A 57,671-nucleotide genomic window follows, 5' to 3' on the forward strand; every position below is an offset into this window, starting at 1 on the left:
TGATTTGTGATGAAGTGATGACTGGCTTTGGCCGAACAGGAAAAATGTTTGCGGTTGACCATTATAACTTTGAACCAGATATGATGACTTTTGCAAAAGGAGTAACTTCTGGGTATGCACCACTTGGCGGTGTTATTGTGAGCGAAAAAATAGCAAGCTATTTTGACGATAATGTCCTTATGACCGGATTAACTTACAGCGGACATACTGTCTCTACACAAATTGGGAATGCAACTCTTGATGTATATAAAGAAGAGAAAATCATTGAAAATGCTGAAGAGATTGGACAAATCCTTGCAAAACGACTTGATCAACTTTGCCAGTATGATTCAGTAGGTGAAGTACGTCATATTGGACTCTTTGCTGCAGTTGAACTTGTAAAAGACAAGACAACTGGAGATCCGATTATTTCTTACGGAATGGATTATGGCAAAGATACAGTCGGATTAATGAAGACATTTGTTGGCTTGTTAGGTGAACGTGGCTTCTATACGTATTCTCACGAATCAAGTGTGATCATTGCTCCTCCACTGATTATTTCGGAACAAGAAATAAATGAAGCAATGGATATTTTTGAAAAAGTACTAGGGATTTTTGAGAAAGAGTACCTATTTACAGACAAAGCGTTAATTTCGAATTAAGGTAAGACAAAGTTCAGCCTCATTTCTCTTCATACGGATGAAGTATATTTTTCCGAAGGGGAGAAATGTTAGGATAAATTAATAATTATAAAAAGAAAGGAAGTAAAAGGATGGAAAATTTCTTTTATAAACAGCCTGTACCAATTGATTTTGGGGTTGGAAAGATTAAAAATATACCAGAAATTCTAAAACAAATGAATGCTAAAAGAGGAATATTAATTAGTGCTCCTTCGATGGTTCGAAGCGGAATTGCACAAGAAATTATCGATCATTCAGAAGGTAAAATTGTGGCTATTTTTTCGGATATACAACCAAATCCAACCGTTAAAAATACGGATGACTGTGCAGAGGCTATTCGTGAAAACAAATGTGAATTTGCCATTGCACTTGGGGGTGGAAGCATTATAGACTGTGCGAAGGTAGCTTGCTTTGTTGCAAAAACGCCTTATGGAACTGCAGATTTCTTTTCTAAGAAACGGCCAGTGACAGAGCAAGGTATTCCATATATCGCTATTCCAACAACATCTGGAACAGCAAGCGAAGTTACAACTGTTTCGGTGTTGACCGATACGGAAAATGATGTGAAAGCTCCGATTGCGAGCGATTACTTTTATCCAGTATATGCACTTATTGACCCTGCATTAACGGTCACTTGTCCTCCTTCTGTTACAGCAGTAAGTGGAATTGATGTGCTGGCACATTCACTCGAAGCATTTTACGGTAAAAAACACCAGCCTTTTACAGATATGGCCGCAGAAAGAGCGGCATCCCTTGTCTTTAAGCATCTACTGACAGCTTATCATGAACCAGAAAATATAGAGGCTAGAGCAAAAATGAGTGAGGCATCTGTTACAGCTGGTTTGGCTTTTAATTTAACACAAACAGCCGCTGCACATGCTTGCTCCTATCCATTAACCCAAGACTTTGGAGTACCACACGGTGAGGCATGTGCGATGACATTGCCTTCCTTCTGGAAAATTAACAGCCAGTATGGACCAGAAGCTGAGCGACTAAACGCTTTTAGCCAACGACTTGGTTTTAAAAATTCCGAAGAATTGGCAGACAGAATTGATGAAATGAAAAAGGAAATGGGCTTAAAAATGACGTTGGAAGACGCAGGTATCCATACAGATGAACAATTAAACAGCCTTGTGGAAAACAGCTTTGCACCTAATATGCAAAATAATCCTGTTACGATAACAAAGAACTCTTTAAAGAAAATGTATTTACAGTTAAGAACTGTAAGTACGACTTAATCAACCTCTAAATTAAAATAACAGGAAGGCTTCTATTAATATATGTCAATAGATAGTTGAAAAAGTAGCCTTTTTCAGTTTTTGGTAATGGTGTTGGTATAACTTGAAATGGGAGTTATTCTAATCATAATTGATTGGTTAGGAAGATTTTATTCGATACATAATTGAGCAATATCTTCCTAATTTTTTTACATTTTTTTGATGATAAAAATATTTGTAAACTACTTGAATTACTTCTTCTAGTTTCTCAAAATTATTTAACTGTCAAATATGCTCATCTTTTAAATAGGCGAGCATATTTGACAGTTACTTTTTTTACTATAAAGAAATTATAAACGAAATAGAGTTGTGAATTATTAAAGTGATTGCATCTGTATCCCAGCTCCAGTAACTAGCTCTTATGAAAAAAAACTTCATGCCTATAAAAGCAAAAAAACACTTTTAAAGTCACGAGAACATTTTTCTTCAGAACTTCAAGGTGCTTCCACCTTTGTTCTTATATTTCAATAATAATCGGCAAAATCATTGGTTTTCTTTTCGTTTGTGCGAATAAATATTGCCCTACTGATTTTTTTATCGTTTGTTTCATTTCCTTCCATCTCCTGATATTTTCCGCTTGCATGTCATTCACTGTTTTTGTGACAAGCCGATTTACTTCTTTTAGAAGATCATCTGCATTTCTTGCATATACAAATCCGCGAGTAATTGTGTCAGGACCGGACATAATCTTTCTGTCCGATTTACTTATCGTTATGACAATCACAAGCATTCCATCTGCGGAAAGTAGTTTTCGATCTCTTAAAACAATGTCCCCGACATCCCCAACGCCGATTCCATCTATATAAGTATCTCCTGAGGGTATCTTCCTTGTCTGACGGGCCATTTTGTTTTCAATATCAACAACATCCCCGTTTTGGATAATAAATGTATTTCCTTCCTCTACTCCTACAGATTCAGCCAACAAACGATGATGATGAAGCATTCTATATTCACCATGAATGGGAATAAAATAGTTCGGCTTCATAAAAGTAAGCATAAGCTTTAAATCTTCCTGATAGCCATGACCAGAGACGTGCATGCCTGTTGAACTGCCGGATCCATAAATAACGTGGGCGCCTATTTGAAATAAATTGTCTATAATTCGAGAAACATCCCGTTCATTTCCAGGTATAGGAGAGGCAGCCAAAATGACCATATCGTCAGGGTAAATTGTCACATCTCGAAAGTTTCCGCTTGATAGTCGGGAAAGAGCGGCATTTGGTTCTCCTTGACTTCCAGTACACAGAACAACTACCTTTTCAGGGGGCAGCCTATCAACCTCTTGCGCTTCAATCAGCATCCCTTCAGGAATCGTTAAATATCCACGTTCTATCGCTACTGATACTACATTGACCATACTTCGTCCTAAAAGAGCAAGCTTTCTATTCATTTTGATAGCCGCTTCAACTACTTGCTGTACGCGGTTTACATTAGAAGCAAAAGTAGAGACAAAGATTTTCCCCTGTGCTTTCGTGAACATTTCATATAAATGATCACCTACCATGCGTTCAGACGGCGTTAATCCTTTGCGTTCTGCATTCGTACTTTCAGATATCAAAACCAAAACACCTTGCTTGCCAATCTCCGCCATTTTATGAATATCCGCATATTGATTATTTACTGGAGTTAAATCAAATTTAAAATCACCGGTATGAACAATATTTCCTTCTGGAGTATGAAAAACCATGCCTAGACAATCGGGAATACTGTGGTTTGTTTTAAAAAAGGAAGCTTTTATTTTTCCCAATTCGAGTTCTGAATTTGAGTCAATCTCCATTAATTTTGTGTCTCTTTTGAGCCTATGTTCATCTAATTTTAATTCAATTAATCCTAAAGTAAATCGTGTTGCAAAAATAGGTACATTAAGTTTTCTTAAAAAGTAGGGAACTCCGCCAATATGATCTTCATGACCATGGGTAACAAGCAATCCTCGAATCTTCTCTTTATTTTCTTCCAAGTAAGTAATATCAGGGATAATTAAATCAATCCCCAATAAACTTTCATCTGGAAATTTCCCTCCGCAGTCAATAATGACAATATCATTTTCATATTGAATGACATACATATTTTTTCCAATTTCATTTATGCCACCTAAAGCAAATATCGATAATTTTTCAGTAGACATTCATTTTATCCTCCCAATTATATATATAAAATAATATCTCCCATTTCGTATTTCATTATTTGCTGTTTTTCTATGTAAAACCAAAAAATACGGGTTTTAACCGTGTAAATATCAACTTTCAATTATCGATAAATCTAATTTCCAGCCCCAATTAATAAGAAGAAACTATGAACTTTTTTATTTTTGCAAAATTCCCATTATTCCTATTACTATGTTAAAATAAATTAAAAAGTAGTTTTCCTGTTTTACTATATCTTACATAGGGGTGAAAAAATGTCTATTAATGCTTATCTTAATTTTGATGGAAACTGCCGTGAAGCAGTAGAGTTTTATGCACAGGTTTTTGGAACAGAAGAACCAAAATTTATGACCTTTGGAGAAACACCACCAAACCCAGACTATCCTCTGCCCGATGAAGCAAAAAATTTAGTCATGCACACCTCCATTAACATCGAAGGAAGCACATTGATGTTTTCTGATGTTTTCCCTGGAATGCCTTTTGTTGCAGGGAACAACATTACCCTCGCATTTGTGAATAAAAATATGGATCAAATGATTTCCCTTTTTAATCAACTAAAAGAAGGCGGCACTGTAGGCATGGATCTCCAAGAAACCTTTTGGAGCAAGCTATACGGTCAAGTAACCGATAAGTTCGGCATTCATTGGCAGTTCAACTATGATGATGGAGAATCGGGAATGTAATTTTTCATATAGAAAGGATATAGAACTTGTCTTCTAAAAAAGTTCTATATCCTTTTTTATTTTTAGTTACCAATAGCAATCATCATTCATTATGTATTTTACAAGGCAACAACTACCCATATTAGTAATAAGTTATTACTTTCCCTATAGTTATAGCTATTTTTTTCGGACTGCCATTCTTCGTTAAAATCTGATTGGCAATTTTTCTAAACTTTGGTAGAATGAAGGTAACATAATAGGCGATGGAGTTCGCCATTAACCGCCAATGAGCTAATGACTCCTTCCAGTACGGATCTAAAATGATCTTTCTGGGAGGAGTCTATTTTATTTTAAGGGAATGCTAAAAATAAAAGGAGAAATTTATGAGCAGTATAAAAAACATGTTTAATAATCAATTGCAATTTACATTATTAATTTATTTAATAAAATGGACGACAATTGCTGGACTAGTTGGAATTTCTGCTGGTTCTGCCTCTGCTTTTTTTCTAGTCAGCTTAGACTGGGCAGCTCGAACAAGAGATTCGTATAGCTGGGTCTTATTCTTGCTTCCATTAGGGGGAATGCTCGTAAGCTTTCTTTACTGGAAATATGGACTCAATTCAACAAAAGGCAATAATTTATTGATTGAACAGGCTTGTGGAGCAAAGGAAAGCATTCCTTTCCGTATGGCACCTTTGGTTTTATTTGGCACTATTGTTACCCATCTATTTGGAGGTTCTGCAGGACGAGAAGGGACAGCCGTACAAATGGGCGGAGCTTTCTCCGAACTAATCGGGAAGTTATTTAAGTTAGATTCTTTAGATAGAAAAACCATTATTATATGTGGGATTAGCAGCGGTTTCGGGTCTGTTTTTGGAACTCCCTTAGCAGGAACTGTTTTTGGTTTAGAAGTATTGGCTCTTGGTTTAATTCGGCATGAAGCCATTTATCCTGCATTTGCTGCAGCATTAATTGGAGATTTAGTGACTTCTTCTTGGGGAGTCCACCATCATCAATATGAGATTGGCACCATTCCTATGCTCTCCCTTATACTTATTATCAAAATCTTATTTGCGGCAATCCTATTTGGTTTAACGAGCACCTTATTTTCTGAATTGACCCATTGGTTAAAGGCACAATTTTCGAAATGGATTCCAAATCCAATGATCAAAAGTTTTGTAGGCGGACTAATTATTGTTTCTTTGGTATATATTGTTGGAACACGCAAGTATCTTGGTCTAGGTATTCCATTAATTGATCAAGCTTTTGATGGAGGGGCCCCCCCTTTAACCTTTATTACGAAGTTAATTTTCACCTCCCTTACACTTGGGACTGGATATCAAGGTGGAGAGGTTACCCCTTTATTTGTTATTGGTTCAACTCTCGGAAGTTCATTAGGAGAACTATTGCATATTTCCGTTCCTTTTTTAGCAGCATTAGGATTTATCGGTGTTTTTTGCGGTGCAACTAATACTCCTATTGCATGCTTTATTATGGGAATCGAATTATTTGGATCAGAAGCAAGTCTATATCTTTTTCTTGTTTGCATCGTCAGCTATTTATTTTCAGGTCATACTGGCATTTACACTTCCCAACAAATCGCCGTATCGAAGAATAGATACGCTGCCGTCAAAGAAAAAGAAACACTTCATTCCATAAAGTGAACCTTTCCATCAGTAGGGGTTTTCTTCATCTCCCACTGATGGAAAGCTTGCGGTCCACAGGATGTGGATCACACAAACGAAGACATAAGGAAGTGGCGACCTTAGTTTGTGTACCTCCCTCGGACCTTTACGGGCAGTTATCCCCCACCTAGCTTCTTCGATTCCTCAGCATCCCCGAGGTGGGGGTTTTACTGCCCGTTAAGAGTGGGATAAAACAAAAGAATACTAAATATGAAGCAAAATAAACAGACAGGTCCTATCTTGTTTAGTAGTTTATATCCGCGGAATGCACGCATATATTTAGTGGGAATCGCGGATATATGGATACTGGCAGCCATCACCTTGTAAAAATTTTTTTCTACATGTCTAATTGTTTAAAGTATTGATAGATTTTCTCTAATTTTTTTGCTTGATTTCCCTTTGGATTTTCCATATTGCCAAATTCAAAAAACTTCACTCTTTTGATTCCCACAAAACGAAAAACGGCTTTTTTTATTAAATTTTTATGCGCATTATTCAAGAAAAACAGTGGATAATTTGCAGGTCCCTTCATAGTGGAAATACATACAACAGACTTTCCTTTCAAAAGTCCCTCTGGAAGGATTCCCCCTTTATCTTTATAAGCAAAATCAGATGCAAATAGTTGATCGATATATCCTAATAGCATCGCAGGAGGTCTTCCCCACCAGATTGGATAAATAAAGACAATCTTATCAGCCCAGCTAATTTGATTTCTATACTTTTCAAAATTTGGGTCACTATGCATATCACGTCTTCGCTTTTTCTCATTAAATACTAGACAAGGATCAAATCCTTCTTCATATAAATCTAAAATCTGAATCTCCTTAATAGCGGCATTCTCACTGCTTCCCTTCATGACTCTTTGCAAAAATTCATAACATAAACTCTTGTGATTAGGATGTGTGTATATCACAAGCATTTTCATATTGCCACTCCCCTTTTAGTTATCATTTGATAACTAAATAATAACCTTCTCCCTTTTTATTGTCAATTGATAATTGTTTTTTGATAACTATTTTGATATCTTTTTTATATGAGGTGATAAGTATCGATAAAAAAGATTTTTTCCAAAAATTCATCGCATTTACTGTTTCAGTCCATCAAGTGACACATGAATTAACAAAAAATGCTAAGCCTGATGCGATTACTCCTGTGCAATATAGCATTCTAGAATATATTTATGTCAGTCAACCAGTTACTATTAGTGTTATTAGTGATTGTCAGAACATGTCTATGCCGAATACAAGTCGTGAGTTAAAAAAATTAAGTGAAAGAAACTTAGTCGACAAATGGGTCGATATGGAAGATCGCCGAAAACAATATATTCGACTTTCAAAAACTGGCGAAGAATTAATGAACGAAGCCTATAAAAAAATAGAAAGCAATTTTTTCAAACGAATACAGGAAACGTCCAAAGAAGATCTAAAAGAAATAGACCGCGCTTTAAACATCCTTCATGCCAAACTTTTTTCTTAACGGAATTTAAACGTACACCATTTATAGTGAGCCTTTCCATCAGTGGGAGTTTTCTTCATCCCCCACTGATGGATAGCTTGCGGTCCACAGGAAGTGATGGCCTTCGTATGTGTACCTCCCTCGGTCCTTTAAGGGCAGTTATCCCCCACTAAGCTTCCTAGTATCTTGAGGTGGTGGTCTTACTGACCGTTAAGTGTAGGATAAAATGTTCCAAGTCAATAAAGCATGTTTTGAAAGAAACTGATTCAAAACATGCTTTTTCCATGTAATATATTCTTTAATTGTTCAGAAGAAATAATTGTTATGTCAGAAAATTTTTACCGAATTATGTCATATTAATGAATTATAGGGAACCGGTTCCTTTTTTTCGTATGATAAAGGTACTAATTTCCCCTCTGTCCACACTCATTCTTTTGTCTGTATTTTTTAACAATATTTTTACAACCAAACAGAAATGTAAAAAACATTGTCTTTTTCTTTTACAACGGAGATCCAACAAATATATACATCATATTAGATGAAAATATTCACAAAAGAAAAATGCTTAAGACGTATGCCCGCAATGATTTTATTATAAAAGGACAAGCTCAATAACAAAAAAGAGGTAGCTTCAATATATTCACAACATGATAAAAACATACGGAAATTAGATAAATTAAATGTTACAAAAAGGTTAAGAAAATCATTATTTAAGTCCTAGTTATATTTCATCATCCAATGGATTATGGTTGCTTATTGTTACATTTGATCGAATTGACGAGAATTCATAATCAAAGTAATCTTGTGTTGAAATTAAATCTTGCTTTTTTATTTAGAATTTTTGTTCAACTTCAGAGACGTTGATAGATTCATATTCAATTTTGTGCATTGTGTATGGGATTATCACTAAATTGCCATAAACCATTCATTCTTAAAACAACCAAAAAATACTGTACATAATTGGTTTAGGCGAGGAACTCTATTAATAGTGCAAAACAACTTTTCTAATTGAAGAACAAAGAGATAATTTCATGGTCTAAAAAGAGAGCAGCTAATGACAGCATTAGTTTTCTAACTTTTTAGATACATACACAAATAGAGAGGGGAAACTGTAATGAAGATCAAAAAGATTGCCAAACGAGCAACAGCATTATCCTTTACTACAGCATTATTATTAGGAGGTGCATCACTTACTTCTGCGAAAGAAAACAGCGTGAATTATAAAGAAGATTATGGAATCTCTCATATTACACGTTTTGATGCATTGAAAATACCTCAACAACAAACAAGCGAGCAATTTAAGGTGCCACAATTTGACGCATCTACTATTAAAAACGTAGAATCAGCAAAAGGCTTTGATGACCAAGGCAACCCTATTAACTTAGATGTTTGGGATACTTGGCCGCTGCAAAATGCAGATGGAACAGTAGCAAACTACAACGGCTACGAAATCACATTTGGTTTAGCTGGAGATCCGAAAAAAGGATGGGACACATTTATTTACTTGTTCTATAAAAAAGCAGGCGATAATTCCGCTACTTGGAAATGTGCTGGAAGAGTATTTAAAGACAGCGATAAATTTAATACAAATGATCCTATTCTACACACTCAAGGAGAAGAATGGTCAGGATCTGCCACTTTAACTTCTGATGGAAAAGTTCGCTTGTTCTATACAAATCGCTCAATCTGGGAACCATCAAAAGATTTGTATGGTAAACAAACATTAACAACAGCACAAATCAATGTATCTCAACCAGACAGCAACACGCTTAAAGTGGATGGAGTAGAAGATTTCAAATCAATCTTTGATGGTGACGGTAAAAACTACCAAACTATGAACCAAGCTTTCGGCAACGGAAACTTTGATGATAACCATACATTAAGAGATCCGCATTATGTAGAAGATAACGGCCGTAAATACCTTGTTTTTGAAGCAAATACAGGAACAGAAACAGGCTATCAAGGAGACGACTCCTTTAATAACAGAGCTTACTATGGTGGAAGCAAAAAGTTCTTCGAAGCAGAAAAAGCTAAATTGCTTCAAAGCCCAAGCAAATATTACTCATCATTAGCAAATGGTGCACTTGGTATCGTTGAATTAAATGAAGACTTTACGTTGAAAAAAGTAATGAAACCATTAATTGCTTCTAATACTGTAACAGATGAAATTGAACGTGCTAACATTTTCGAAAAAGATGGAAAATGGTACTTATTTACAGATACACGTGGAGCTAAAATGTTCGTTGACGGCATCGATAAAGAAGACATCTACATGTTAGGATATGTAGCAGATTCAATCACTGGACCATACAAACCATTAAACGGAACAGGACTTGTATTACACCAAGACCTAAATCCATATGACATCACTTGGACTTATGCTCACTTTGCAATTCCACAAGTGAAAGGTGATAACGTAGTAATCACAAGCTACATGACAAACAGAGGCTACTTTGCAGATCATCAAGCAACATTTGCTCCAAGTTTCTTAGTGAACATCAAAGGTTCAAAAACTTCTGTTGTGAAAAACAGCATTCTTGAGCAAGGTCAATTAACGATTGACAACAAATAAAATTATTAAGCAAAAATGGCAGGTCTAACTTGGAAATTTCCCCATAGTGTTCATAAATTGAAAAACTATTGGGGAAATTTCTACTAGATTTGCAAACAATATAGTAATACAAAGCAATGCACGAGAGATTTCACTTATGATTTCTCTTGTGCATTTTTTATTATAAAAATGGATTTTCCTTCTTGTAAACTATCTTTCATCTAGACTATGGTTGCTTTTTTCTCATACCGATAATAAAAAAAGCTCTGCAGAAACTTCTTCCACCGAGCTGTACTTATACATATTGATTAATCCAATATCACTACTCTAACCGTTTTGCGCCCCCATGCTCTTGCTTTGCCGTTATTGGGCACAAGCACGTCAATTTTATGTCCTTTGATTGCTCCGCCTGTATCTCCGGCAACGGCTTCTCCGTAGCCTTCTACCCAAACTTTGGATCCTAGTGGAATGACGGAAGGATCAACAGCAATTAATTTCATATTAGGATTCTTTTTAATATTATAGCCAAGTGCGGTTCTCTCTGAACTAACGCTTTCGTGGCTGTATGCTGTTGCGGTTACATATATTTCTTCTTTATTATCATTCGCACTGCTGTTTTCGGTTTGTTTCTTTTCAGTAGAAACAGCAGCAACTTTTATTGTATTCACTTTCACGGTTTTCTTTTGCTGTACAATTTCTTTACTTCTGTTTTTTGCTTCTTGCTGCTGCTTTTTTAAGCTGTCTTGCTGCTGCTTCATTTCTTTTTGAATGGTTGATTTTTCATTCTCAGCTATCGCAATATCGTTGGAGATGGTTTTATATTTTTTTTGAACCTCTGAAAGAACTTCTTGTCTTTTTTGCAGATTTTCTTCTAAATCCGCCTGATTGGAAGCTAATGTTTCATATTGCTTTTGCAGCATTTTCTCTTCCTGTGCAATTTCCTGCTTTTCTTTTTCAATTTGTTTTAAATCTGATTCCTGCTGCTCAAGTATGTCTTTATCCATATTATAAATAACAGTAACTGCTGTCGCTCGGTCTAGCAAGTCCGAAAGACTCTTTGCGTTAAGAAGTACATCTATGATTACATTTGTTTGGTCATTATGCTGCAGCGAGACAAGGCGGTCTTTCATCACTTTTTTTCTTGAAAGCACTTTATCTTCTAATGTAACAATCTCTTCCTTCTTCTCCTCTATTTTAGTTTGAGAATCTGTAATATCTAGTTCCACTGCTGCTACATTTGCTTTATTCTCTGCTAATTCGGTATTAAATTTGGATAAATCATTATGTACCGCATCAAGCTCTTTTACAACTTTTTGTTTTTCTGCTTCTTTATCGTTAAGCAACTCTTCATTTTGCTTTAGCCTGTTATGGCTATTGTTCAGTGTTTCTTGATTCGTTTCTGCATGAGCCATTATTGCTGGTGAGAAGGAAAGCATACTTGCCAGTGTGATGACCATTATGTTTTTTAAGGAACGCATCTTAAAACCCCTTTCTCCTATTGTTATAACATAAGAAAAGAGTCCTTAAATTACAATTCTATTACATTCAGAAGACAAATCCCTTAAAAGTATTTTACATCACCGCGATTTCTACAAATTACAAACGAATTGCATGATTAATCATCAAATAACGACAATATCTCCAACACCTGCTGTTATTAGAAGAATGTTGCCAGCTAGCAAACATTTCTGATAATTGACAATTTTTCAACAATTTGTCCATTACTCTTTTATTCTATATATACAGCGATATAATGAGGGTATGTTAACGTTAACTTCCATTATATGAAAAGAAGAGTGATGTGAATGAGTCGATTAAATTTAATAAAAAAGCATATTCTTTATTGCGGAAGTCAGCATTGTGAATCAGACGCTGATGGTGTAATGGATGCTTTTAAGGAACAATTTGTTGAACATGGCATTCATAAAGAAATAAAAATAACCAAAACTGGCTGTTTAGGAATGTGTGGCAATGGCCCTTTTGTGCTAGTATATCCAGATGGAGTTTGGTATTACAATGTGACAGAAGATGATGTGGAAAGAATTACAGAAGAACATTTTATAAACGGTGAACCTGTAGCAGATTTAGTGATCCACACTTTAGCGAAGGCTTAAACCAAATTTAAAGCATCTATGTTGACTTGTATGTTCACAATAGATGCTTTTTATTTCCAACTAATGCAGCACTCCCCACACAAACAAATAATACACAGCAAAAACAATAAAGATAACGACCGTTAGTATAGATAAAATATAAATTAATAATCTTGGAAATCGAAAGGATTGCAGATTAATAGCTTTTCCTTTTTCTATATAGGAGAATGTGGACAATAATATAATAATAATTCCCACTATTATAGATGTCAGCCCAATTGTTTCAGCTAAAACATTGGCTACTTCTATATTCGTTTGGCGAGTTGAAAAATGAAGATTGGTGATTAAAAAACCAACTCCAATAATCGCAATGCTTGTTCTAATCCAAGCAAGATAGGTACGTTCGTTTGCCAAGTGCTGCTGAATATAACTGGAATCACTTGTTTTTTTCTCTTTGTCTTGCATCTGTTGTTCCCCCTCCCTTTCCTTCTCAAGAACGTAAAATAACAGTAAAACTTTAGCTATGTTCTAAACAGGCCGCTTATGACAATATAGAAAGAAGGAAAAATGCCTACAGTTGAGTATTCTCCACTCTTCTCCCCCATTCCCCAGTCCCACCGTATTATAACATCCCACTTGGATGGGCAGGGTACTATTTCCCTTCAAGAGCGAATGAAATACGCCCCATTTCTTCTAAAACAATAAACACTAAGCAATTTGTTTGTTAAATCAAAACTATGCAAATAATTTATCCATCGAATTGCTATTTTTATAAAGCTTTTTTTGTCCGTATCCTTTAAAATAATACTAAGGGCAGCTTGCGTCTAACTTCTCACTACTTTTTTGAAAAGGTTTACAAAAGTGATATTCAACAATAAAGTACATCCTTCCTTCTAAAGTCTTGATGCATGCCTTTTATCCCACTTTTAACAATAAATGAGGTGATAGGATGAAAAGAATGGAACGAATATTCCAGTTATTAGTAGATAAATGCGAAAAATTATCGAAAGAGGAGCTTATTGAAAAAGAAGGATTTTCTGCTAATGAATTAGTAGAAGAATTATCGATGCTAAGAAATAATGTCAGCTTAGAATTAAACAATCTTGTACGATCCGGCAAGATTGTGAAAATCAAAAAAAGACCCGTGCTGTATATTCCTCGTGACATTATACAAAATTATTATGGCAATATTCTCGATCGAAGCATATTAGAAATTCAATCATTAAAGGATTTATATGAAACCAAAAAGAAAGTAATTAAATCATTCGACCAAAATCCATTTCGTCTTTTAATCGGGTTTGAAGGAAGCTTAAAAAAACAAGTGGAGCAGGCAAAAGCAGCAATTGTGTATCCCCCAAAGGGACTGCATACTTTGATTTTAGGTCCAACAGGCTCTGGTAAAACCTTATTTGCCCATATGATGCATAATTACGCTAAATACGCAGAAACAATGGACGAAAAGTCTGCCTTTGTCGTGTTTAACTGTGCCGATTATTACAACAATCCCCAATTGCTGCTTTCTCAAATATTCGGTCATATAAAAGGTGCTTTTACTGGCGCCACTTCCGAAAAACAAGGGTTGGTGGAAAAAGCAGATGGCGGCATATTATTTCTAGATGAAGTGCATCGCCTTCCCCCAGAAGGGCAAGAAATGATTTTTTACTTTATGGATAATGGTCTCTTTAACCGTTTAGGTGAAACGGAACGCAATCGGAAAGCAAAAGTTTTAATTATCAGTGCAACTACCGAAGATCCTTCTTCTTCGTTTTTAAACACTTTTTTACGAAGAATTCCAATTACCATTACGATGCCATCTTTTCATGAACGACAAGTGAAGGAAAAAATTGAATTAACCAAATTTCTGCTTGGAAAAGAAGCGGCGCGCATCCATAAAAATATCCGTGTACATGAAGATGTCATGAGGGCATTACTCGGCAGTGTCACATTTGGAAATATCGGGCAGCTTAAATCCAATATTCAACTTGTTTGCGCGCAAGGATTTTTAGAGAGTATACAAGATCCATATGTGAATTTATATGCAAAAACGCTCCCTCCTGAAATGAAGGAAGGATTAAGCCTTCTTTCTCGGAATCGCAAAGAAAATGAAGAAATTGCCAAATTCATCGACTCCATTATCACTATTACAGGAGAAGGAAACGAAGATTTATTAGAAAATGACGTATATGAACTTCCTTTTGATATGTATAAAATTATTGAAGATAAAGCACGACTTTTAAAAGATGAAGGAATTGATAAAGATGAAATAAACAAGTTTGTAACAACGGATATTAAAGTTCATATCAAAAGCTTTTATCAACAAGTGACGAAACAAAACTTTACGAAACTATCCAATTTAGTGGATAAAAAAGTGCTTCAACTTGCAGAAGAGCTGCGTTCTTTGTCACAAAGCATGCTCAAACGAAGTTTTAATGATAAGTTTATTTATTTTGTCAGTTTGCATATCGAAGGGCTATTAAATAGAAAAAACAGATTTAAAAAAGATATCCCTGTTCTTGAGGATATATATGAAACAATGCGGCAAAATCAAAATGAATATAAAGTTGCACTTAAAATGAAAGAAATTATTGAGGAAAGATTAGCCATTGTTCTTCCTGAACTAGAGGTGATGTATTTAGCATTGCTCCTTATCTCAACAGATGAATGGAATAATAAAGGCAAGGTTGGAATTGTTGTCGCGGCCCACGGAGAATCAACCGCTAGTTCCATGGTAAACGTAACACAGGAGCTTTTGGGAGAACATAATATAAGAGCAGTCGATATGCCTCTTGATGTGAGCTTCCATGATGTTTTTGACAAGATCGTTGATGCTGTCAAAGAAACAGACAGAGGAGAAGGGGTTCTGATGCTTGTAGATATGGGCTCTCTCTATTATTTTGAGGAAAAAATTATCGAAAAATCCAAAATAAAAGTGAAAACCATTGATATGGTTTCCACCCCATTAGTACTTGATGCCGTTCGGAAAGCAAACTTTTTAGAAATGGATTTAAATACCATATATTCATCACTTCGATATAACAATACTGATACAGAAATAATATTGGACGCCACTCCTAAAAAATCGGTCGAAAATAAAGCAATTGTCACCATTTGTTCTACTGGTGAAGGAACAGCGCTGCGCTTAAAAGAGATGGTACAATCCTATATTTCGGAAACTACGGATGAACTCATCGAAGTGATTCCCATTTCAACCGTAGGATTAAAGGAATCAATGGAACAACTGCAAAAAAAATACAGTATTATTGTTTCAATTGGGGTCAAAAACCCGCGCATTGATGCTCCTTTTATTTCTTTAGAAGAATTTATCGAAGGAAAAGGAGAAAGAGTGATAGAACAGGCGATTCAAAATAGGTCGATTCTCATAAAAAACAGCCATTCAGATGTGATTCTTCGCAGTTTGTGTGAGGATGGCATGAAAAAAATATTAATCTACTTGAATCCTTATCGCGCAACATCAAGCCTCTTACTTTTTTGCCAGCAGCTTGAGAGGGATTGGGAGGTTCATTTTAAAAATACAACCACTATCCGCATTGTTTTGCACACTGCATTTGCAATGGAAAGAGCAATCGTTAAAGACGAACTGATTTATCGTGGAGAAATTACGAAAGAAAAAACAAATATGATTAAAATGATTAAAAAATGCTTTGAAATTATTAAAAAACAACTAAATATCATGTTATCAGATGATGAGCTTTATTATATTGCAGATTTGCTTTTTGAAGAATTTAAAGAGAAGTGTATTAAAAAAAAAATAGACCTTTCCATTTAAATAAATAAAAATGCCGGGAGAATTGCTATTTTCTCGGCTTTTTATTTATTTCCAGCTATTTTGTTTCATTAAACGCCCAAAAAAGTGTTTTATAAACGGTCCAAATTCTCTTAAAAGTGTATCAATATCCAGCTATAAAAATAATAGTGTATCAAAATGAGAAGAATTAGGAGTTTTTCCGAATTCTTTTTGTTTATAAGTGTATTAAAAATAGAATAATAAGCAAAAAAGAGACCATAAAGAAAGAATGATACATTTTTCCACAAAAAAGAAAACGCTTTTATATCAACGTTTTTTTATCTATTTCACAAAAAAAATGATCCTTCCATAAAAGTTGGCACGCTTCTTGCTATATATATAAGTGTAAGGTAAAAAAATAAAGGAGGTGTAGAGATGGTTGCATTTATTGTTGCAACTCACGGGGAATTCTCCCGAGAAATCATCAAATCAGCTGAGATGATCTTCGGCAAACAAGAAAATGTTGCATATATAACATTTTCTCCAGGAGAAGGACTTGATGATCTACAAACGAAATATCACCATGCATTACAAGCATTAGATTTAAGCAAAGGGGCACTTTTTATGGTTGATTTATTCGGTGGAAGTCCATATAACGCGGCAGCATTAATTACTGCAGACAAAGAAGAAATGGATGTGGTAGCTGGAGTCAATTTGCCAATGTTAATTGAGGGCTTTGATAAAAGACAAAGAAGTGATTTCCAAGATTTAATTCAATCTGTCAGTCAAACAGCAGCAGAAGGGGTAAGGTCGTTCAAGCAAAGTTTAGCATTTAGCAGCACAAGCGAGGAGAATGATTTATTATGAATATTACATTGGTTCGGATTGATGATCGTTTAATTCATGGTCAAGTTGCTACATCTTGGTCAAAAGAAGCAAATTGTGAGCGCATTATTGTTGTCTCAGATGAAGTAGCTAAAGATACACTAAGAAAAACTTTGTTAATTTCTGTATCTCCACCAGGGATAAAAGCAAGCGTTGTTCCGATTGATAAAATGGTAAGGGCTTATAATAATCCAAAATATGAAGGGGTTAAAATATTATTACTTTTCACAAACCCGACAGACATTGTAAGAGTGGTCGAAGCTGGAGTAAAAATCGATAAAATCAATGTTGGCGGCATGTGCTTTAAAGAAGGAAAAAGACAGCTGGCCAACGCTATTAATGTAGACGACAAAGATGTAGAAGCATTTAAAAAACTGAATAGCTATAATATTAAATTAGAAATTAGACATGCAATTACCGATCCAAAAGTAGACCTAATGACAAAATTGTAAGCGCATTAAATTGAAATAATAGTTTTATAAACTACAAGAATTCTATATTTAGAGAGGTGAATAATCGTGACGACATTACAAATTATATTAATCCTGATTATCGCTGCGATAACTGGAATGGGAAGTGTGCTTGATGCTTTTCAAACGCACCGTCCTATCGTTGCTTGTACATTAATCGGTCTTGTGCTTGGAGATCTTAAAACAGGGATTATTCTAGGCGGAACATTAGAAATGATGGCCCTTGGATGGATGAATATAGGTGCGGCAATGGCACCAGATACAGCTATGGCCAGTGTTATTTCTACTATTCTCGTTATCACTGCAAACCAAAGCATCGGAAAAGGAATTGCCGTTGCGGTTGCTTTGGCAGCTGCAGGTCAGGTATTAACTATTTTTGCCAGAACTTTAACAATCGGCTTACAGCATCGTGCTGATAAATACGCAGAAAACGGCGATTTTAAAGGCATAGACCGAATGCATTATTTCGGACTCGCGATCCAGGCATTGCGTGTCGTTATTCCAACATTAATTGTCAGCTTAATCAGCGTTCATTCTTTTGAAGCAATGCTAAACGGAATTCCAGATGTTATTACAAAAGGACTCCAAGTTGGCGGCGGAATTGTTGTTATTGTTGGTTACGCGATGATTATGAACATGATGGGTGCGAAATATCTAATGCCATTTTTCTTCCTTGGATTCGTATTTGCAGCATTCTCAAACTTTAATTTAGTTGCTTTTGGTGTAATAGGTATTGTTGCTGCTATTGTATATATTCAATTACATCCAAAATACAGCCTTACAAAAAACCAGGCTGGACTTGCAGCAGTTTCTGGAACCGGAACAAATGCTAGATTTGACGATGATTTAGATGATGATTTAGACAGCTAAGAAAAGCGCAAGCGGCTGGCTCATCGCCGTACCGACTAAAAGCGGCTTCGACTGAGATAAGGCGAACCTTCAACAGGGTGTTCATTCCCTGATGGTTAGATGAGCCGATCAGGTTTTTACGGGAAGTTTTTTGTGCACTATCCATTTTTAAGTAATATCTTACTGCCCGTTAAAACGTGATAAAGGAAACACGAAGAGCGAAAGCGATTCGATGTTGACTTATCGCAGGGAGAAGACCTGAAGTACGATAGGCGCTGGAGATAGACACTGATCTAAGGTGAATTTTAACTTTCTTAACTTTTTTAAAAAAAGGAGGAATAAAACATGGGTGAATCTTTAAAGAAAACATATATTGAACCTGAAAAACAAACAGAAGAGCTAAAATTAACAAAAAAAGATTTAACGAAAATGTTTTTCCGTGCAAATCTTTTATTAGGATCCTTTAACTTTGAGAGAATGCAGGCAATCGGGTATTGCTATTCCATGATTCCAGCAATTAAAAGACTTTATAAAAAAGGGGAAGATCGCAATAAAGCACTAAAACGCGGATTAGAATTTTTTAATACACAGCCATTTTTAGCCGCACCAATCATCGGCGTTAACGCAGCGATGGAAGAGAAAAAGGCAAATGGAGCTGAAATTGAAGATAGTTCTATCGCTGGTGTAAAAGTAGGTCTGATGGGGCCTCTTGCGGGTGTGGGTGATCCAATTTTCTGGGGCACATTACGTCCGGTGCTTGGAGCACTTGGTGCATCTATTGCCTTAACAGGAAGCATTATTGGCCCGCTTGTATTCTTTCTATTATTTAATGTTATTCGTTTAGGTGTCGTTTGGTATGGTGTACGCTATGGCTACAGCAAAGGAATGGAAATCATCTCTGACCTTGCAGGCAACAGACTGCAAAAACTAACAGAAGGCGCTTCTATTCTCGGACTATTTGTAATGGGTGCTCTAGTATGTAAGTGGACCAGTATTAATATACCCGTTAAAATCGCTGAATTGACCGACCAAGCAGGCAACACAACTGTTACAACAATTCAAAGTGTGCTTGATCAATTAATGCCAGGATTAGTTCCTTTATTACTGACATTCCTTGTTGCTAAATTATTAAAGAAAAAAGTAAATCCATTAATTTTAATCTTATCGATTTTTGTTATCGGTATTTTAGGCTATTGGGCAAAGATTTTAGCGTAAAAGATTCGCTTGGCGCCGCTGCATAGGCGCCTCACCATCTGCACAGATACAATACAGTCAGGGGTTCTATTTTACTTCGTTGCCGCGAGAAAATGGAATCCCTTATGCTTATTATATGGATTTATAGAAGCTTTGCCCAATCTTTTGCTTTTTCATGGAAAAACTTTTAGTATTTTTCTATTACACCTTTTTCTTCACCCAATAATGATTAATTACTTCTGCTACCCCGTCTTCATCATTGCTTTTGGCCACCATATCCGCTGCATCCTTCACCAGTTGCGGGGCATTTTCCATTGCCACACCCATCCCAGCATACTCCAGCATATCAATATCGTTATAATTATCGCCAAAAGCCATAATCTCCTGCTGTTTTATTCCTAATTTGTTTGCAAGCACAGCAATAGCAAAAGATTTTTTTACATTTGCAGCCATAATCTCTAGATAAGTGGATTTTGATTTATAAATGGAAAGCTCCGGATAATGATTCTTCAGTTCCCTTTCTAGAGAATCAATAGAGGAAGGTGCTCCCATACATAATATTTTATAAACATTTGGACAAGATGTGTGCTGTAAATCAAATAGTTTTGGAAAAATGCCGGTTATGTCTTTCTCCTGTTCTACCCATTCATCATGCAAGGATTCCACAAACCAATCGTCTTTACTGTACAAGGTAAAACAAATCGACGAAAATTGGGAGACTATCAAGCTATGTATTCCTCTTATATCCTGCTCCTCCATTGTCACTTCGTACATAATCTCCCTTTCTCCATTTGTCTGTTCTGCACCTAATAAAAGTGCTCCACTAAAACAAATAATCGGTTCATTTATCTTTAAAGGCTCTTGGAGTAACAGAATTCCTTCAGGCATCCTAGCCGAAACTAACACAAAAGGAATGCCTATTTTCTCAAGGATCTTTAAAGAATCCTTTGTTTCCTTACTAATTTGGTGCTTTGAATTTAGCAGCGTTCCATCGATATCACTGAAAATAAGTTTATACATCCTTTTCAACTCCTAATCTAGTGGAATGCATATATTAAGCTATACAAATCTCCCTTGTTTAGGAGATTCTTCTTTTATTCAGCAACAAAAAGCGTTATATTATTCGCTTTCATAATTTCACAAAAAGCTGGCGGAGGGCATTGATTTGTAATAATGATATGTATATTCTTCCAGTCCATCCCCTTGTAATAGCTGCTTTTTGAAAACTTATCCACATCTGCAAGAATGATATTTTTAGATGCTTTTTGAACTACTATGCTCTTTATATAGGCATCTTCTTTGTCCTCGAAATAAATCCCATCTTCCATAATAGCGGCAGCTCCTAAAAAGGCTGCATCAAATTTCATTTTATCTAATTGATTCACACCTTCTATATCAAAGAAAAATCGATTTTGTTCATTTAATTTTCCTCCGAATAGATAAATGGATGCTGCAGATTGATCAGAAAGCACTTCTGCAATATCAAGAGAATGTGTATATACCTGCATCTTTTTATTGACTTGTTCAGCTAAGCAGCAAACCGTTGTGGAAACATCAAAAAAATAAACTCCTGTCTCCTCCAAAAAATCAGCACCATATTCGCCAATTTTCCTTTTTTCCTGTGAAAAGGATCGAACCCTTTCTCGATATGCTAAAATGGTCTCTTTTATCACTGGAAGAGAAATTCCTCCATGTGTTCTAATGGCAGCGCCTTGCTCCACTAATTTTAATATATCTCTTCTTGCAGTATCTCGAGAAATAGTAAAACGCTCACAAATTTCCACAACTGACATGCTGATTTGTTCATTTAAAACTTGTAGAATCTTTACTAATCTTTCTTCTTGATACATTTCAAACCTCCTTCTTATATAAGTAATTATAAGTATTTTAATCAACATTTACAAGTAAAAATCATTCATTTATAGAAAATTAAGTATAAACACTTACATAATAAAGCATCAAATTCCCCCGTTGAAAGGACGCCAGTAAAAAAACTCCAGAAGTATTTATATTGTTTAAACACAAAAACTCCTTTCAAGAGGATGCTTCCCGGCATATTTATCCCGGTGCTTATCCTGTTTGAAAGGAGTTGGATCGTCTTTTGTTCATCTATTTCTATTCCTTTTAAAACTGCTTTCTTTTTGATGAAGATGGAATATTTAATTCCTCTCGATACTTAGTAATAACTCGTCTGGAGACATAAATATCATACTTCGATTCTAATACATTTTTTAGTTTCTCATCTGAATAAGGTTTCTGTTTATCTTCTTCAGCTATTAAACTAGTTATTATTTTTTTCACAGCGGTTGATGAAATTTCTTGTTCATTTTCCCCTTTTATCCCTTGACTAAAAAAAGATTTTAAAGAAAGAATTCCAAATGATGTTTCCACATATTTATTGGAAACGATGCGGCTAATGGTTGATTCATGTATTTCAAGCGCATCGGCTATTTGTTTTAATGTTAATGGTTTCAATTTACTTGGACCCTCATAAAAAAATTCCTCCTGCATTTGTACTAGCATGGTACAAACATCTACTAAAAGTGCTTCTCTTTGTTTTAGACTATTACTTAGTGATTGAAATTCTGCATATTTTTTCCGTATATACTTATACTCGATGCCCTTTTTATTTTGCAGTAAAGGTAGATAATCTTTATTTACTGTTAACTTGCTAAAAAGTTGATCTTTTAATTGTATCTCAAAATAATCATTTACTAGATGCACAGAAATATCTGGTCGAATATAAAGAGACAAATCATGCTGAAAGCTTAATCCAGGCCTTGGCTGAAGTTCAAGAATTTTCATTTGCACCAGCTTGATATCAGATAAGGAAATGCTTAATTCCTTTGCAATTTTTTGCCATTTTTTCGCTGCAAATAAATCAAAATACTCTGACATAATAGTAAAAGCCAGTTTATCATTCGGATAATTTTTCTTCAGCTGCAGCAGCAGACATTCCTGTAAATTGCTTGCACCTATTCCAGATGGCTCCATGTTCTGCAATAAAGAAAGATAGTTTCTCCCCTCCTCCAATGTAATGGCTAAGGTTGTAGAAATATCCTGCATAGAAGTCGTTAAATACCCATTATCATCTAGATTATTAATAAAATAGGCTAAATATTTATACTCTTTTTCACTTAATTTTAAAAGTCCTGCCTGCTCTAATAGAAAAGCCGACAATGTTGTATTATTTTGATCTTTTACATTTTCTATTATCGAATTTATTTCATCAGATTGGCGCTGTTTTTTTGCTGCTCTTGTAATGTCAAATCCCTCTATTTTAGCAGCAACCTCTTTAAAGCATTTTTCACACTCTATTAGCGGATTCTCCATTGCCTGTTCACGTATATAATCTAGCAAATCATGTGTAGAATATGCTAAAAGCGATATTGTTTGAAGCATTTCTTGATTTAAAACCATTGATGTTTTTTGATATTGCGAAAAATTTGGCTGCAGATTCACCTTTACTCCCTCCTATATCATACAGCGTTCATTATATGCACCTTATTTTTATCCCACTCTTAACGAGCAGTAAAACCCCCTACTGATGGAAGGTTCACTTTATGGTCTAATTTTTATGTTATTCATATAAATTAAGCTATATTAGTTACTTGTCATTAAAATGAATGCGCTTTCTTTTATTATAAAAAAATTTTTAATAACTATAAAGTTCGTTCTTTATTCTCGTTACTATATTACCATTATATCTGATTGAGGTGATTTTTTCCATCCTTTCTTCTTTCATTCTAACCACAAAATGAGCATAAAAAATTTAAAACTGGAAAAGCTAATTCTGAAATTATAGTGAATTTTCCCCTTTTATTCATTCGGCGTATATATCTTAAATTATATGAAGAAAGGTGCAAATATATGAGTGCATATATAGAAGTTGCGATAAAATTAACAATTGGATTTTTTTGTCTTATTGTTTTTATGAATTTGTCAGGAAAAGGAAACTTAGCTCCCCTGACTCCAGCTGATCAAATTCAAAATTATGTATTGGGTGGAATTCTTGGAGGAATCATCTACAGTCCAGCAATTACCATTATGCAATTTCTTATCGTTCTAATTATATGGGGTTTTTTAGGGTATGTTATTCGAATTCTCAAACTTAAAAATCGATATGTAAAGCAGTTTGTAGAGGGAGAACGAGTTGTCATTGTCCGGGATGGCATCTTGCTTATTGATAATTTTAAAAAAGCGAAATTATCAACCAAAACATTTTATACGATGCTCCGATTAAAGGACATCAATTATATTGGCTCCTTAAAAAAGGCCCAAATTGAACAAAATGGCCAATTAACTGTTATTCATAAAGATGATGAAGAATATTCCTATATGCTCATTTCAGATGGAGATATTCATCAAGAAGGGCTTGAAGATATCGGAAAAGATGAGGAATGGCTGCTAACCATGCTAAAGGAAAAGGGATTCCGAATGGAAGATGTTTTTTTTGCAGAATATTATAAAAATGATTTAAAGCTTTATACATATTAATGTCTACACTTCTTTTGTGGCTGCGTCGCAATCTAGTAAAAACACCCATCTTTTAGGAAGGCTCTTTTCGCATAGTTTGTTGTTATGTAATCCGCAGTCAGAATACACTTCGCTTTCCGTGGGGCGAGCGGTGAGCCTCCTCGTCGCCTTGCTCCTGCAGGGTCTCACCTGTCTCGCTAATCCCACAGGAGTCTTCGTGTATTCTGGCTGCTCCGTGCTTCTTATTTAGATTTATTTTCAAACAACAAACCTTTAGAAAACGGAATTAGGTTTCGCCTGTTGGTAGAACAACGTTGAAAGATGACATGAAAAAATCAACACTACTACTGTTTTGTAGTAAAACCTTGTTTTAACAAGCTGTCTCTTCATCATTCACTTTGCGAAGTTTGAATTATTTAAGAAGATGAGAAATATTTTGAATCTTTGGCAGAAATTGAAATATAAAATTAGCAATGATAGACTATAAAACAAGTAAACTTTTAACTAAAAGGAGGAGATTCTGTTCTAATGAACTGGAAAAAGATTCTGTTATGGTGTATTGGCATCCTTATTGGTGGAGGTGCACTAATTGCCTCAGCTACTTTTGGCCTATTACTTTTCTTAGAAAAAGGCAATACCCATAAGACAAACAAAGTGGCACCAGTTGAAGAAACTACTTCAGGTGAATCGGAAGATTTTAATAAAGAAACCGTAAATAAACCAGTTGAGGAAGATGCAGTAACACTGGCAGATGGCACAAATGGACATACCTTTATTGCAAACTGGCATAATTTTTATAATAACACACTTGGTTGGGGAAAAATTGATACTGCCAGCTATACGGAACAAAAAGAAGCAGCAACTAGCATCCTTCAACAATTAAACGGCATTTCTGTGAAAAATAAACAAATAGAAAACGATTTAAATAGCATGAAGCAAAATGCACAATTAGTTATCAAAGGGGATGATCGAGAAGCGATGCGCAAGCTTCATCGCTACTTTCACGACTTAGATATTTTCTTTAACGGCTATGATTATAATCAAACATTCGGCGTAACGGAGTTTACAGGAAAATAAGATTGTTCATTGGATTGATGCAAAAAAGACCTCCCTGTTAGAGAAAAAAACTTGTTTTTTATTGTCTATACGGTGTCTGCAATGTCTACTTTAATACTTTCCGGATGAGTTTTCCTTTTTTTTCTGTAAAAGGAGGAAACAAAATCGGAATAGCCCATTTATTGCTTTTCTTTAAGATGCTTCTCTTGTGTGAAAATGTATAAAAGCTATAGATTCCGTGATACATCCCGATTCCAGAGCTTCCAATTCCTCCAAATGGCAAATATGGATTTGCGACATGTGTAATTGTGTCATTAATGCAAACCCCCCCTGAAGAAATATTGCTTACAAGATGATTCTCTGCTTCTCTATTTGTTGTAAATATGTATAATGCCAGCGGCTTCGGTCGTTTTTTGACACAAGCAATGGCATCATCCAAATCTGTATAGGTAATAATCGGCAAGATTGGTCCAAATAGTTCTTCTTCCATTGACGGAGAATTCCATGCTGCATGTAGTAATGTCGGTTCGATATACCTTGTCTTATAATTACTGTTTCCCCCAGTGATGATGTTCTCTTGCTCTTGACCAATTAGTTGCTGTAATCGGTTAAAATGCTTGTCATTAACAATTTTCCCAAAGTCTTTACTGTTTTCTATAGAATGTCCGTAAAATGCATGTAATGTTTTTTTCATTTCTGCAATTAGTCTTTCTTTTATTGATTCATGGACAACAAGATAATCTGGAGCGATGCATGTTTGTCCGGCATTTAATGTTTTTCCCCATATAATTCGTTGGGCAGCAAAAGGAATATTTGCACTTTCATCAACAAATGTTGGACTTTTCCCGCCTAATTCTAACGTTACAGGAGTAAGGTTTTGGGCTGCTGCTTCCATAACCATTTTTCCTACAGAAACACTTCCTGTAAAAAAAATATAATCGAAGGAAGCATGTATTAATGCTGTGTTTGTGGCAACTCCTCCCTCGACAGAACGAATATAGTTTTCGTCAAAAATAGACGAAATCATCTCCGTTATAACTGCTGATATAGATGGAACCAATTCAGAAGGCTTTAATACGACACAGTTTCCGGCAGCAATCGCACCAATTAACGGTTCCATCACAAGCTGAAAAGGATAATTAAATGGGCTAATGATTAATACCGTTCCGTATGGTTCATACTGTACATAACTTTTTGATGGAAACAAAGCAAGTGGACTCTTTACTTTTTTTCGCTTTGTCCACTTTTTTAAGTTCTTGATCGTATGCCTGATACTACTTAACACAAAACCTACTTCATAGGCATACGCTTCAAAAACATGCTTTCCTAAATCCTTATGCAGTGCTTCGATAATCTTTTGTTCATACTGTTCGATTCCTGCTTTTAACTTTTTTAATTGCAGCAACCGAAAATCAATAGATGCCGTTTGGTTCGTATAGAAAAATTGTTGATGCTCGCTGATCAGCTGCTTTACATCTTTAGTATTTAGTTCCATATTCGTCATTCATTTTCTCCTTATTTAAATATTCATCTTTTGGTGTTTACTAAAACTTAACAAAATTTTCAAAAAAACAAAAGCGTTTCCCTTTTACAGAATTCACTTTTGTTCTTGCTTGAATAATAAAAAGCCTAAATAGACTACTCAAAGAGAGTTCTTCATTTAGGCTTCTTCCGTTTTTCTCTTTTTACGACTCATAATCCATTGTGTACTATATTTAAGACAGCTTTTAACTCTGCAACAGGAATTTGCCCTGGAGCGGATGCTTTTTTAGCTGCAGCAAACGTTAAAGCTGATCCGAATACTTCCCCTGCCATTCGGCTGACCACTCCTTTACCAGCCATAGACATCACAATAATTGGTCTGTCTGCATATTGCACTTTCATTGTGTTTGTTGCATCTAAAACGGTAATAACATCTGCAACACTGTTTGGCATAACAGCGATTTTTGGCAAGTCTGCACCCAATTGCTGTGCTTTGCATAGACGGGCTATTATTTCCTCCTTTGAAGGAGTTTTGTCAAAATCATGATTCGAAATAATAACAGCAACATTCTTGCTATGGGCATAGTTCACTATTTCTTGGATTTTTTTTTGATCATTAAATAGTTCTATATCAATAATATCTATTTTTCCTGTTTCACATACTGCTTTATTTAAAGAAAAGTACAAGCTAGAATCGAGTTCTTTTTCTCCGCCTTCCTTTTTACTTCTAAAGGTAAAAATAAGCGGAATATCTGCCAGTTCATTTCGAATGACACTTAATGCCGATAATATTTTTTCTATATCATCTACTTGTTCAAAGTAATCAACACGCCATTCTATTACATCTACATTTAATTTTTTTAAATAGGCAGCTTCTTCTTTTAGCTGCTGCAGGGTTTGTCCAATCATGGAAACACAGATTTTCGGAATGCCTGCACCAATCACTATATTTTTCACTTTAACCACTTGATCCATAAAACGTTCACTCCAGTTCCGTGATAAAAAGAACAGACAACATAAACACCCCCTTTTTAGTCTAAGCTTAATAGACTGCAAAAGGTCCGCATGTTACTAATAGCTAAAAAAACGAGTTTTTTACGCTGTTTCTCCTTATTGGGGTTCATTTAACTCCCAAGCCCATTTTAGTGATTCTACAATATAATCTGCTACTTCTTCAATTTCTTGGCTATCTGTCAACACTTTGGAATGGTGATCAGCGTATATAGCTTGTCTTTGATTAAACAGCTTCTCCATATCTTCTATTGATTTCCCTTTTAAAACTGGTCTACTGTCAATAATTAGATTAATTCTTTCCTTCCAGGAATCCCAAGATAAATCTAAATGAATAACGATACAATGTTCTAAACAAGCTTTTTTTATCTCTTCCTGCAAAAAGGAACCTCCACCTAGTGAAAGGATATGAAGCTTCTTATTCTGGCAAAGATTAATGATTACTTCCTTCTCTTTCTCTCTAAATGTTTTTTCCCCAAGTTTATTAAAAATTTCAGGAACTGGCATTCCATATTCTTCTTCTATCACTTGATCAACATCGAGAAAGTCTCGGTACAACTTCTTCGCAACGGCTTTCCCAATGGAAGTTTTCCCTACTCCCATAAATCCAATAAAAATAATATTTTTTTCTTTAAGCGGAACACTGCGTTTATTCAAGGTGAAGCCCCCTAATTCTTACATTTTTACATTTTTTTCTAATTATTAGATTTTTTCTTCTTATATTATACGTTATTCAAACCTGTTATCATAGAAGATTCTTTGGAATAGATTAGATTTAACGTATAGGTTCTACTGTATCTTTGAAATAAAGTTTGATCAAATGAACACTTTAAACCTTGATAAACGAACAAAAAGAAAAAGCGTGTTTTAAAATAAGATTGATCAAAACACGCTTTTAAATATTCAACTGAATCATTCTTTTATAAAAAGGTTGTTCATTTCTGTGATCTTTATTCCATTAAAGAGCGCTCAATTGTGAAACAAGAAAAAACTTATTTCTCTTTCTTCTTTTTTAACATAAGTAAGGATTAAAATTTCGGATTAAGTCTGCGATTTCTACTCAATAAAATATCTTTTTTGTCCTATTCGATATAACTTTTGCTATGGCACAGGCAATTTATTTAAGGAAACGATCTGGTTATTTTTCTTATTTTAAATAATTATTTTCTTGTTTAATTTGATCTATTTGTTTTTTTCCCCATTCATACATCATCTCAATGATTGGTAGCAATGTCATCCCAAGCTCAGTCATTGAATATTCGACTTTTGGAGGAATTTCCGGAAACACTTCTCTATGAACGATTCCATCTTCTATCAGCTCACGTAATTGGCTTGTTAAAACCTTATGAGATATTCCGGGGAAAAGTCTTTGAAGTTCGCTGAAGCGATGTGGTCCTTCTACACCTAAATGCCACAAAATAACCACTTTCCACTTTCCGCTAATAATCGATAAAGTAAGTTCTTTTTCGCAATGATAATCATGATTTATTATTCTCTTTTTAATCTCTTCTCTTAATATATCCGACATGGAGTTATCTCCTTTTCTTTAATAGTAACCGTTTGGTAACCTCCGCACAAAAAAGTGCATTCTTCACAATGTAGAAAACCATCGGTAGAATGAAGTTAGTTCTTAAATACAAATCTTTTTCTATTTTAGGAGGCAAACATATATGAGTAAAAAAGTATTATTAATTATACCACCAGAACGATTTAATGAAGATGAATTATTTCAACCTAAAGAAGCATTAGAAAATGCAGGGGTCGAAGTAACCATTGCAAGCACAAAAACAGGTGAAATTACTGGTGACTATCAAGGCAAGATAAACGCTGAAGTGATCTTCTCTGAGGTTTCAGCCACTGATTATGATGCTCTTGCTGTCATTGGGGGATCTGGTACGAACGATCATCTATGGGGAAATCAAGAATTGCTAAGCTACTTGAAACAAACTCATAAACAAAATGTTCTTGTAGCAGGAATTTGTGCCGGAGCTGTAACTGTAGCTAAAACAGGTTTACTTACTGGCCGAAAAGCAACATGCTACCCAGTTGACGTACAAAAGAACGAATTAAAAGCTCATAACGTAGAATACGTTGAACAACATGTCGTATCACATGATGATATTATTACAGGCGATGGACCAGATGGTGCGAAAGAATTCGGAAAGAGCCTGGTTAACGCATTAAGTTAGTTCTTAAATATTAATGCGAAAAACTTATTTGGATATGAAGCCCTTCGGAATTTATTCCGGATGGCTTCTTTTCATAATTTGATATATCAACGTTTTCGTCTTCTAAAGAACCTAGGTTGCTTTATAAAAAAAGTGGTATGGAACCTCTTACTCCATTAAATGGCCCTTTAATTGAACAATACAAATGAAGTTTAAGGGTCAAAAGAAAAAACCTATATTAATACAGTGTTTTACCAAACTTTGTGTTAAATTATCAAACTATATTTTAAAACAACATATACAACTTAAAGTACGCAAAAAAACTTCCATTAGCAAGAATCTTTTTCTCACTGATGGAAGCTAAGCTTTAATACCTATTATACTCTCCGCTCTGCTGTTCGACTTCTGCTGGAATGGAAATACCCATTTTAATTAGTTCAGACTTCGCTTGATTTAAATAAAATTCAGTCTGATTTTGCCAGCGGATAATCAGTTGAATAAATGGTTTAAATTCAGAACTAGCATTTTCCTCCATAACACCTAACCATTTTTTCACAGAACGATCCTGCTTCTCGGCATTTTGTATACAAGCTGTCATCGTATCAATAATTGATTGTCTCTGCTCGCTAGTTGTCAGCCTTTGAGCCGATCCAACAGCCGTCACACGATGATAAGATGCCGGTACTGAATGATTATGCATTTCATTATTCCCCTTTAAATTATTCGTTTGCGGAATAGATAAAGCTCGCTACTCATCGCACAAACCATTTCTTCAGCGTACAAACTTCTTTGCAGCAAATTTAAAATGTCTTGCCAATTTTGCGGCCTATATTAATTGTAAGGATACAAGCATATTCCTCCCTTAAAGTGTGTGTTCAAAAAGGTAACAATCTTCTTAAAAAACTTTTCTTTTATAAAGGTATGTTGGCTCTTCCAATTAGGTGATTGTACATAATTGAATTTAACCCAAACTCTTTTTGTTAGTAATTTTAGTATTTTTCTATTATTCTATATATACGTGGAAAATTATTGTAATTTATTATCATGATTGCTAATTAATCATTATGAATTTGTCTTTACACTTTACTTACAATAACTTTATTTATAATAATTATAAAATAGGATTGATTTCTTTATTATAAATGTTATTATTGTTTAAGACAAAGAAATTATAAAAAATTATGAGGTGATTTTAAATGACAAATAATAAACTAACAACCAGTTGGGGAGCTCCTGTTGGAGATAATCAAAACTCGATGACGGCAGGTCACCGTGGTCCAACATTAATTCAAGATGTTCATTTACTAGAAAAATTAGCTCATTTTAATAGAGAGCGTGTTCCAGAACGTGTGGTTCATGCTAAAGGTGCAGGTGCACATGGTTATTTTGAAGTAACAAATGATCTAACTAATTATACAAAAGCAAACTTTTTATCAGAAGTTGGAAAAAGAACACCATTGTTTATTCGTTTTTCAACAGTTGCCGGCGAACTAGGATCTGCTGATACTGTACGCGACCCACGTGGATTTGCTGTGAAATTTTATACAGAAGAAGGGAATTATGATATTGTCGGAAATAATACACCTGTATTCTTTATCCGCGATGCGATTAAATTCCCTGATTTCATCCATACACAAAAAAGAGATCCAAAAACACATTTAAAAAATCCAACTGCAGTATGGGATTTCTGGTCTCATTCTCCAGAATCTTTACATCAAGTATCGATTCTTATGTCTGACCGCGGTATTCCGGCAACATTAAGACATATGCACGGATTTGGAAGCCATACATTTAAATGGGTAAATAAAGAGGGAGAAGCTGTTTGGATTAAGTATCATTTCAAAACAGAACAAGGTGTTAAAAACTTAGCAGTGGATGCAGCTGCTAAAATTGCTGGTGAAAATCCTGATTACCATACAGAAGATTTATTTAATGCGATTGAAAAAGGTGATTTCCCTGCATGGACGCTATATGTACAAATTATGCCTTTTGAAGATGCAAACACATACCGTTTTGATCCATTTGATGTAACGAAAGTATGGTCACAAAAAGACTACCCATTAATCGAGGTTGGTCGCATGGTTCTTGACCGTAATCCTGAAAACTACTTTGCAGAAGTAGAACAAGCTACATTTTCTCCTGGAACATTCGTGCCTGGCGTTGAGGCATCTCCAGATAAAATGCTGCAAGGGCGGCTTTTTGCATATAGTGATGCACATCGTTACAGAGTCGGAGCCAACCATCAAGCATTACCGATCAATCGTCCAAAATGCCCTGTAAATCATTATCAACGTGATGGACAAATGCGTTTTGACGGAAACGGAGGCGGTTCTGTCTATTATGAACCGAACAGTTTTGGCGGACCAACTGAATCTGCTGAAGACAAAACAACAGCCTTTGCAGTATCCGGTGTAGCAGATAGTGTCGCATACGATCATAACGATCATTATACACAAGCAGGTGATTTATACCGTCTAATGTCCGAAGAAGAACGGAAACGATTAGTGGAAAATATCGTCGGTGCCATGAAACCAGTTGAATTAGAGGAAATTAAACTTCGCCAAATCGGCCATTTCTATAAAGCTGATCCTGAATATGGAACACGCATTGCAGAAGGATTAGGTTTAACCGTACCTGAAGCAGTAAAATAAGAAAAGCACAGACACCTTGAAGAAAAATGTCTTTTGATTCAAGAGAGTGCTTTTTACTTTTAGAGACAAGAGTTTATCTTTTACAGGGGCTAGATTGACGGCTTGATAAGCCTTCTATTGGACGAAACTCATTTCTTTTTACAGTGCTGAAAAGAAATGTTTCTTTACCTCAAAAAGCGCTAAAGATAAAAGCTTCCTTCAGACAGGAAGCTTTTTATCTTTGATTCATCAGCTTAAAAAGTTTGTCATTTTGTACACAATGACATCTTTAAACACCATTATTCCATTGATTTTTTATTTGTATTCGCCCATTGATTATTTGTTTCACTTTTTTTATTTTCTTTTGAACTTGCTGTAACCTCTACATTAGCAGTTGCCCATTGATTATCATATTCTGATTTTTTTTCTTTCGTCATTGTTCTTTCCTCCGTCTATACTAAAATTTTTAAACGTACAAAATTAGTATGGATAGAAGAGTATCAAATTATGAACTTTTTTATTTCTGTAGGAAATTATAAACAAACCGGAGTTGTGAATAGCTAAAGCATCTTGGTCTACGTCTAGCTCCAGCACCTATCCCTGAAGAAAAATACCCCTTTTCCTCTAAAAGTCAAAGGAACATTTTTCTTCAGGGCTGACCAAGGCGCTTCCGCTTTTATCCTTAAAACTAAATGCTTTTACAATTTTACTCTCTGTAATCGAAGAGCATTAAACACAACCGATATGGAACTGAAAGCCATTGCTGCTCCTGCCAGCCATGGTGCTAAAAATCCAAATGCAGCAATCGGAATGCCAATTACATTATAAGCGAATGCCCAAAAAAGGTTTTGTCTAATATTGCGCATCGTTTTTTTGCTCATCATCATACTGTCGGCAATACTGTTTAAATCGCCTCTGATTAAAGTAATATCTGCAGCCTCCATAGCGATATCAGTACCAGTACCAATAGCCATTCCTATATCTGCTAAGGCAAGAGCTGGCGCATCATTAATTCCATCGCCAACCATCGCAACCTTTTTTCCTTGCTTTTGCAGCTTTTTCACTTCTTCTGCTTTTCCTTCCGGAAGCACTTCGGCAATTACTTTCTCAATGCCTGCCTGTGAGGCAATTGCTTCTGCAGTCTTCTTATTATCCCCTGTAATCATTACTACATCTACGCCAAGCTGCCGAATTCTCTCGATCGCTTCTTTTGAAGAGTCTTTTATCGTATCTGCCACTGCAACCAATCCTGCATACTCTCCATTTACAGCAACAAGCATTGCTGTTTTTCCTTTTACTTCTAAAGCATCCATTTCTTGAAGGATTGAATCAATTGCAATGTTGTGATTCTTCATTAATCGGCGTGTACCGACTAATACTTCTTCTGACTCTACCTTTGCTTTGATGCCAAATCCAGGTATTGCTTCGAAATCAGACACCAATTTCAGCGAAATATTTTTTTCCTTCACTCCACTAACAATCGCTTGTGCCAATGGATGCTCTGATTGATTTTCAGCAGACGCCACAAGGGATAAGAAATATGCTTCCTCAAAAACTGTTTTCACATCAGTTAAGATGGGAGTGCCGTTTGTTACCGTACCTGTTTTATCTAATAAAACGGTATCAATCTTATGTGTCATTTCCAAATGCTCTCCACCTTTAAACAGAATACCGTATTCTGCTGCCCTGCCTGAACCAGCCATAATAGAAGTAGGTGTGGCAAGACCAAGTGCACAAGGACAAGCAATAACAAGTACTGCTATTAACTTTTCCAAGCTTTCTGCAAAATTGCCAGGTTCTACAGCAAAAAACCAAATCAAGAAAGTAAGGATTGCTATTCCAACAACTACTGGTACAAAAATTCCTGAAATAATATCCGCAAGCCGTTGAATAGGCGCCTTTGATCCTTGCGCTTCTTCCACTACTTTTATTATTTGGGAAAGTGCTGTTTCTTTTCCGACCTTTACTGCCTTTATCTTTAGAAATCCGTTTTTATTAATGGTAGCGCCAATAACCGCATCTCCCACTTGTTTATCTACTGGGACGCTTTCCCCGGTAATCATTGATTCATCAATAGCTGATAATCCTTCTATTATTTCTCCATCAACTGGAATTTTTTCGCCTGGTTTGACGAAAACAATATCTCCTTTTGCCACTTCTTCAAGAGGAATCACTTCCTCCGCACCGTCTCGCCATACAGTAGCTGTTTTTGCCTGCAATCCCATTAACTTTTTTATCGCTTCAGAAGATCTCCCTTTTGCTTTTGTTTCAAACACTTTTCCTAAAATAATTAATGTAATAAGAACAGAACTTGTTTCAAAGTACAGACCTTCCGTGTGTCCTTGATGCCCAAGCGATTGAAATGCTAAATATACACTGTAAAAATAAGCAGCTGATGTACCTAATGCTACAAGGACATCCATATTGGCACTATAATTCTTCAGCGCCTTGTATGCCCCGATGTAAAATTGTTTCCCAATAATAAACTGGACAGGTGTTGCTAATAATAACTGCACCCATGGGTTCATCAATACCTCTGGAACATACAAAAAGGAAGTAAAACGAAAGTGGGCAACCATCGTCCATAAAAGCGGAAGCGAGAAAATTAGGGAGATAATAAATTTCCGCTGTTGTTTTTTTAATTCATTTTGCCGATAATCCTTTACTTCTTTTTCATTTTTTTCCGTTTGTATGCTTGCTCCATAACCAAGTTTTTCTACTTTGCCGATTATTTCTTTTACAGCAGCAACAGATGGATTATATTCAACGGTCGCTTTTTCCAACGCTAAGTTTACCGTTGCCCCGTTCACACCTTCCATTTTCTTTAATCCTTTTTCGATTCTTGTGGCACAAGCTGCACATGTCATGCCTGTAATCGCGAGTTCCATCTTTTCCTGCACAATCCCATAACCAAGGCCTTCTACTTTTGACTGAATATCTTTTGCTGTTAATTGTTCCTCCAAATATTTAACGGTTGCTTTTTCTAACGCTAAATTAACGGTTGCTTCTGTTACGCCTTCCATTTTCTTTAATCCTTTTTCAATTCTAGTCGCACAAGCTGCACATGTCATGCCAGTTATTTGAAACTGATTTTCTTTTATATGCTGCACACTATTTTCATTTCTTTGCAATGCTTCGCTCATCTCCAAACCTCCTTATACCTCTACGGGGTATATTTTCATAAAAAAGAAAGAGGCTCTCTTAGTACACATAAGTTTAAGCCCCAAATTATTTTTAAGGAAAATCGAACCGAATTCCTATTCAATCAGGTAATTACTTCACATCATATCCTTGGTCATCAATCGTTTCTTTAATTGCGTCCAAACTTACTTCATTTCCGTTAAACGCTACGTCCACAAGTCCTTCTTCAAGGTTAACTTTAACAGCAGATACTCCTGAAAGTTCTCCTACACTGCCCTCAATAGTTTTTACACAATGGCCACATGACATACCTTCCACATTTAATGTTGCTTTTTCCATGTTCAACACTCCTTATTTTTTCATTAATTTTTGAATGGTTACCAATACTTCATCTAATACTTCCATATCGCCTTCTTGGATTCGATCGACAACACAGTTTTTCATATGCCCTTCTAATAAGATTTTTGCTACACTGTTTAAAGCAGATTGTGTTGCTGCAATTTGGGTAATGACATCATCACAATACGTATCTTTTTCAATTAATCCCTTTATTCCCCTTATTTGTCCTTCTACACGATTTAGCCTAGTAACTAGATTTTTTTTCACTTTTTCGGAATGATGACTTTTTCGTTCGCTGGCAACATGACAAGATGTTTCATCTTCATGATTCTCCTTTAATTCTATCTCCAATAAAAGCACCCCTTTGTATAACTTATATTTACATTATACCCCCGTACGGTATATTACGCTACTGTTTTGTTTCTTTTTTTGAAAAATTATTCCTGCAATCATTATTTTCTTTTCTCCGTTAACAAAAAATACTGATAAGATTGTGGAATCTCATCAGTATTTTTTGCTGTTGACTCTATATTTATCCCACTCTTAACGGGCAGTAACCCCCCCCACCTCAAGATGCTGAGAAATCGAGGAAGCTAGGTGGGGGATAAACAAAACCCCCACTGATGGAAAGCTTGAATTTTATAATGTACTAAATTAATTCGTTCTCCCTTAGCCTTTTACTCCTGTAAAAATATGAATAGCATCACGCAAGAATTCCGCCATTCCCGGCTGCTCTTTATCATAATAAGCAGTAAATCTTTCATCGTCTACATACATTTGGGCAAGGCCAGCATGTGCTTCTTTACTGTAAGAGATCCAATAAAATGTAAGCCATTGTTTATGAAGTTCTGCTGCTTTTTGTGCCAAGTCACTTGCCGGATCTCCCGTTTGAAAAGCTTCACCCAACGTTTTCATCACATCCTCAGCAAGTTTTGTCACTTTTTCATACTCTTCTTCTGTCATGTTCATCAGCTTTGCATTCGAATGATCAACCGTCTCCTCTCCATATTTCTCGCGAATCTCTTTTCCGTATTTCTTCTCATTTTCATTTATCATTTTCTGTTTAAATCCTTCAAACTTTTCTTTATTGCTCATCGTTATTCTCCCTTCTTTTTCAGCAATGGTTTTCTCTACATTTTTTATCAATGTATCTAACTGTTCTCGTTTTGCCAGGAGCTTTTCTCGATGGTCCTTTAATGCATCTTCCAAATGAAAAGTTGGTGACATCATCATATTTTTTATCGTTTCTAAATTTACTCCCAACTCTCGGTAAAAAAGAATCTGCTGCAATTGGTCTACCTCTGTCTGCCCATAAATTCGATAACCGGATGAATTGATTCTCGCCGGCTTAAGAATGCCAATTTCATCATAATATCTTAATGTTCTAGTGCTTACTCCTGCTAATTGTCCCAACTTTTTCACGGTATATTCCATACAATAACCTCCTGACAATTACATCATAAACGTTGACGCAGCGTGAATGTAAATACGTTATTGTATTTTTTTTATTGTAGATGAATTCTTAGTAATCTTTCCTAATCTTTTAAACGGATCGAATTACTTTTTTTCCGTATTAAATGAGTATGTTTCCTATTTTTTTTCAAAAAAATATTCATTTTTTTATGAACAGATTGTGAATTTTCCGATAATTTAGTGTATAATAATAGTAAGAAGTTAACGATTAACCTCTCTCATGATATTACTATAGCTCATTTACAAAACCCCACCATAAGGATTCTTAGCAAACTATTCTTAAGCATTAAGCCCTTTCAACCATCTTATAGAGTAGAGATTTTTCATAAAAAGAGAAAAGAAGATAATTCTGCAGCCACTTGATTTATACCATATTATATATACTTCCCTTTAGCTTAAGCTGAATAAATTATCTGTTTAACTGCATACTATAATTAAAAGAGGTGATCACGATGAATATCGAAAGAGATGATATTATTACAGACGATTTTTTAAATCAAATAGTCAAAGAAATTAATGATCTTTATGGATGGCAGCCGCAATCACTAGACAACCAAGATGATAATGAAAAAACAGCAAAGGAAAATTAAATGCATCTGCAAAGAGCATTTAATTTTCCTTTTTTTTTTTGCTTATTCCCTTTTTCAACTTTTCTATTAGACAACGACATGTTTGGGAGTTTGATTATGTAGTGCTAAAAGTAGATTATCTGCAGCAAGTTCTGCCATTTTCAATCTAGTTTTAATGCTCGCACTACCTATATGCGGAACTGCCACAACATTATCAAGAGTAAGCAGGCGATGGTAAATAGAAATAGGTTCTTCTTCAAAAACATCAAGACCAGCTGCCCAAATGCTTTTTGCCGTTAATGCTTTATACAGATCCTCTTCGTTTACAATTCCGCCGCGGGCAGTATTAATTAATATTGCTGTTTTTTTCATAAATGCTAATTCTTTAGCTGCAATCATATTTTTTGTGTCTGGTGTATATGGCGTCATAATACATACGAAATCGGACCGTTTTAATAAATCCTCCAGTTCTGTATATTGCATCGAAAGCTCTTTTTCTAGAGAGAATTTGCGGCTGCGGTTGTAATAAAGGATATTCATATCAAAGCCTTTCGCTCTTTTCGCTAGTGAGGCAGCAATTCTTCCCATTCCGATAATGCCTATCGTTGCACCATATATATCTTGGCCTGTTAATTGCATCGGCGACCAAGATTGCCATTTTCCATTCTTTAAAAAGTCGCTGGCTTCGACTAATCTTCTAGCAGTTGTCATTAATAAAGCAAATGTTAAATCTGCTGTTGTTTCCGTTAAAACACCTGGTGTATTCGTCACCGTAATTCCCTTTTCTTTTGCGGCATCAATATCAATGTTATTATAGCCAACCGCCATATTGCTAATGACTTTTAATTGTTTTGCTTTATCTAATAATGCCTTGTCGACCGATTCTGTTAATAAACAAAAAAGCCCATCGATATATTCAATCTCCTTTTCTAATACTTCATAGGGAACGGGCTTATCCATTTCTTCCCACATGCGAACATCACAGTGTTTTTCTACTTTTGCAATAATTTCATCTGGAAGTTTTCTTGTTATATACACTGTTGGCTTCATAATAAATACCCCTTTTCTAGCACATTGTATTTACACTCTTTATTGACCATTTTACCCCATGTAATGAAATTGGGTATAAAAATAGATGGCTGTATTTGACCATCTTGAAAGGAGTTTTGCTCTTTAGCCTTCATCTTATTAAAACGCTTGTACTATTTAGGATGCTTTTGCCTTTTGCTTGTTTTTCCGCTTTCGGTCCTTGAGAGCATCTCCCCATACTTCCATCCTACTTGTCTTTCATTAAGTTGTAACCATTTGCCCCCCATTGCTTTCCTGTTCCTTTATAGTTTGGATTATCATAAATTGGCCGCGGAACCATTATATACTCCAACCCAGGCTGTCTATACTGCTGCTGAGGAGGATATGTTATTGGCACTTTCTCACATTTCTTATCATAACCATAATAGGATATTTTGAATTCATTTATACTCCCTCCTAAATACATGTTGAAATCAGTGTATTCATTTCCATGCAATAGGTGAAAGTACTATTTTTAATAAAAAACATCCCTATTACCAAATAAGGATGTTTATGTATTATAAATGCAAAATTATGCCATTAATAAAACAGAAGAAGCTTTAATCAATGTTGTAACAGATGAGCCCTCTGTCAATTCCAATTCTTTTAAAGCATCCATTGAGATGATGGAAGTAATTATTTTCCCTTCTCCTAAATCTACATCTACCTTAGCATTTACCGCCCCTTCTGTAACAGCTACTACTTTTCCTTCTAATTGATTTCTTGCGCTTATTCTCATGTTACTACCTCCTATAAGTATTTTTTATAAGGTAAGTATATATTAAAATATTCAGAAGATTTTAATATATTATGACAATTTATTGAATTATCAAAAAAAATCATCCTATTTAGCTGAAATTCGGCTAATTCTCCTCGAAAAATAGGCAATTCATTAATTGATTGTGATATTTAACACTGCATTATGTTTCTGTGAAAGATAGACTTAAAGGGTATGCAAAATAAATTTATGGAGGGATCGGAATGGACGCCGTTTTTACTGAACAATCAATTATCCGTGATATTGTCGCACTGCTGCCAAAAGCAACAGACATTTTAAAGTCATATGAAATAAATTTCTGCTGCGGAGGAAATAGACAGATACTTACTGCCACAACTGAAGCAAATCTTCCAACAGAAGAGATTTTAACAAAACTGAATTCATTGTATAATGATACAAAGTCGTTAGCTGCTATGAGCATAAATAATCAATCTGCAAATACAAAAGAGTTGATTGACTATATTCGTACAAAACATCATCGCTATTTAATCGAAGAATTGCCTCAGCTAAGTCCATACTTAACAAAAATGCTGCGAGCACATGGAGCAAAAAATCCTCATATATATACACTTCACAGCCTATTCCATGAAATAAAATTACAATTAGAACAACAAATAATTCGAGAAGATACGATAGATTTTCCACAGCTGTTAGCAGCACAAGATCCAGATTCAAACATCATGGCAACACAACTTCAAGAATCAATCGAAACGGCACAGCAAAACCAAGCTAATGTAAGATGCCTTCTTAACAAACTGCGAGAACAAACAAACCAATACACACCGCCGGAAGGATCCTGTGCTACACAACGAGTGGTACATAAACGGTTAGAGGATTTAGAATCAGAGGTTGTCCAATTCTTTGATTTAGAGAGCTCTGTTCTTTTTCCAAAAGTCATGGCAAAAGCTTTATCCCACTCTTAACGGGCAGTAAGACCCCCACCTCGGGGATGTTGAGGAATCGAGGAAGCTAGGTGGGGGATAACTGCCCGTAAAGGCCCGATAAGTTCAACTAACCATCAGTGGGGGATGAAGAAAACCCCCACTGATGGTTAGTTGAACTTTATAGGATGCCAAATTGTTTTGCAATTAACACTTTGTCTCCCCATTAGCATAGCGCAAAGGCGTTATGCTTTTTTATGTCTATTTCCCTTCTCGTGCTTCTCCCCTATTCAAATTCACAGAAATTACCTATTTATTTTTCATAAAATCTTAATTTAGACGTGCTAAACTAAAAAACGACTTTGCGAACTAATTATGTACAAGTATTAACTTAAAAATAGGGGTTGTTTATGAATACTCAAACTTTGTTTCAAATGAATACAATATTTATCAGCATTATAATAGAGGCTTTGCCATTTATATTAATTGGCGTTATTGTATCAGGCATTATTCAAATTTTTGTATCTGACGAAATGATTGCAAAAATCATGCCAAAAAATACAATTTTATCCGTTATTGTTGCCTCTCTATTAGGAAGCATTATTCCAGCATGCGAATGTGGAATCGTTCCAATTGCAAGACGCCTGCTTTTAAAAGGGGTTTCCCTTCCTGCAGCTATTGCGTTTATGATGACCGGACCAATCATTAATCCAATTGTATTGTTTTCTACTTATATTGCCTTTGGAAACAGCTGGACCATGGTGCTGTATCGCGGAGGAATTGCGCTGATTGTCAGTATTATCGTAGGAATTCTTCTAAAACTATTTATTAAGCAATCTCCATTAAAAAGTGAACTATCCAGTCATACTCATTATCATTCTTTTAAAGAAAGAATCGCTGCTATGCTAAAACATTCGATTGATGAATTCTTTTCAGTCGGAAAATACTTGGTGCTTGGTTCCCTTATCGCTGCAGCGGTACAAACGTTTATTAAGACATCTACCCTCGTTTCCATTGGCAATGGCCCTTTTTCCTCCCACCTTGTGATGATGGGATTAGCCTATGTGTTAAGTCTTTGCTCGCAGGCAGATGCTTTTGTGGCCGCTAGTTTTAGAAGCAGTTTTTCTACTGGATCCCTTGTTGCCTTTTTAGTGTTTGGACCAATGCTGGATATTAAGAATACTTTTATGCTGTTAAGTACATTTAAAAGCAAATTTGTTCTTATATTAATAGTAATTATTACTATTACTGTCTTACTCGTAACCATCGTTTTATAAGGAGGCTTGAATATGTTACGAATATTAGTATTAATCGGTTTTACTTATTTATTTTTGCATCTTCATGCCTCTGGCGATATTTCGAAATATATTAATATGAAATATGCATATATTTCCGAGGCAGCTATTTATATTTTTATTATTTTCTCCTTAATTTGCATTTATTTTTATGTAAAACGGGAGGATCATGCTCATAAAGATTGCGCTGACCACTGTGGACATGATCATGCAAAAGAGGAAAATACTTGGTGGAAAAGAGGATTTACGTTTCTTGTATTATTAACTCCTATATTCACGGGACTATTTTTGCCTGTTGCGACATTGGATTCTAATATTGTGGCAAAAAAAGGGTTGTTTTTTCCAGTTTATAAGGAGGGAGATCAATATAGCCAGCATCAGTTTCTCCAGCCAGATACAAGTGGGTATTATGGAAAAGACGGGTATGCTGATGTAATGGATAAAGGTCGGAAAAAGTTAATAAACAAAGATACTATTCATTTAGAAGAAGGTACCTTCTTAAATGATTTAGAAACCATCTATAACTATCCAGGCGAATTCATGGATAAACAAGTTGCATTAACAGGTTTTTCCTATCATGAAAAAGATTTAGATGCGAATCAAGTCTTTTTACTGCGCTTTGGCATTATCCATTGTATAGCTGATTCTGGTGTATACGGTATTCTTTTGGATCTACCCGATGAATTAAAAACAAAAAATGATGAATGGTTTCAAGTGACTGGCAAGCTGGAAAACATCTATTACCAGCCATTTAAGAAGACCATTCCTGTTCTAAAGGTGACAAAATGGACAAAAGTGGAGAAGCCAAAAAATCCTTATGTGTATAGACAAAATTAATGAATAGTAAAAGCCTTTCATCTTTTTGAAAGGCTTTTACTATTCTAACAAACGCATGCTTATTTGGTGGAATTAATAATTTATTCGACATATCTAATGCTTGTTGAAATCTCTGCTAACCTATGAAAATGAAGGCAACTCATATGCTTTATCCCATGCAAAATGTATCATATCGCACAATGTTTTAAATGTATTTAACTGCAAATTATCCTCAAGTGCAATTAGAGACGTTTTTACCATTACCTTTTCTTCAAATAAACGTAAAGCAACCAGTTTTCCTTCTTCTAAATCCTTTTTAACGTAATTGCTTGACATGATGCCTATCCCTTTTTGATGAATGATCCCTTGTTTAATGGCTTTTTCATTTTCTACGAGAATTGTCTGGTTTGGTTTAAAGGGAAGCATATTCATATATATATCCATCTTATCTTGGAAATCGCCGTCTGCTCTAAACCTCATAAATGGAAGCTCTGCAAGCAGGCGATCTAGTGGATATTTTTCATGAAGTTCTCTACTGACTACAAGCAAAAGTTCTTCCTCTTCAAGGTGAATACTTGATATCGTATTGTCTTGAAACTGCCCAGCAATGATTCCTATATCATATTCTTTGTTTAAAATACCTTTAATAACCTTGCTTGTTTGCCTTGATAATATTTCTATATTAACTTTTGGATGATTTTTAATATATTCTGTCGTAATAGGAAGTAAATAGTTCGTGCAATAAACTTCCGCTGCTGCAATAATCAGATTTCCCTTCGGTTGTGAAAGTGCAGCAAATTCCCGTTCAATTTTCTGAACCGTGAGTAATACCTCGTTCGCATGATTTTGAAGCATCTCTCCGGCAGGTGTTAGTTTTAACTTTTTATTAATACGGAGAAATAGGGATTGACCTAACTCTTGTTCCAGCGCCTGAATTTGCGAACTAACCGTAGGCTGCGTGAAATTTAATATTTCTGCCGCTCTTGTAAAATTTAAATGTTCTGCCGCAATAGCAAATGTCTTCAAATGACGTAATTCCACATCACTCACCCTTTATATTATTCAATTTATAACTTATTAATTTTATAGAGAAATGTTAATTGTTTCAATTATATTGTAAGAAAATTTCACATTGAATTTGCATATGACGATGATTGCAAATCCGAATTTTCGAATAATTCAGATTGATGTTACATTACATGTATACAATTTAAGGAGGTAGTCATTTGGGAATTTTAGATATTATATTGATGTTTATTTATTTCTTAGTAATTATTGGAGTGGGAGTAATTGGTACAAAAAAAATAAATTCCTCGGAAGGCTATGCAGTTGCTGAAAGAAATCTCGGATTTTTTATGTACCTCTCTTGTTTAGCAGCAGTTATTCTTGGCGGAGCTGCCACGATTGGCACAGCTAAGCTTGGTTTTTTATATGGAATTTCAGGAGCATGGCTAGTCATTATGATTGGTTTAGGCACTTTATTACTTACACTCCTTTTATCGAAAAAACTATTTGGCTTGAATGTAGTAACCATTAGTGAAATGCTTTTCAAGAGATACAATAGCCAAACAAGGATTATGAGCGCACTCGTAGGCTCTATCTATACGGCGATGATCGTTATCACGCAAGTTATTGGAATGGGAAGCATTATGAATGTATTTCTTGACTGGGGAATGATTCCTTCTATTTTATTAGGAGGTGGAATTGTTCTCTTATACACCTTACTTGGCGGCATGTGGTCCATTACGATGACAGATGTTGTTCAATTTTGCATTATGACGGTAGGAATATTCTTTATTATGCTTCCACAAAGCCTTTCAAGTGCTGGCGGTTGGAGTTCCCTTATAGATCATGTACCTGCTTCCTATATGAATTGGACAAGTATTGGGTGGTCCAATATTTTTCAATATTTCCTTCTTTATACGCTGGGGCTGTTAGTTGGACAGGATTTATGGCAGAGAACTTTTACAGGTAAAAACTTGCGTACGGTTAAAGCAGGAGGTATAGGAGCAGGCATCTACAGTATATTCTATGCCATAGCAATCACAATAATTGGAATGTGTGCATTTGTTGTATTCCCTAATTTGGACAACCCGCAAAACGCTTTTGCTCATATGGTATTGAATGTGCTGCCGACAGGCTTGATGGGAATTGTTTTAGCATCTGTCTTATCGGCACTTATGTCGACAGCTTCTGGAACTTTACTAGCTTCGTCTACTCTACTTGTGAATGATATTATTAAACCAGCTTTAAAAACAACATTATCTGATCAAAAAAGTTTGTTCTTATCTCGTTTACTCACACTATGCATCGGTATATTCGTCATTGTATGTGCCATTTGGGTGCAGGATATCCTAGTTGCCTTGGATATTGCTTATGCCATTTTATCCGGTGCTATGTTTTTCCCAATTGTTCTAGGTTTCTTCTGGAAAAAAGCCTCTAGCAACGCGGCATTTATTTCCATGTTAATCAGTACAGCAACAATTGTAGTTGGTTTAATTGTAAAAGGAACAACATCAACACAACCAATTTTGTATGGTTTGCTTGCCAGCTTTATTAGTATTGTTGTTTTGTCATATCTTTTACCAGATAAAAATCCTTCATTACTTGTTAATGAGACTATAGATAATAAGAAAATAATGTAAATCACTAATAAAAAAAAACATATAAAAGGAGTCAATATGATGCTAGTACCTACTCAAGAATATTTAGGAACAAGTTTATTAAAAGAATCTTTTTCAGAACCTAATGCTATGAAGGCAGTTTGGGGAGAAAAATGGGGAGCTTCTAATTATATTGGACAAATCAAAAAAGTATTGGTCCACCGACCTGGCAAGGAGCTAGAATTATTTCGAAAAATGCAGTACGAAGAAAATGTGGATGCACAAGTTCTTCGAGATGAAAATGGACGTATTATTAGTTATTTGCAAGGAAAAGAACCAGTAAATGAAGAACTTCTGCACTATCAGCATGATCAACTGCGTGAAATGTTAGAGAGGTGTGGAGCCGAAGTTGTAGATGTTGATTTTGCTTCTCCAAATCACACAAAAACTATGTATACAAGGGATATTGGACTTGTTATACCGAGTGGAGTTATTCTTACCCGCCTTGCTTTGCCAATGCGTCAAGGCGAAGAAAAAGCAGCATATCAAACTTTCGCGAAATTAGGGATGCCTGTTCTTGCTACGATTCAAGGAGAAGGTTTTATTGAAGGTGGAAGCTTTGCGATGCTTGATGCAAAAACAGCCATTATTGGCCGTTCTATTCGTATAAATCAAGCTGGAATTAATCAGCTGAGACAAATTTTATCATGGCAAAATATTGACTTAATTGTAATAGATGTTCCGAACGATCGCATCCATTTAGATGAAATGTATGTAATGGTCGATCATAAGACAGCGCTTGTTGAACCAGGTCGTCTTCCTTATTGGTTCTTAGAAGAGCTTCGATCAAGAGGGATAAAACTAATCTATACGGATCCTTCCGACCCTGAACGTGCTGCAAACTGTTTAGCAGTCTCACCTGGAAGAGTACTAGTTGCTGCAGATGCACATAAGACAATAGAAAACCTGAAAAACCATGGCATCGAAGTATTGCCGATTGAACTAACAGAAATACGAAAACTAGGCGGAGGAATCCACTGTTCGACCTTGCCTTTAATTCGAGAAGATATATAATATGAAACAAACAGCTCGTGTCAGGAACCAAGAGCTGTTTGTTTTTTAATAGATAAGAAAGTATAAGTTTTTTGAAGTCAGATAGCTGTCTAGCTCCAGCGCCTATTGCCTATCGAACTTCAGGTCTTCTCCCTACGATAAGTCAACATCGATTCGCTAACGCTCATCGTGTTTCCTTTATCTCAGTCGAAGCCCTTCCAGTTCGTACGGCAATGAGCAAGGCGCTTGCGCTTTTCTTAAATTATCCATTATAGTAAGGAGCAAAAAGCTCCCCAAGTTTCCGAATACCATCCACAATATCTTCTTCATCTGAATAACTGAATGAAAGCCGCAAGAATTCAGTTCCATCCTCTTGATTGGAGAAAAAGTATTTCCCTGGTACATACGAAACCCCCATTGCAAGAGCTTGTTCTAACAAACGGGAAGTATCTACACCTGGCGTCTTCACCCACACAAAGTATCCTCCTTGCGGCACATACCAAGTAATGGAAGAAGGAAGGAATTGTTCTAACGCCTTAAGCATTGTATTACACCTATTCTGATACATTTCTCTTAACCAGTTTATTCTTTCTTCAAATTGGATCTCTTCTAAAAAAATGGCCATGGTCGCCTGTGAAAATGGATGGTTTAAATCTTTTTTAAACCATTTGCAAGCTGAAATAAGCTCCTTGTTCCCCGCTATCCAGCCAATTCTCATTCCTGGTGCAACCACTTTGGATAATGAACCAACGTGCAATACCCTCTCTTCAGGATCGATTGCTTTACAAGGAACCACACTGTCATTGAAAGACAACTCTCCATATGCATCGTCCTCTACAACTAGAAAGTCATATTTTACCGAAAGCTCGAGCAAATGCTTCCGACGTTCAAAAGGCATGGTTGTTCCAGTAGGATTATGGAAGGAAGGGATCGTATATAGAAAACGCGGGAGAGGGAGATCATTACGCTTTCTTTCCTCAAGCACCATTTCTAGTTTGTCGGTTTTCAGTCCATACTCATCGATCGGTATCGCTATAATTTTATTTGTATAATTCTTGAACATTTCAAGAGCTTCCATATAAGTGGGAGATTCAACAGCTACTACTGCCTCTTCATCAAGCAGAGTCCGTGCAATTAAATCAATTGCCTGGCATGCGCCTGAAGTAATAAGCAGTTCTCCTTCACTAACTCTAATACCGCGTTTTTCCAGCCTTGACTGTATTTGCTGCTGCAAACTTGCCGCACGAGAACTTCCTAGGTAATGAAACGGCAGATCTTGTTCTTCTTCTATTAAACTGCCTACTGCAGCTTTCATTTGCTTTGAAGGCACAAGTTCAGGTGCTGGATATCCTGAACTCAAACGAATACACTCCTTCGGCAGAACAGGCATCCAAGCACCTGGGGGATCATTCTTAAGTGCCACTTGTATGTTTTTTGGAAAAAAAGATGTATGATTCATTCTGTGCTCCTTCACCTCTCAAAATAATACCTAGAAAATATTCTACAGTTAATCACCTATTTTATCTACTCTATCTACCTAATAAAGCCTTGAAATAATTGGACTTTTTCTTCATACTTTCTCTAATAATTTTATCACCAAAAAGAACACCAATTAATAAACCTGCTGGTGTAAGAATAGGCATTACTTTTACTAATAACTTGTTAATTTTTTTTAACATATTTAATCCAACTTTCTAGCTTTCAACAAATAATATACTTGTAATAATTGCAAAACCTTCTTTAGATTGCTAAATGCTTAATTCCCTTTTGAATTAATATTTCTTTTACAAAGGATTCCATTCGATCCATTGCTTCTTGCAGCTGTTCAAAAGAAGCAGCACAAGAAATACGAATATATCCTTCTCCATATTCTGAAAATGCGATACCAGGCACAACTGCAACATTCATTTTATCTAGCAGTTGATCAACAAATTCCAATGAACCTATATTTAAGCTTTTTATAGAAGGAAAGATGTAGAACGCACCTTCAGGCTTTTGAACTGACAGGCCTATTTCTTTCAGTCGCTCATAAACAAAGTTTATTCTCTTTTCATACTCTTTTTTCATCTCACATGCATCATTCATACCAATAGTTAAAGCTTCAACCGCTGCATGTTGACTGACAGAACAAGTACAAGTTGTACTATATTGATGAACCTTAAATATTTCCGACGTAAGATAATCTGGTGCAAATAATAGCCCTATTCTCCAGCCTGTCATAGAATGGGATTTAGAAAGTCCGTTGACGATAATTGTTTTTTCCTTCATTCCTTTTAACGATGCAATGGAAATATGCTGTTTTCCATAGGTTAATTCACTATAAATTTCATCTGATAGAATAAAAATGTCTTTTTCTCTAAGCAACTCAGCAATCTCTATCAATTGTTCTTTATTTAGTATGCTTCCAATTGGATTAGAAGGAAAAGATAATACAATACATCGAGTTTTATCTGTAATTTTCTCTTTTATCATATCAGCAGTTAGAACAAAGTTATTCACAGTAGTGTCTATATAAACAGGTACTGCACCAGCTAACTTAATTAACGGTTCATACCCTGGATAGATAGGTGCTGGCAGCAGAACTTCACAACCTTCTGTAAGAATCGTTCGAAAGGCAATATCCAAAGCTCCTGTTGCTCCCGCAGTAACAAGAACTTCCGTTTCAGGATTATAGGAAAGCTGATATTTTCTCTCCATAAATTTAGTTGCAGCATATCTTAATTCAAGTATTCCAGCATTACTAGTATAGTTCGTCTGATTCTTTTCAATTGCTTGTATTCCAGCCATTTTAATTTGATCAGGCGTATTAAAATCTGGCTGTCCTACAGTCAAATTGATTGCATTATTATATTGAGCAACTTTGTCCGATACTTTTCTAATCAAAGATGGTTGAATATTTTTTGTTTTTGGGTTGATTAAATGTTTCACAAAATATTTCTCCCTTTTTTAGGTATTAAGTGTTTGTTGTTTTTTCATCATTCTACAAGATGTATATTCTTCGTTTAATACTCCAAAACAACTGAATCTGAATAGGAAGCTGCGAATTTGCATAAAATATGAGGCCCCAATTGCTAGTTCGTTGTCTAAGGGCCTCCATTTTAATAATTCTATTAAATTCATATGAAAATCTTTTACGCTATCAAAATGTATTTACAAGTTTAATACTGACAGAAATTCTTGAAGATTATTGTATTTCTGCCAAAGAGCCTTTGATGATGCTAAATGCTTCATCAATTTCTTCTTTTGTAACAGTAAGTGGTGGAATAAAACGAATAACATTTTTTTCTGTTCCACAAGTAAGGAGAATTAATCCTTTTTCTAATGCTTTTTCTTTTAATTCAGCTACTGTTTTTACATCCGGTTGTCCGTCTGCTTGAACGAATTCCATTCCAATCATTAAACCTAGTCCACGAATATCACGAATGTTCGTAAAAGTAGAAGCTAGGCTGGAAAGTTTCCCAGTAAAATATTCTGCCATTTCCACTGATTGCTCTAGCAAACCACTTTCCAATATTTCAATAACTGCAAGAGACGCTGCACATGAAACAGGATTTCCTCCGTACGTTCCCCCATGAGTACCCGCTGTCCATTGATCCATAAATTCTGCTTTGCCAACTAAAGCACTTAGCGGGAATCCATTTGCAATTCCTTTTGCAAGCGTCAAGATATCTGGCTGCACATCAAAATGCTGCCAAGCAAACATTTTTCCTGTACGTCCAAAACCAGTTTGAATTTCATCAAAAATCAATAGAATGCCATGTTGATCGCAAATTTCTCTAATTTTCTTGATAAATTTTGCCGGAGGAACGATATATCCCCCTTCTCCTTGAACTGGTTCCATGATAATTGCAGCTACTTGATCTGGAGCAATCAAGAATTTAAAGATTTCTTCTAAGGAAACTAAACAACGATTTACTTCTTCCTCTTCTGACAATCCAGTACGAAAAGCATAAGGATATTCAGCATAATAAACACTAGGCAGAAGACCTTCATATCCTTTGCGATATAAAGAGCTGGATGCTGTTAATGTTGTTGTTGCTAATGTACGTCCATGGAAGCTGCGTTTAAAAGAAATGATGCCCGGGCGTTTCGTTACATGTTTTGCTAGTTTAATAGCCCCTTCATTCACTTCCGCTCCACTGTTTGAAAAGTACACTTTGCAGTTTCCACCGTTTAATTCGTTAAGCTTCTCAGCAAGTTCAACATATACAGGATAATACAATACGTTATGGCCGCCGTGGATTAATTCATCGATTTGAGCTTTTGCTCTTTCTACAACAAAGGGATGGTTATGCCCAACATTTGTTACTGCTACCCCGCTGGCAAAATCTAAATATTGTTTTCCATCTTCACCTGTAACATAAGATCCTTCTCCTTTTATAATTCCAACAGTAGTTGCTCTTTGTGCAATTGGCGGAAATACTTTATTTGCGCGTGTTGCTAAAGTTTCTGATATTAATGTCATGATTATCACCTTTTCCTTTGCTTATCATTGTTTTGCAGAAGCCTTTAACCAAGAATTTGTCATATCTCGAATAAGTTTTGGTACAGTATCGAAGGAATACGGTTTATATACGCGTTCCGTCCAGCGATGAGCATCAAACCCATACACGCCAACATTAATAGAAGGGATATTTAATTTGCGAATATCTTTTATTGGTACCGGATAAATCTTATTCCATTCAGGAAAATTATCGACTAGATAGTCAATTTCCTCATCAGTATCATGAAGGGATAAATAACTGCTATCAGACAGATAAGGAAAGAATTTCTTTACTGAAAAAGTATCATTCGTACGCTCTGAAGCACTTGCTGTTGCCTCTTCAATCGTTTGTAAAATAACTTGATCCTTTGCACCTTTTCCAGTCAAATAATTATGCGGACAATATGGTGGTGCATAGAAAATAATCACACATGGCGTTACCGCTTGATCCAATTCTCGCAATCTGTCAACAATTTTGAAACAAAGTTCACGCAGCTCAAGTGTTGGGTTTTCTTTGAGTACCTGTGCTGAGGCAGCCTTTACATCTATACCTTGTTTAGAAAGCTTCTCACAATACTCCACATAGCTATAGACATCCATATCCCAATTTGGGCGGTCAGATGGGAAATTATTTATACGAGCAAACGTATCGTAATTATTTTCGTAATATTCTGCCACTTCAATCACCGCTTGTTGCGCTACCACTTTTAATTTTTCCATAATTTCTTTCGGTGAAGCTTCCAGCACCATAAAATTAAAATATAAATGGCTGGATACGGCGGTTTGTACATTGTAAAACTCTTTCATATCTCTATGGTAGAGTGCAGAAGGCGGCGTAATTAATTCTCCTTCAATATGTTCCGTTAATTCCATATTATTATTAATTCGTTTATTTAATTCAGCTGTAACTAGTGTTGGGTCAAGACCATTAAGCGTTTGTCCAACATGGGTTTCACGGCCATACACATAAAAACAAGGTAAAAGCTTCCCGCCTGCTCCAGTGTAAATGTACTTGTTCGTATCACCGGGATAAAAGGCAGAAATATAATCCGTGTTAATTGCAGCTACATAATCCAACCCTTCTTCCGCGCTCAAACGCAGCAATTCATTCACAGCAGCGATGGCACCTGAATGTTGGTTTTCCTCCACAGGGTTTGCCATAAAAATGATATCCCCATCCCACGCTTCTAGGCTCTCACTAAAATAGAGGACATTCGCTAAATGAACGGCAACCCCACTCTTCATATCCAGTGCTCCCCGTCCAAACATCCAGTCTCCAGATAAAGCCTGTGTGCGAATCTCTTCATCTGAATACGTTTTAAAATACTCTAATAGTGCTCCTGGATCATTAGCGCTTGATTGCAGCGCACCAAAATCTTCAATTCCAACCGTATCCATATGCCCATGAAAAACGACTGCTTTTTTTGATTTTCCATTTCCTTTAATATGGGCAAACACATTCTTTCTGCCGATTGCATCATTCGGCAAATCTTGTGTCCACACCTGATCAGGGCGTTGTATAAAGTAGGGAAAACTACGTAAAAATTGTTCAATCTTATCTGCAATCTGTACTTCTCCATCTGTCCCATTTATACTCAATGTTTGTACAAGAGAGGTCGTAATAGCTTCTACTTGATCAAATAATGGCAGACCTTTTATTTTTGCATACATTAAATCACCTCTCACTTTAATATTCTCTGCTTGTATTAATAACATTAATCATTTCTCCATCTGTTCGCCTTGCTTTGACATTATTGATAAAAATTTCAACACAACGATCAATATAATAAATCGATTTTGCCGACATATGAGGTGTCAAAATCAAATTCTCACATTCCCACAGCGGGCTATCCACTGGAAGCGGCTCTTGTTGAAACACATCCATCGCTGCTCCTCTTAATGTCTTGCTTTGAATCAGTTCTACTACCGCTTGCTCATCCACTACGTCTCCACGTCCAATACTAATGAACACAGATTCGGGCTTCATCTTCTGCAAATACGATTTTGTAAAGAAATTTCTTGTTTTTGTAGTTGACGGAAGAAGCGAAATGACATAATCAACATGACCTATTTCCATTTCTGCTTCCTCTAATGTATACGTCTTTTGAAAATGAGGTACAGGCTTTCCGGAGGTATTTACCCCATAAACGGTTATATCAAATAGTGAAAGTGTTTTGGCGATCGCTTGCCCAATGACACCAGTGCCGTATAGAAGCACTTTACGGCTCGTTAATTCCCCCACTAGCTTGCTGCGATCAAATTGTTTTTTGTTCTTTAATATTTGATAGCGATCCATGTCTTTTTCAAAATAAAGCATACACATGAGGACATATTCACTCATCGGTTTGACGTGTATTCCAGAGGCATTAGTAAGCGTAATGTCTCGTGCATCCAATTCACGAATGTCTAAATCTTCAATACCTGCACTAAACCACTGAACCCATTTTAATTTCGGAAATCGTTCAAAGGTTGCTACTTTTTGCCCGTCAAAACTCGGTCCATATGCTAGTATTACTTCAAGAGATTCCTTGATTTGATCCGGAACATCCTTGACGGTACGGTAAAGATGTATTTCTTCCCCCGTCTCACGTAATATTTTCTCTTGATGTGAAGGTAAAATTTCCTCACAAACAGCCACAATCATGCAAAAATACCTCCATTTATGATGTTAAAACTTAAAACTATGAACGCCGTTCTACATTGTCTATATGATAGCGGATAGCTTCTCCAGCTTTCGTTGCATTCCGTTCTTTTAATGCTTCAATTATCTTTAAATGCTCTTCATGTGCTTCTTTTGCACTTTCAGCAAGAGTACCAGAGAGCACGAGATATCTTGTTAATTGGTTATGAATTTGCTCGATAAAATCCTGCAGCTTTCTATTATTAGAAATTTCAGCTATACCAACATGGAATTGAGAATCTAAATCAATGTAAGCATAAAGATCTTTCTCCTCTATTGCTTTTTCCTGATTTAACATCAGCGTCTCTAAATGAATAATCATTTCATCCGTTACAAGAGGGGCGGCTTCTTCTGCTGAAAATACTTCTAGAACTTTTCTTAATTTAATGTAGTTTTGAAAATCATTTTCAGAAATAAAGGAAATACGTGCCTTTTTTCCATTCTCAGATGTAACCAACCCATCATACGTCAGTTCTGCAATTGCTTTTCGAATTGGTGTTCTGCTGATTCCAAGCATAGAAGCAATTTCTTCTTCAGGTAATGAATCACCCGGCAGAAAATCTCCACGTATAATTGCTTTTTTTATTTCTTTATAAGCACGATCTGCTAACGTTTCTGATTGTACAATTTTATTTATCACCAAACATAACCTCTTTCTGTTTTTTGTATTCTGTATCCAGAATTCTCGTCTGTTATGTGATAAGTATACATAAATTGTATAACAATTCAATAAATTTGTTATATTCCCTTACATGTTTACTAAATCCGTTTTTATTTTGAATAATAAAGTTACTTTTATTCTCCAATTTCCTGCCATTATATCTTTTCTTTATTTTTACTTGTTTCTAGCTTCTTTGCCATTAAAGCTCATGTTCTTTTGTTCTAAATACACTTTTCAGATCTCAAATCGGTATGACCATCTAGATTTTGGAAGCTGCCTATTACTATTTTTCATTTACAACCTATCCTTTTTTTCTTAAAGGCTGAGCATTGATTCTGACAACAATTCAAATCAAGATTATCTTTTTATCCCACTCTTAACGGGCAGTAAGCCCCCCTCCCCGCCTCAAGATTCCGAGAAATCGAGGAAGATAGGCGGAGGATAACTGCCCGTAAAGGTCCGATAAGTGCAACTAACCATCAGTGGAAAACCCCCACTGATGGAAGTTTACTTTATCCTTAATTTACGCAAAATCGAAAGAGACAAATTTGGTCTCTAAATAGTCTTCTATTCCATATTTACCGCCTTCACGACCAATTCCAGATTCCTTCACTCCGCCAAAAGGTGCCTGTGCTACTGTTGGCATTGCATCATTCACTCCTACAATTCCATAGTCAAGTGCTTCTGATACACGGAACATTCTTGCTCCATTTTGAGTGAAAATATAAGATGCTAAACCATAAACGGTATCATTTGCTTTTTCAATTACTTCTTCTTCAGTTTCAAAGACAAAAATTGGCGCTACTGGTCCAAAAGTTTCTTCATAAGCTATTTTCATGTCATTCGTAGCGTGTAAAAGGACAGTTGGATTAAAGAAGTGTCCATTACTAAATGCTTCTCCCTCAGGTTTGGAACCTCCATAAATGACCTTAGCTCCTTTAGATACAGCATCCAATACATGATTTTCTGTTTTTTCAATAGCTCGTTCATTGATTAAAGGACCGATGTTCACACCTTCTTCTAATCCATTTCCTACAATTAATTGCTCCATTTTGGCTTTTAACCTATTAGCAAATTCCAAAGATATAGACTTTTGGACATATATTCTATTTGTGCAAACACATGTTTGTCCAGCATTTCGGAATTTACTTGCAATTGCTCCGTCTACTGCTTTATCAATATCTGCATCTTCAAAAATAATAAATGGCGCATGTCCACCTAACTCCATCGATACTTTTTTCATTGTATCTGCGGATTTTCGAACAAGCTCTTTCCCAACTGCAGTAGATCCGGTAAAGGTGATTTTCTTCACTATTGGACTGCTCATCATCACACCTCCAATTTCCTTCGGCTGCCCGTGAACCAAATTAACCACTCCATTTGGAATGCCTGCTTCATGCAACGCTTTTACTACTTCTATAGCAGATAATGGACTTTCCTCTGAAGGTTTTAAAACAACAGTACATCCAGCTGCAAGGGCAGGTGCCAACTTTCTAGTAATCATCGCTACTGGGAAATTCCAAGGAGTAATCGCACCTACAACACCTACTGGTTGACGTATTACTATTAAACGTTTGGATGGAGACGAAGCTGGAATAGTATCACCATATATGCGTTTTCCTTCTTCTGCATACCAGTCTAAATAATCAATTGCGAGTCCGATTTCCCCTTTTGCTTCAGACACTGGTTTTCCCATTTCTTTTGTTATTAATTTCGCTAGGCTGTCCACTCTTCCTCTTAAAATATCTGCAGCTTTTTTTAAATACGCATATCTGTCCTTCGCCGTTAATTTGGACCAAGATAAAAAAGCTTCCTGCGCTGCATCAATAGCTAACTGTGCTTCTTTTTTTCCACCTTTCGCAACACGATCTATCACTTCTCCAGAAGCAGGATTTAATACATCAAAGCTTTCTTTACTTTCTGCTTCTTTCCATTCTCCATTAATATATAGCATTCATTATTCCACCTTTTCATTCGAATTTTTCTATTTGCTTCCTATCATTTTTTACTGAAAGAATTTTATCTTAATTTAACTGTTTTCTGTATACAGGATACAGTTTGCATTTTTATTATCTAACAATTTTAAATTTTGTAAACTAACTTGTCAGAAAATCTTACATATTTTTAAAAAAAAGATACATTTACGAAAACTAAATAATATTATGCATCTTAAAGAAAAAATATTCTTATTTTACAAAATATGTGATTTGTAATAAAAAAAGCAAACAATAAGAATGTATACTTATGTTTGCTTTCTCTATTAAACTATATTTATTATGTGTCCTGCTTCATTAATGGACGACCAGGCTTGATAAAGAACCAGAATAAAAATAGCTATTAATGCTGGTATGATATTTATTAAAAAATGTTGTGTCCCACCCGGTTACATCTGCGTACCATCCAGTTATTTCAGGCGAAGGCTGCCACCGATCTATTGTTAGAATGGTCCATAGTTGGTTAATACGGCAATTAATACAAATATCATCTGAATGACGAGTAAAATTCCAAACAACGGCATGAAAAATTTAAACCATCTTCCAAAAGGAATTTTAGCAATTCCCAGCATAATACCAATGTGCGCTGTTGGATATAAAAGATTGGAGAAACCCTCTCCGTAAGTAAATGCCATAACGGCCGTTTGTCTTGTAATACCTGATAAGTCTGCTAATGGAACCATTATAGGCATAACAGTAACTGCTTGGCCCGTACCAGATGGAATAACAAAGTTTAATAAGGTCTGCATAATAAGCATGCCTTGAGCACTTGCCCACGGTGGCAAATCCTTAATAGGCTGATATAATCCGTAAACAATCGTGTCAATGACATCTGCATTCGTTAGAATGATTAAGACACTTCTGGCTAATCCGATTAAAATGACGACCATCATAATCTCAGAACAAGCTTGACAAAAGTTTTTTGCTATTTGATCTGCGGAATATCTGGCTGCGAATGACATCAATAATGCACCTATTGTATATACCATCGCAACCTCTGGCAGACCGAACTTAAAGAGAACCGACCCTACTACGATTGCCACTATAGATAGCAAAAAGATGGCTAAGACTATTTTTTGTGTGAGTGTCATTTTAGAATTTTGCAAATCATTGATTTTATCCTCATCAAACTTGTAGCTGCTAAAGTCTAAATCACTGACAATACTCTTGGAAGGATCTTTTTTAATTTTGTTAGCATATCTTAACGTATACCAAATAGTTGGTATTAGGAAAGCTAGCATTGATAGCCATTTTAATCCTTGTCCTGAATACATTGGCAATTGTGCAATGTTTTGTGCTAATGCCGTTGTATAAGGATTTGATGTTGCCACAGCTGATCCAATAG

50 protein-coding genes, 1 pseudogene and 1 riboswitch (2 of these 52 cut by a window edge) are annotated in these 57,671 nt (G+C 35.7%); of the genes and pseudogenes, 22 read left to right on the forward strand and 29 right to left on the reverse strand.

What is annotated here, in order from left to right; all coding sequences use genetic code 11:
• Positions 1 to 641 carry the 3' portion of an aminotransferase class III-fold pyridoxal phosphate-dependent enzyme gene (locus ACTYBU_RS18315; protein ID WP_445491933.1) on the forward strand. The gene continues 727 nt to the left of window position 1, outside the view, so the window shows 641 of its 1,368 coding nt (coding positions 728-1,368); its start codon lies off the left edge, out of view; its stop codon occupies positions 639 to 641.
• 110 nt (positions 642 to 751) lie between these two features.
• Entirely contained in the window at positions 752 to 1,897 is a 1,146-nt protein-coding gene (locus ACTYBU_RS18320) for an iron-containing alcohol dehydrogenase family protein (protein ID WP_445491934.1), read from the forward strand.
• A 496-nt stretch (positions 1,898 to 2,393) separates the two neighbouring features.
• Here the strand turns inward: ACTYBU_RS18320 and ACTYBU_RS18325 are convergent, their stop codons facing one another.
• A complete protein-coding gene (locus ACTYBU_RS18325) occupies positions 2,394 to 4,061 on the reverse strand; it encodes a ribonuclease J (protein ID WP_445491936.1) in 1,668 nt (555 codons plus the stop codon).
• A gap of 273 nt (positions 4,062 to 4,334) precedes the next feature.
• Here ACTYBU_RS18325 and ACTYBU_RS18330 point away from each other — a divergent pair, with 273 nt between their 5' ends.
• Both ACTYBU_RS18330 and ACTYBU_RS18335 read left to right on the forward strand, forming a co-directional pair.
• Positions 4,335 to 4,763, forward strand: a complete 429-nt coding sequence (locus ACTYBU_RS18330) for a VOC family protein (protein WP_445491937.1) — start codon at positions 4,335 to 4,337, stop codon at positions 4,761 to 4,763.
• A 229-nt stretch (positions 4,764 to 4,992) separates the two neighbouring features.
• Positions 4,993 to 5,053: riboswitch (Fluoride riboswitch) on the forward strand.
• A gap of 72 nt (positions 5,054 to 5,125) precedes the next feature.
• Positions 5,126 to 6,406 (forward strand): voltage-gated chloride channel family protein, encoded by a 1,281-nt coding sequence (locus tag ACTYBU_RS18335; RefSeq protein WP_445491938.1) that lies wholly within the window; start codon positions 5,126 to 5,128, stop codon positions 6,404 to 6,406.
• A 358-nt stretch (positions 6,407 to 6,764) separates the two neighbouring features.
• Here the strand turns inward: ACTYBU_RS18335 and ACTYBU_RS18340 are convergent, their stop codons facing one another.
• The gene (locus ACTYBU_RS18340) at positions 6,765 to 7,352 is read right to left on the reverse strand and encodes an NAD(P)H-dependent oxidoreductase (RefSeq protein WP_445491940.1); all 588 of its coding nucleotides are present in this window, start codon (positions 7,350 to 7,352) and stop codon (positions 6,765 to 6,767) included.
• A gap of 122 nt (positions 7,353 to 7,474) precedes the next feature.
• Between ACTYBU_RS18340 and ACTYBU_RS18345 the strand changes: the two genes are divergently transcribed.
• Positions 7,475 to 7,903 (forward strand): MarR family winged helix-turn-helix transcriptional regulator, encoded by a 429-nt coding sequence (locus ACTYBU_RS18345; protein ID WP_445492060.1) that lies wholly within the window; start codon positions 7,475 to 7,477, stop codon positions 7,901 to 7,903.
• A gap of 1,093 nt (positions 7,904 to 8,996) precedes the next feature.
• On the forward strand, positions 8,997 to 10,454 hold the full coding sequence (locus ACTYBU_RS18350) for a glycoside hydrolase family 68 protein (RefSeq protein WP_445491942.1): 1,458 nt from the start codon (positions 8,997 to 8,999) through the stop codon (positions 10,452 to 10,454).
• 287 nt (positions 10,455 to 10,741) lie between these two features.
• Here ACTYBU_RS18350 and ACTYBU_RS18355 read toward each other — a convergent pair whose 3' ends face one another.
• Positions 10,742 to 11,911, reverse strand: a complete 1,170-nt coding sequence (locus tag ACTYBU_RS18355) for a 3D domain-containing protein (protein WP_445491944.1) — start codon at positions 11,909 to 11,911, stop codon at positions 10,742 to 10,744.
• A 327-nt stretch (positions 11,912 to 12,238) separates the two neighbouring features.
• Between ACTYBU_RS18355 and ACTYBU_RS18360 the strand changes: the two genes are divergently transcribed.
• Positions 12,239 to 12,547, forward strand: coding sequence for a (2Fe-2S) ferredoxin domain-containing protein (locus ACTYBU_RS18360; protein WP_445491945.1), 309 nt, complete (start codon positions 12,239 to 12,241; stop codon positions 12,545 to 12,547).
• A 60-nt stretch (positions 12,548 to 12,607) separates the two neighbouring features.
• On the opposite strand, the gene ACTYBU_RS18365 is transcribed toward ACTYBU_RS18360, so the two are convergent.
• Positions 12,608 to 12,991 (reverse strand): YidH family protein, encoded by a 384-nt coding sequence (locus tag ACTYBU_RS18365; protein ID WP_445491947.1) that lies wholly within the window; start codon positions 12,989 to 12,991, stop codon positions 12,608 to 12,610.
• Between the two features lie 493 nt (positions 12,992 to 13,484).
• Between ACTYBU_RS18365 and ACTYBU_RS18370 the strand changes: the two genes are divergently transcribed.
• The 5 genes from ACTYBU_RS18370 to manZ all read left to right on the forward strand — a co-directional run bounded on the left by ACTYBU_RS18370 (position 13,485) and on the right by manZ (position 19,690).
• Positions 13,485 to 16,313 carry a sigma 54-interacting transcriptional regulator gene (locus tag ACTYBU_RS18370; protein WP_445491948.1) on the forward strand — a complete coding sequence of 943 codons (2,829 nt, stop codon included), beginning with the start codon at positions 13,485 to 13,487 and terminating at the stop codon, positions 16,311 to 16,313.
• 393 nt (positions 16,314 to 16,706) lie between these two features.
• Entirely contained in the window at positions 16,707 to 17,138 is a 432-nt protein-coding gene (locus ACTYBU_RS18375; protein ID WP_445491950.1) for a PTS sugar transporter subunit IIA, read from the forward strand.
• Positions 17,135 to 17,608: a mannose/fructose/sorbose PTS transporter subunit IIB gene (locus tag ACTYBU_RS18380; RefSeq protein WP_445491952.1), complete on the forward strand. Its 474-nt coding sequence runs from the start codon at positions 17,135 to 17,137 to the stop codon at positions 17,606 to 17,608. The genes ACTYBU_RS18375 and ACTYBU_RS18380 overlap by 4 nt, the downstream gene beginning before the upstream one ends.
• Positions 17,609 to 17,674: 66 nt before the next feature.
• Positions 17,675 to 18,496, forward strand: coding sequence for a PTS mannose/fructose/sorbose transporter subunit IIC (locus ACTYBU_RS18385; RefSeq protein ID WP_445491954.1), 822 nt, complete (start codon positions 17,675 to 17,677; stop codon positions 18,494 to 18,496).
• Positions 18,497 to 18,820: 324 nt separating this feature from the next.
• The gene (gene manZ, locus ACTYBU_RS18390; RefSeq protein WP_445491956.1) at positions 18,821 to 19,690 is read left to right on the forward strand and encodes a PTS mannose transporter subunit IID; all 870 of its coding nucleotides are present in this window, start codon (positions 18,821 to 18,823) and stop codon (positions 19,688 to 19,690) included.
• A gap of 180 nt (positions 19,691 to 19,870) precedes the next feature.
• On the opposite strand, the gene ACTYBU_RS18395 is transcribed toward manZ, so the two are convergent.
• The 3 genes from ACTYBU_RS18395 to rpoN all read right to left on the reverse strand — a co-directional run bounded on the left by ACTYBU_RS18395 (position 19,871) and on the right by rpoN (position 23,131).
• Entirely contained in the window at positions 19,871 to 20,689 is an 819-nt protein-coding gene (locus tag ACTYBU_RS18395) for a Cof-type HAD-IIB family hydrolase (protein WP_445491958.1), read from the reverse strand.
• Between the two features lie 74 nt (positions 20,690 to 20,763).
• Positions 20,764 to 21,519, reverse strand: coding sequence for a DeoR/GlpR family DNA-binding transcription regulator (locus ACTYBU_RS18400; protein WP_445491960.1), 756 nt, complete (start codon positions 21,517 to 21,519; stop codon positions 20,764 to 20,766).
• A 274-nt stretch (positions 21,520 to 21,793) separates the two neighbouring features.
• Complete coding sequence (gene rpoN / locus ACTYBU_RS18405) at positions 21,794 to 23,131, reverse strand: RNA polymerase factor sigma-54 (RefSeq protein ID WP_445491962.1); 1,338 nt, start codon at positions 23,129 to 23,131, stop codon at positions 21,794 to 21,796.
• A gap of 408 nt (positions 23,132 to 23,539) precedes the next feature.
• On the opposite strand from rpoN, the gene ACTYBU_RS18410 reads away from it, so the two are divergent.
• Together ACTYBU_RS18410 and ACTYBU_RS18415 are read left to right on the forward strand one after the other, a co-directional pair.
• On the forward strand, positions 23,540 to 24,166 hold the full coding sequence (locus ACTYBU_RS18410; RefSeq protein ID WP_445491963.1) for a DUF421 domain-containing protein: 627 nt from the start codon (positions 23,540 to 23,542) through the stop codon (positions 24,164 to 24,166).
• 507 nt (positions 24,167 to 24,673) lie between these two features.
• Complete coding sequence (locus ACTYBU_RS18415; protein WP_445491965.1) at positions 24,674 to 25,222, forward strand: hypothetical protein; 549 nt, start codon at positions 24,674 to 24,676, stop codon at positions 25,220 to 25,222.
• A gap of 85 nt (positions 25,223 to 25,307) precedes the next feature.
• On the opposite strand, the gene ACTYBU_RS18420 is transcribed toward ACTYBU_RS18415, so the two are convergent.
• The 4 genes from ACTYBU_RS18420 to ACTYBU_RS18435 all read right to left on the reverse strand — a co-directional run bounded on the left by ACTYBU_RS18420 (position 25,308) and on the right by ACTYBU_RS18435 (position 29,222).
• Entirely contained in the window at positions 25,308 to 26,705 is a 1,398-nt protein-coding gene (locus ACTYBU_RS18420; RefSeq protein ID WP_445491967.1) for an aldehyde dehydrogenase, read from the reverse strand.
• A 188-nt stretch (positions 26,706 to 26,893) separates the two neighbouring features.
• Entirely contained in the window at positions 26,894 to 27,658 is a 765-nt protein-coding gene (aroD, locus tag ACTYBU_RS18425) for a type I 3-dehydroquinate dehydratase (protein WP_445491969.1), read from the reverse strand.
• A 135-nt stretch (positions 27,659 to 27,793) separates the two neighbouring features.
• Positions 27,794 to 28,351 (reverse strand): shikimate kinase, encoded by a 558-nt coding sequence (locus ACTYBU_RS18430; protein ID WP_445491971.1) that lies wholly within the window; start codon positions 28,349 to 28,351, stop codon positions 27,794 to 27,796.
• Positions 28,352 to 28,841: 490 nt separating this feature from the next.
• Positions 28,842 to 29,222 (reverse strand): winged helix-turn-helix transcriptional regulator, encoded by a 381-nt coding sequence (locus tag ACTYBU_RS18435; protein ID WP_445491973.1) that lies wholly within the window; start codon positions 29,220 to 29,222, stop codon positions 28,842 to 28,844.
• Positions 29,223 to 29,364: 142 nt separating this feature from the next.
• Here ACTYBU_RS18435 and ACTYBU_RS18440 point away from each other — a divergent pair, with 142 nt between their 5' ends.
• The gene (locus tag ACTYBU_RS18440; protein ID WP_445491974.1) at positions 29,365 to 29,883 is read left to right on the forward strand and encodes a DJ-1/PfpI family protein; all 519 of its coding nucleotides are present in this window, start codon (positions 29,365 to 29,367) and stop codon (positions 29,881 to 29,883) included.
• A 346-nt stretch (positions 29,884 to 30,229) separates the two neighbouring features.
• Here ACTYBU_RS18440 and ACTYBU_RS18445 read toward each other — a convergent pair whose 3' ends face one another.
• Positions 30,230 to 30,562 carry a hypothetical protein gene (locus tag ACTYBU_RS18445; protein WP_445491976.1) on the reverse strand — a complete coding sequence of 111 codons (333 nt, stop codon included), beginning with the start codon at positions 30,560 to 30,562 and terminating at the stop codon, positions 30,230 to 30,232.
• 496 nt (positions 30,563 to 31,058) lie between these two features.
• Between ACTYBU_RS18445 and katA the strand changes: the two genes are divergently transcribed.
• A complete protein-coding gene (katA, locus tag ACTYBU_RS18450; protein ID WP_445491978.1) occupies positions 31,059 to 32,513 on the forward strand; it encodes a catalase KatA in 1,455 nt (484 codons plus the stop codon).
• Positions 32,514 to 32,791: 278 nt separating this feature from the next.
• On the opposite strand, the gene ACTYBU_RS18455 is transcribed toward katA, so the two are convergent.
• From ACTYBU_RS18455 to ACTYBU_RS18475, 5 genes are all read right to left on the reverse strand, one after another.
• The gene (locus tag ACTYBU_RS18455; RefSeq protein WP_445491980.1) at positions 32,792 to 32,929 is read right to left on the reverse strand and encodes a hypothetical protein; all 138 of its coding nucleotides are present in this window, start codon (positions 32,927 to 32,929) and stop codon (positions 32,792 to 32,794) included.
• Between the two features lie 261 nt (positions 32,930 to 33,190).
• A complete protein-coding gene (locus ACTYBU_RS18460) occupies positions 33,191 to 35,635 on the reverse strand; it encodes a heavy metal translocating P-type ATPase (protein WP_445491982.1) in 2,445 nt (814 codons plus the stop codon).
• A 130-nt stretch (positions 35,636 to 35,765) separates the two neighbouring features.
• A complete protein-coding gene (gene copZ, locus ACTYBU_RS18465) occupies positions 35,766 to 35,972 on the reverse strand; it encodes a copper chaperone CopZ (RefSeq protein ID WP_445491983.1) in 207 nt (68 codons plus the stop codon).
• A gap of 12 nt (positions 35,973 to 35,984) precedes the next feature.
• On the reverse strand, positions 35,985 to 36,323 hold the full coding sequence (locus ACTYBU_RS18470; RefSeq protein WP_445491985.1) for a metal-sensitive transcriptional regulator: 339 nt from the start codon (positions 36,321 to 36,323) through the stop codon (positions 35,985 to 35,987).
• A 318-nt stretch (positions 36,324 to 36,641) separates the two neighbouring features.
• Positions 36,642 to 37,406: a MerR family transcriptional regulator gene (locus tag ACTYBU_RS18475; RefSeq protein WP_445491986.1), complete on the reverse strand. Its 765-nt coding sequence runs from the start codon at positions 37,404 to 37,406 to the stop codon at positions 36,642 to 36,644.
• Between the two features lie 491 nt (positions 37,407 to 37,897).
• Between ACTYBU_RS18475 and ACTYBU_RS18480 the strand changes: the two genes are divergently transcribed.
• A complete protein-coding gene (locus ACTYBU_RS18480; RefSeq protein WP_445491988.1) occupies positions 37,898 to 38,035 on the forward strand; it encodes a hypothetical protein in 138 nt (45 codons plus the stop codon).
• Between the two features lie 66 nt (positions 38,036 to 38,101).
• Here the strand turns inward: ACTYBU_RS18480 and ACTYBU_RS18485 are convergent, their stop codons facing one another.
• From ACTYBU_RS18485 to ACTYBU_RS18495, 3 genes and pseudogenes are all read right to left on the reverse strand, one after another.
• Entirely contained in the window at positions 38,102 to 39,064 is a 963-nt protein-coding gene (locus ACTYBU_RS18485) for a 2-hydroxyacid dehydrogenase (protein ID WP_445491990.1), read from the reverse strand.
• Between the two features lie 268 nt (positions 39,065 to 39,332).
• Positions 39,333 to 39,487 (reverse strand): annotated as a pseudogene (locus ACTYBU_RS18490) (NAD(P)-dependent oxidoreductase); the annotation flags it as partial.
• A 127-nt stretch (positions 39,488 to 39,614) separates the two neighbouring features.
• Complete coding sequence (locus tag ACTYBU_RS18495) at positions 39,615 to 39,821, reverse strand: TOBE domain-containing protein (protein ID WP_445491991.1); 207 nt, start codon at positions 39,819 to 39,821, stop codon at positions 39,615 to 39,617.
• 242 nt (positions 39,822 to 40,063) lie between these two features.
• Between ACTYBU_RS18495 and ACTYBU_RS18500 the strand changes: the two genes are divergently transcribed.
• The 3 genes from ACTYBU_RS18500 (at position 40,064) to ACTYBU_RS18510 (ending at position 42,873) form a co-directional block, all read left to right on the forward strand.
• Positions 40,064 to 40,783: a DUF542 domain-containing protein gene (locus ACTYBU_RS18500; RefSeq protein ID WP_445491993.1), complete on the forward strand. Its 720-nt coding sequence runs from the start codon at positions 40,064 to 40,066 to the stop codon at positions 40,781 to 40,783.
• Between the two features lie 368 nt (positions 40,784 to 41,151).
• Positions 41,152 to 42,018, forward strand: coding sequence for a permease (locus ACTYBU_RS18505; RefSeq protein ID WP_445491995.1), 867 nt, complete (start codon positions 41,152 to 41,154; stop codon positions 42,016 to 42,018).
• 12 nt (positions 42,019 to 42,030) lie between these two features.
• A complete protein-coding gene (locus ACTYBU_RS18510; protein ID WP_445491996.1) occupies positions 42,031 to 42,873 on the forward strand; it encodes a TIGR03943 family putative permease subunit in 843 nt (280 codons plus the stop codon).
• Positions 42,874 to 42,993: 120 nt separating this feature from the next.
• Here the strand turns inward: ACTYBU_RS18510 and ACTYBU_RS18515 are convergent, their stop codons facing one another.
• On the reverse strand, positions 42,994 to 43,893 hold the full coding sequence (locus tag ACTYBU_RS18515; RefSeq protein ID WP_445491998.1) for a LysR family transcriptional regulator: 900 nt from the start codon (positions 43,891 to 43,893) through the stop codon (positions 42,994 to 42,996).
• Between the two features lie 185 nt (positions 43,894 to 44,078).
• Here ACTYBU_RS18515 and ACTYBU_RS18520 point away from each other — a divergent pair, with 185 nt between their 5' ends.
• Positions 44,079 to 45,497 (forward strand): sodium:solute symporter, encoded by a 1,419-nt coding sequence (locus tag ACTYBU_RS18520; RefSeq protein WP_445491999.1) that lies wholly within the window; start codon positions 44,079 to 44,081, stop codon positions 45,495 to 45,497.
• A 39-nt stretch (positions 45,498 to 45,536) separates the two neighbouring features.
• On the forward strand, positions 45,537 to 46,529 hold the full coding sequence (locus tag ACTYBU_RS18525) for a dimethylarginine dimethylaminohydrolase family protein (protein WP_445492001.1): 993 nt from the start codon (positions 45,537 to 45,539) through the stop codon (positions 46,527 to 46,529).
• A 241-nt stretch (positions 46,530 to 46,770) separates the two neighbouring features.
• Here the strand turns inward: ACTYBU_RS18525 and ACTYBU_RS18530 are convergent, their stop codons facing one another.
• The 8 genes from ACTYBU_RS18530 to ACTYBU_RS18565 form a co-directional block, all read right to left on the reverse strand.
• Positions 46,771 to 47,967, reverse strand: coding sequence for an aminotransferase-like domain-containing protein (locus tag ACTYBU_RS18530; RefSeq protein ID WP_445492003.1), 1,197 nt, complete (start codon positions 47,965 to 47,967; stop codon positions 46,771 to 46,773).
• Positions 47,968 to 48,248: 281 nt separating this feature from the next.
• Complete coding sequence (locus ACTYBU_RS18535) at positions 48,249 to 49,436, reverse strand: aminotransferase A (protein ID WP_445492005.1); 1,188 nt, start codon at positions 49,434 to 49,436, stop codon at positions 48,249 to 48,251.
• Positions 49,437 to 49,692: 256 nt separating this feature from the next.
• On the reverse strand, positions 49,693 to 50,973 hold the full coding sequence (locus ACTYBU_RS18540) for an aspartate aminotransferase family protein (RefSeq protein WP_445492007.1): 1,281 nt from the start codon (positions 50,971 to 50,973) through the stop codon (positions 49,693 to 49,695).
• A 24-nt stretch (positions 50,974 to 50,997) separates the two neighbouring features.
• Complete coding sequence (locus tag ACTYBU_RS18545) at positions 50,998 to 52,707, reverse strand: M20/M25/M40 family metallo-hydrolase (RefSeq protein ID WP_445492009.1); 1,710 nt, start codon at positions 52,705 to 52,707, stop codon at positions 50,998 to 51,000.
• Entirely contained in the window at positions 52,679 to 53,635 is a 957-nt protein-coding gene (locus tag ACTYBU_RS18550) for a D-2-hydroxyacid dehydrogenase (protein WP_445492011.1), read from the reverse strand. The genes ACTYBU_RS18545 and ACTYBU_RS18550 overlap by 29 nt, the downstream gene beginning before the upstream one ends.
• 37 nt (positions 53,636 to 53,672) lie before the next feature.
• A complete protein-coding gene (locus tag ACTYBU_RS18555; RefSeq protein WP_445492062.1) occupies positions 53,673 to 54,311 on the reverse strand; it encodes a GntR family transcriptional regulator in 639 nt (212 codons plus the stop codon).
• Between the two features lie 544 nt (positions 54,312 to 54,855).
• The gene (locus tag ACTYBU_RS18560; protein WP_445492013.1) at positions 54,856 to 56,286 is read right to left on the reverse strand and encodes an NAD-dependent succinate-semialdehyde dehydrogenase; all 1,431 of its coding nucleotides are present in this window, start codon (positions 56,284 to 56,286) and stop codon (positions 54,856 to 54,858) included.
• Between the two features lie 483 nt (positions 56,287 to 56,769).
• A protein-coding gene (locus ACTYBU_RS18565; protein WP_445492015.1) for a YfcC family protein crosses the window boundary here: on the reverse strand, positions 56,770 to 57,671 show its 3' portion. The gene runs 532 nt beyond the window's last position; 902 of the gene's 1,434 nt are visible here — the last part of the coding sequence; its start codon lies beyond the right edge, outside the window; its stop codon occupies positions 56,770 to 56,772.

The sequence above is a fragment of the Niallia sp. 03133 genome (assembly GCF_052663225.1).

Excerpts from the sequence above, each read along its gene's own strand:
- ACTYBU_RS18320 (WP_445491934.1), top strand. The coding sequence starts at position 752 with ATGGAAAATTTCTTTTATAAACAGCCTGTACCAATTGATTTTGGGGTT.
- ACTYBU_RS18325 (WP_445491936.1), bottom strand. The coding sequence starts at position 4,061 with ATGTCTACTGAAAAATTATCGATATTTGCTTTAGGTGGCATAAATGAA.
- ACTYBU_RS18330 (WP_445491937.1), top strand. The coding sequence starts at position 4,335 with ATGTCTATTAATGCTTATCTTAATTTTGATGGAAACTGCCGTGAAGCA.
- ACTYBU_RS18335 (WP_445491938.1), top strand. The coding sequence starts at position 5,126 with ATGAGCAGTATAAAAAACATGTTTAATAATCAATTGCAATTTACATTA.
- ACTYBU_RS18340 (WP_445491940.1), bottom strand. The coding sequence starts at position 7,352 with ATGAAAATGCTTGTGATATACACACATCCTAATCACAAGAGTTTATGT.
- ACTYBU_RS18350 (WP_445491942.1), top strand. The coding sequence starts at position 8,997 with ATGAAGATCAAAAAGATTGCCAAACGAGCAACAGCATTATCCTTTACT.
- ACTYBU_RS18355 (WP_445491944.1), bottom strand. The coding sequence starts at position 11,911 with ATGCGTTCCTTAAAAAACATAATGGTCATCACACTGGCAAGTATGCTT.
- ACTYBU_RS18360 (WP_445491945.1), top strand. The coding sequence starts at position 12,239 with ATGAGTCGATTAAATTTAATAAAAAAGCATATTCTTTATTGCGGAAGT.
- ACTYBU_RS18365 (WP_445491947.1), bottom strand. The coding sequence starts at position 12,991 with ATGCAAGACAAAGAGAAAAAAACAAGTGATTCCAGTTATATTCAGCAG.
- ACTYBU_RS18370 (WP_445491948.1), top strand. The coding sequence starts at position 13,485 with ATGGAACGAATATTCCAGTTATTAGTAGATAAATGCGAAAAATTATCG.
- ACTYBU_RS18375 (WP_445491950.1), top strand. The coding sequence starts at position 16,707 with ATGGTTGCATTTATTGTTGCAACTCACGGGGAATTCTCCCGAGAAATC.
- ACTYBU_RS18380 (WP_445491952.1), top strand. The coding sequence starts at position 17,135 with ATGAATATTACATTGGTTCGGATTGATGATCGTTTAATTCATGGTCAA.
- manZ (WP_445491956.1), top strand. The coding sequence starts at position 18,821 with ATGGGTGAATCTTTAAAGAAAACATATATTGAACCTGAAAAACAAACA.
- ACTYBU_RS18395 (WP_445491958.1), bottom strand. The coding sequence starts at position 20,689 with ATGTATAAACTTATTTTCAGTGATATCGATGGAACGCTGCTAAATTCA.
- ACTYBU_RS18400 (WP_445491960.1), bottom strand. The coding sequence starts at position 21,519 with ATGTATCAAGAAGAAAGATTAGTAAAGATTCTACAAGTTTTAAATGAA.
- ACTYBU_RS18410 (WP_445491963.1), top strand. The coding sequence starts at position 23,540 with ATGAGTGCATATATAGAAGTTGCGATAAAATTAACAATTGGATTTTTT.
- ACTYBU_RS18415 (WP_445491965.1), top strand. The coding sequence starts at position 24,674 with ATGAACTGGAAAAAGATTCTGTTATGGTGTATTGGCATCCTTATTGGT.
- ACTYBU_RS18420 (WP_445491967.1), bottom strand. The coding sequence starts at position 26,705 with ATGACGAATATGGAACTAAATACTAAAGATGTAAAGCAGCTGATCAGC.
- aroD (WP_445491969.1), bottom strand. The coding sequence starts at position 27,658 with ATGGATCAAGTGGTTAAAGTGAAAAATATAGTGATTGGTGCAGGCATT.
- ACTYBU_RS18435 (WP_445491973.1), bottom strand. The coding sequence starts at position 29,222 with ATGTCGGATATATTAAGAGAAGAGATTAAAAAGAGAATAATAAATCAT.
- ACTYBU_RS18440 (WP_445491974.1), top strand. The coding sequence starts at position 29,365 with ATGAGTAAAAAAGTATTATTAATTATACCACCAGAACGATTTAATGAA.
- ACTYBU_RS18445 (WP_445491976.1), bottom strand. The coding sequence starts at position 30,562 with ATGCATAATCATTCAGTACCGGCATCTTATCATCGTGTGACGGCTGTT.
- katA (WP_445491978.1), top strand. The coding sequence starts at position 31,059 with ATGACAAATAATAAACTAACAACCAGTTGGGGAGCTCCTGTTGGAGAT.
- ACTYBU_RS18455 (WP_445491980.1), bottom strand. The coding sequence starts at position 32,929 with ATGACGAAAGAAAAAAAATCAGAATATGATAATCAATGGGCAACTGCT.
- ACTYBU_RS18460 (WP_445491982.1), bottom strand. The coding sequence starts at position 35,635 with ATGAGCGAAGCATTGCAAAGAAATGAAAATAGTGTGCAGCATATAAAA.
- copZ (WP_445491983.1), bottom strand. The coding sequence starts at position 35,972 with ATGGAAAAAGCAACATTAAATGTGGAAGGTATGTCATGTGGCCATTGT.
- ACTYBU_RS18475 (WP_445491986.1), bottom strand. The coding sequence starts at position 37,406 with ATGGAATATACCGTGAAAAAGTTGGGACAATTAGCAGGAGTAAGCACT.
- ACTYBU_RS18480 (WP_445491988.1), top strand. The coding sequence starts at position 37,898 with ATGAATATCGAAAGAGATGATATTATTACAGACGATTTTTTAAATCAA.
- ACTYBU_RS18485 (WP_445491990.1), bottom strand. The coding sequence starts at position 39,064 with ATGAAGCCAACAGTGTATATAACAAGAAAACTTCCAGATGAAATTATT.
- ACTYBU_RS18495 (WP_445491991.1), bottom strand. The coding sequence starts at position 39,821 with ATGAGAATAAGCGCAAGAAATCAATTAGAAGGAAAAGTAGTAGCTGTT.
- ACTYBU_RS18500 (WP_445491993.1), top strand. The coding sequence starts at position 40,064 with ATGGACGCCGTTTTTACTGAACAATCAATTATCCGTGATATTGTCGCA.
- ACTYBU_RS18505 (WP_445491995.1), top strand. The coding sequence starts at position 41,152 with ATGAATACTCAAACTTTGTTTCAAATGAATACAATATTTATCAGCATT.
- ACTYBU_RS18510 (WP_445491996.1), top strand. The coding sequence starts at position 42,031 with ATGTTACGAATATTAGTATTAATCGGTTTTACTTATTTATTTTTGCAT.
- ACTYBU_RS18525 (WP_445492001.1), top strand. The coding sequence starts at position 45,537 with ATGCTAGTACCTACTCAAGAATATTTAGGAACAAGTTTATTAAAAGAA.
- ACTYBU_RS18530 (WP_445492003.1), bottom strand. The coding sequence starts at position 47,967 with ATGAATCATACATCTTTTTTTCCAAAAAACATACAAGTGGCACTTAAG.
- ACTYBU_RS18540 (WP_445492007.1), bottom strand. The coding sequence starts at position 50,973 with ATGACATTAATATCAGAAACTTTAGCAACACGCGCAAATAAAGTATTT.
- ACTYBU_RS18545 (WP_445492009.1), bottom strand. The coding sequence starts at position 52,707 with ATGTTATTAATACAAGCAGAGAATATTAAAGTGAGAGGTGATTTAATG.
- ACTYBU_RS18550 (WP_445492011.1), bottom strand. The coding sequence starts at position 53,635 with ATGATTGTGGCTGTTTGTGAGGAAATTTTACCTTCACATCAAGAGAAA.
- ACTYBU_RS18560 (WP_445492013.1), bottom strand. The coding sequence starts at position 56,286 with ATGCTATATATTAATGGAGAATGGAAAGAAGCAGAAAGTAAAGAAAGC.